46 protein-coding genes and 1 pseudogene (1 of these 47 cut by a window edge) are annotated in these 57325 nt (G+C 71.8%); 27 read left to right on the forward strand and 20 right to left on the reverse strand.

The genetic code is table 11. From position 1 onward, the window contains the following. Positions 1-74: 74 nt before the first annotated feature. The 4 genes from ACIPUC_RS17635 to ACIPUC_RS17650 form a co-directional block, all read right to left on the reverse strand. Positions 75-872, reverse strand: coding sequence for an RNA polymerase sigma factor (locus ACIPUC_RS17635; RefSeq protein WP_446590346.1), 798 nt, complete (start codon positions 870-872; stop codon positions 75-77). Positions 873-959: 87 nt separating this feature from the next. Further along, the gene (locus tag ACIPUC_RS17640; protein ID WP_446590347.1) at positions 960-2351 is read right to left on the reverse strand and encodes a DUF1996 domain-containing protein; all 1392 of its coding nucleotides are present in this window, start codon (positions 2349-2351) and stop codon (positions 960-962) included. 14 nt (positions 2352-2365) lie between these two features. Beyond that, entirely contained in the window at positions 2366-3028 is a 663-nt protein-coding gene (locus ACIPUC_RS17645; RefSeq protein ID WP_446590348.1) for a DUF4142 domain-containing protein, read from the reverse strand. A gap of 567 nt (positions 3029-3595) precedes the next feature. After that, the gene (locus ACIPUC_RS17650; RefSeq protein ID WP_446590350.1) at positions 3596-6262 is read right to left on the reverse strand and encodes an AMP-binding protein; all 2667 of its coding nucleotides are present in this window, start codon (positions 6260-6262) and stop codon (positions 3596-3598) included. Between the two features lie 241 nt (positions 6263-6503). On the opposite strand from ACIPUC_RS17650, the gene ACIPUC_RS17655 reads away from it, so the two are divergent. The 4 genes from ACIPUC_RS17655 to ACIPUC_RS17670 all read left to right on the forward strand — a co-directional run bounded on the left by ACIPUC_RS17655 (position 6504) and on the right by ACIPUC_RS17670 (position 12232). Next, entirely contained in the window at positions 6504-7523 is a 1020-nt protein-coding gene (locus ACIPUC_RS17655) for an iron ABC transporter substrate-binding protein (protein ID WP_446590352.1), read from the forward strand. A gap of 6 nt (positions 7524-7529) precedes the next feature. Further along, positions 7530-9119, forward strand: coding sequence for an ABC transporter permease (locus ACIPUC_RS17660; RefSeq protein WP_446590354.1), 1590 nt, complete (start codon positions 7530-7532; stop codon positions 9117-9119). After that, positions 9116-10162, forward strand: a complete 1047-nt coding sequence (locus ACIPUC_RS17665; protein WP_446590356.1) for an ABC transporter ATP-binding protein — start codon at positions 9116-9118, stop codon at positions 10160-10162. Before ACIPUC_RS17660 ends, ACIPUC_RS17665 begins: the two co-directional genes overlap by 4 nt. A gap of 117 nt (positions 10163-10279) precedes the next feature. Beyond that, positions 10280-12232 (forward strand): FAD-dependent oxidoreductase, encoded by a 1953-nt coding sequence (locus ACIPUC_RS17670; protein ID WP_446590358.1) that lies wholly within the window; start codon positions 10280-10282, stop codon positions 12230-12232. A 98-nt stretch (positions 12233-12330) separates the two neighbouring features. Here the strand turns inward: ACIPUC_RS17670 and ACIPUC_RS17675 are convergent, their stop codons facing one another. Beyond that, the gene (locus ACIPUC_RS17675) at positions 12331-14247 is read right to left on the reverse strand and encodes a CASTOR/POLLUX-related putative ion channel (RefSeq protein WP_446590360.1); all 1917 of its coding nucleotides are present in this window, start codon (positions 14245-14247) and stop codon (positions 12331-12333) included. A gap of 160 nt (positions 14248-14407) precedes the next feature. Here ACIPUC_RS17675 and ACIPUC_RS17680 point away from each other — a divergent pair, with 160 nt between their 5' ends. Further along, positions 14408-14704 carry a putative quinol monooxygenase gene (locus tag ACIPUC_RS17680; protein WP_446590362.1) on the forward strand — a complete coding sequence of 99 codons (297 nt, stop codon included), beginning with the start codon at positions 14408-14410 and terminating at the stop codon, positions 14702-14704. Here the strand turns inward: ACIPUC_RS17680 and ACIPUC_RS17685 are convergent. After that, a complete protein-coding gene (locus ACIPUC_RS17685) occupies positions 14685-15836 on the reverse strand; it encodes a CapA family protein (protein WP_446590364.1) in 1152 nt (383 codons plus the stop codon). The genes ACIPUC_RS17680 and ACIPUC_RS17685 overlap by 20 nt on opposite strands. Before the next feature lie 70 nt (positions 15837-15906). On the opposite strand from ACIPUC_RS17685, the gene polX reads away from it, so the two are divergent. The 7 genes from polX to ACIPUC_RS17720 all read left to right on the forward strand — a co-directional run bounded on the left by polX (position 15907) and on the right by ACIPUC_RS17720 (position 24772). Then, positions 15907-17634, forward strand: coding sequence for a DNA polymerase/3'-5' exonuclease PolX (gene polX / locus ACIPUC_RS17690; protein WP_446590366.1), 1728 nt, complete (start codon positions 15907-15909; stop codon positions 17632-17634). A gap of 85 nt (positions 17635-17719) precedes the next feature. Continuing rightward, positions 17720-18280, forward strand: coding sequence for a hypothetical protein (locus ACIPUC_RS17695; RefSeq protein ID WP_446590368.1), 561 nt, complete (start codon positions 17720-17722; stop codon positions 18278-18280). 94 nt (positions 18281-18374) lie between these two features. Further along, positions 18375-19682, forward strand: coding sequence for a tyrosinase family protein (locus ACIPUC_RS17700; protein ID WP_446590370.1), 1308 nt, complete (start codon positions 18375-18377; stop codon positions 19680-19682). 2 nt (positions 19683-19684) lie between these two features. Continuing rightward, a complete protein-coding gene (locus tag ACIPUC_RS17705; protein WP_446590372.1) occupies positions 19685-20185 on the forward strand; it encodes a hypothetical protein in 501 nt (166 codons plus the stop codon). Positions 20186-20230: 45 nt separating this feature from the next. Next, positions 20231-21307, forward strand: a complete 1077-nt coding sequence (locus ACIPUC_RS17710; RefSeq protein ID WP_446590374.1) for a ferritin-like domain-containing protein — start codon at positions 20231-20233, stop codon at positions 21305-21307. Positions 21308-21480: 173 nt separating this feature from the next. Beyond that, positions 21481-23568, forward strand: coding sequence for a LodA/GoxA family CTQ-dependent oxidase (locus ACIPUC_RS17715; RefSeq protein WP_446590376.1), 2088 nt, complete (start codon positions 21481-21483; stop codon positions 23566-23568). 34 nt (positions 23569-23602) lie between these two features. After that, entirely contained in the window at positions 23603-24772 is a 1170-nt protein-coding gene (locus ACIPUC_RS17720; RefSeq protein WP_446590378.1) for an NAD(P)/FAD-dependent oxidoreductase, read from the forward strand. Positions 24773-24963: 191 nt separating this feature from the next. Here ACIPUC_RS17720 and ACIPUC_RS17725 read toward each other — a convergent pair whose 3' ends face one another. After that, positions 24964-25143, reverse strand: coding sequence for a hypothetical protein (locus ACIPUC_RS17725; protein ID WP_446590379.1), 180 nt, complete (start codon positions 25141-25143; stop codon positions 24964-24966). A 561-nt stretch (positions 25144-25704) separates the two neighbouring features. On the opposite strand from ACIPUC_RS17725, the gene ACIPUC_RS17730 reads away from it, so the two are divergent. Next, on the forward strand, positions 25705-26175 hold the full coding sequence (locus tag ACIPUC_RS17730) for a hypothetical protein (protein ID WP_446590381.1): 471 nt from the start codon (positions 25705-25707) through the stop codon (positions 26173-26175). Between the two features lie 131 nt (positions 26176-26306). Here ACIPUC_RS17730 and ACIPUC_RS17735 read toward each other — a convergent pair whose 3' ends face one another. The 5 genes from ACIPUC_RS17735 to ACIPUC_RS17755 form a co-directional block, all read right to left on the reverse strand. Continuing rightward, a complete protein-coding gene (locus ACIPUC_RS17735) occupies positions 26307-26756 on the reverse strand; it encodes a hypothetical protein (RefSeq protein WP_446590383.1) in 450 nt (149 codons plus the stop codon). Between the two features lie 121 nt (positions 26757-26877). Then, complete coding sequence (locus ACIPUC_RS17740; protein ID WP_446590385.1) at positions 26878-27069, reverse strand: hypothetical protein; 192 nt, start codon at positions 27067-27069, stop codon at positions 26878-26880. 217 nt (positions 27070-27286) lie between these two features. Beyond that, positions 27287-27781 (reverse strand): barstar family protein, encoded by a 495-nt coding sequence (locus ACIPUC_RS17745; protein WP_446590387.1) that lies wholly within the window; start codon positions 27779-27781, stop codon positions 27287-27289. Continuing rightward, positions 27769-32427 (reverse strand): putative T7SS-secreted protein, encoded by a 4659-nt coding sequence (locus tag ACIPUC_RS17750; RefSeq protein WP_446590389.1) that lies wholly within the window; start codon positions 32425-32427, stop codon positions 27769-27771. The genes ACIPUC_RS17745 and ACIPUC_RS17750 overlap by 13 nt, the downstream gene beginning before the upstream one ends. Then, on the reverse strand, positions 32427-33077 hold the full coding sequence (locus ACIPUC_RS17755; protein WP_446590390.1) for a hypothetical protein: 651 nt from the start codon (positions 33075-33077) through the stop codon (positions 32427-32429). Before ACIPUC_RS17755 ends, ACIPUC_RS17750 begins: the two co-directional genes overlap by 1 nt. 482 nt (positions 33078-33559) lie before the next feature. Between ACIPUC_RS17755 and panD the strand changes: the two genes are divergently transcribed. The 3 genes from panD to ACIPUC_RS17770 are packed head-to-tail and all read left to right on the forward strand — an operon-like array spanning position 33560 to position 34968. Then, positions 33560-33979 carry an aspartate 1-decarboxylase gene (gene panD / locus ACIPUC_RS17760; RefSeq protein ID WP_266782268.1) on the forward strand — a complete coding sequence of 140 codons (420 nt, stop codon included), beginning with the start codon at positions 33560-33562 and terminating at the stop codon, positions 33977-33979. 15 nt (positions 33980-33994) lie between these two features. Beyond that, the gene (locus ACIPUC_RS17765) at positions 33995-34336 is read left to right on the forward strand and encodes a GNAT family N-acetyltransferase (protein WP_446590392.1); all 342 of its coding nucleotides are present in this window, start codon (positions 33995-33997) and stop codon (positions 34334-34336) included. Beyond that, on the forward strand, positions 34333-34968 hold the full coding sequence (locus ACIPUC_RS17770) for an aspartate/glutamate racemase family protein (RefSeq protein WP_446590394.1): 636 nt from the start codon (positions 34333-34335) through the stop codon (positions 34966-34968). Before ACIPUC_RS17765 ends, ACIPUC_RS17770 begins: the two co-directional genes overlap by 4 nt. A gap of 240 nt (positions 34969-35208) precedes the next feature. Here ACIPUC_RS17770 and gndA read toward each other — a convergent pair whose 3' ends face one another. Then, positions 35209-36654, reverse strand: coding sequence for an NADP-dependent phosphogluconate dehydrogenase (gene gndA, locus ACIPUC_RS17775; protein WP_446590396.1), 1446 nt, complete (start codon positions 36652-36654; stop codon positions 35209-35211). A 185-nt stretch (positions 36655-36839) separates the two neighbouring features. On the opposite strand from gndA, the gene ACIPUC_RS17780 reads away from it, so the two are divergent. Further along, a complete protein-coding gene (locus ACIPUC_RS17780; protein ID WP_446590398.1) occupies positions 36840-38117 on the forward strand; it encodes a transglycosylase family protein in 1278 nt (425 codons plus the stop codon). Between the two features lie 102 nt (positions 38118-38219). On the opposite strand, the pseudogene ACIPUC_RS17785 reads toward ACIPUC_RS17780, so the two are convergent. Continuing rightward, positions 38220-39113 (reverse strand): annotated as a pseudogene (locus ACIPUC_RS17785) (DMT family transporter); the annotation flags it as partial. Positions 39114-39211: 98 nt separating this feature from the next. Here ACIPUC_RS17785 and ACIPUC_RS17790 point away from each other — a divergent pair. Beyond that, positions 39212-40699 (forward strand): SDR family NAD(P)-dependent oxidoreductase, encoded by a 1488-nt coding sequence (locus ACIPUC_RS17790; protein ID WP_446590400.1) that lies wholly within the window; start codon positions 39212-39214, stop codon positions 40697-40699. Here ACIPUC_RS17790 and ACIPUC_RS17795 read toward each other — a convergent pair. After that, positions 40671-41180 carry an HD domain-containing protein gene (locus ACIPUC_RS17795; RefSeq protein WP_446590401.1) on the reverse strand — a complete coding sequence of 170 codons (510 nt, stop codon included), beginning with the start codon at positions 41178-41180 and terminating at the stop codon, positions 40671-40673. The two genes, ACIPUC_RS17790 and ACIPUC_RS17795, sit on opposite strands and share 29 nt — an antisense overlap. Positions 41181-41517: 337 nt before the next feature. Between ACIPUC_RS17795 and ACIPUC_RS17800 the strand changes: the two genes are divergently transcribed. Together ACIPUC_RS17800 and ACIPUC_RS17805 are read left to right on the forward strand one after the other, a co-directional pair. Next, positions 41518-41691, forward strand: a complete 174-nt coding sequence (locus ACIPUC_RS17800; RefSeq protein WP_446590403.1) for a hypothetical protein — start codon at positions 41518-41520, stop codon at positions 41689-41691. 152 nt (positions 41692-41843) lie between these two features. Next, a complete protein-coding gene (locus ACIPUC_RS17805) occupies positions 41844-42827 on the forward strand; it encodes an NAD-dependent epimerase/dehydratase family protein (protein ID WP_446590458.1) in 984 nt (327 codons plus the stop codon). On the opposite strand, the gene ACIPUC_RS17810 is transcribed toward ACIPUC_RS17805, so the two are convergent. The 3 genes from ACIPUC_RS17810 to ACIPUC_RS17820 are packed head-to-tail and all read right to left on the reverse strand — an operon-like array spanning position 42813 to position 45663. After that, the gene (locus tag ACIPUC_RS17810; RefSeq protein WP_446590405.1) at positions 42813-44252 is read right to left on the reverse strand and encodes a lipase maturation factor family protein; all 1440 of its coding nucleotides are present in this window, start codon (positions 44250-44252) and stop codon (positions 42813-42815) included. The genes ACIPUC_RS17805 and ACIPUC_RS17810 overlap by 15 nt on opposite strands. A 20-nt stretch (positions 44253-44272) precedes the next feature. Continuing rightward, the gene (locus ACIPUC_RS17815) at positions 44273-44815 is read right to left on the reverse strand and encodes a DUF1990 family protein (protein WP_446590406.1); all 543 of its coding nucleotides are present in this window, start codon (positions 44813-44815) and stop codon (positions 44273-44275) included. Next, positions 44812-45663 carry a YndJ family protein gene (locus tag ACIPUC_RS17820; protein ID WP_446590407.1) on the reverse strand — a complete coding sequence of 284 codons (852 nt, stop codon included), beginning with the start codon at positions 45661-45663 and terminating at the stop codon, positions 44812-44814. Before ACIPUC_RS17820 ends, ACIPUC_RS17815 begins: the two co-directional genes overlap by 4 nt. A 147-nt stretch (positions 45664-45810) precedes the next feature. Here ACIPUC_RS17820 and ACIPUC_RS17825 point away from each other — a divergent pair, with 147 nt between their 5' ends. The 4 genes from ACIPUC_RS17825 to ACIPUC_RS17840 all read left to right on the forward strand — a co-directional run bounded on the left by ACIPUC_RS17825 (position 45811) and on the right by ACIPUC_RS17840 (position 50549). After that, positions 45811-47094, forward strand: coding sequence for a DUF6777 domain-containing protein (locus tag ACIPUC_RS17825; RefSeq protein ID WP_446590408.1), 1284 nt, complete (start codon positions 45811-45813; stop codon positions 47092-47094). Positions 47095-47101: 7 nt separating this feature from the next. Further along, positions 47102-49165 carry a SpoIIE family protein phosphatase gene (locus ACIPUC_RS17830; protein ID WP_446590409.1) on the forward strand — a complete coding sequence of 688 codons (2064 nt, stop codon included), beginning with the start codon at positions 47102-47104 and terminating at the stop codon, positions 49163-49165. Positions 49166-49257: 92 nt separating this feature from the next. Next, positions 49258-50118, forward strand: a complete 861-nt coding sequence (locus ACIPUC_RS17835) for an Fpg/Nei family DNA glycosylase (protein WP_446590411.1) — start codon at positions 49258-49260, stop codon at positions 50116-50118. A 26-nt stretch (positions 50119-50144) separates the two neighbouring features. Next, entirely contained in the window at positions 50145-50549 is a 405-nt protein-coding gene (locus ACIPUC_RS17840; RefSeq protein WP_446590412.1) for a hypothetical protein, read from the forward strand. 32 nt (positions 50550-50581) lie between these two features. On the opposite strand, the gene ACIPUC_RS17845 is transcribed toward ACIPUC_RS17840, so the two are convergent. Both ACIPUC_RS17845 and ACIPUC_RS17850 read right to left on the reverse strand, forming a co-directional pair. Further along, positions 50582-51082 carry a hypothetical protein gene (locus ACIPUC_RS17845; RefSeq protein WP_446590414.1) on the reverse strand — a complete coding sequence of 167 codons (501 nt, stop codon included), beginning with the start codon at positions 51080-51082 and terminating at the stop codon, positions 50582-50584. A 202-nt stretch (positions 51083-51284) separates the two neighbouring features. Further along, positions 51285-51824 carry a sigma-70 family RNA polymerase sigma factor gene (locus ACIPUC_RS17850; RefSeq protein ID WP_446590415.1) on the reverse strand — a complete coding sequence of 180 codons (540 nt, stop codon included), beginning with the start codon at positions 51822-51824 and terminating at the stop codon, positions 51285-51287. Positions 51825-52110: 286 nt separating this feature from the next. On the opposite strand from ACIPUC_RS17850, the gene ACIPUC_RS17855 reads away from it, so the two are divergent. The 3 genes from ACIPUC_RS17855 to ACIPUC_RS17865 form a co-directional block, all read left to right on the forward strand. Further along, complete coding sequence (locus ACIPUC_RS17855; protein WP_446590416.1) at positions 52111-53304, forward strand: CapA family protein; 1194 nt, start codon at positions 52111-52113, stop codon at positions 53302-53304. A 71-nt stretch (positions 53305-53375) separates the two neighbouring features. After that, the gene (gene lysX / locus ACIPUC_RS17860) at positions 53376-56678 is read left to right on the forward strand and encodes a bifunctional lysylphosphatidylglycerol synthetase/lysine--tRNA ligase LysX (protein ID WP_446590417.1); all 3303 of its coding nucleotides are present in this window, start codon (positions 53376-53378) and stop codon (positions 56676-56678) included. 70 nt (positions 56679-56748) lie between these two features. Beyond that, on the forward strand, positions 56749-57325 hold the 5' portion of the coding sequence (locus ACIPUC_RS17865) for a polysaccharide deacetylase family protein (protein ID WP_446590418.1). The gene runs 308 nt beyond the window's last position; only the first 577 of its 885 coding nucleotides appear in the window; its start codon is at positions 56749-56751; its stop codon lies beyond the right edge, outside the window.

A 57325-nucleotide genomic window follows, 5' to 3' on the forward strand; every position in this document is an offset into this window, starting at 1 on the left:
CACCCCGGCCACCCCCGGCGCGGCGGGCGCCGGGCCCCCCCCCCCCCCCCCCGGGGGGGCGGGGCCCCGGCCGCTCACGAGGCGGCGGCAACCGCCCCGCGCATCGTCGAGTTGAGGTCCAGCAGCTCCTCGTACGCCCGCGCACAGTCCTCGCAGCCCGCCAGATGGCGTACCAGGCCGCGGGGCTGCCGCGCAGGGCTGCGCCGGACCGCCGAACCGAGCATGTGGCTGTAGTGGCCGCACCGCCCGTCGGCCACGGTGTCCAGATGCGCGAGGAGGTACGCCTCGCGCAGCCCCTCCCGGGCCCGGAAGGCCAAAGAGGTCACCGCGCTGGGGGTGATGCCCAGCAGCGCGGCGACCTCGTGCGGCGAGTCCTCCTCGACCAGGGTGTGCCACAGGACGGCCCGCCAGCGGGCGGGCAGCGTCCGGAAGGAGCGGGCCAGCAGCCGGCGGTCCTCGCCCGCCAGCAGCCGGCGCTGCGGATCGCCGCCGGCCGCCGCCTGCTGGCACCAGCTGTCGAAGTCCGCCGTCAGGAGCGTCCTGCCGTCACCGTCGCTCCACTGCACGGCCGTGTGGCGGACCACGGCCAGCAGGTACGCGCGCCACGGGCCCCGCGGCCCCGCGCCGGAGCGGACGGCCTGCAAGGTCCGTGCGAAGGCCTCCGACACGAGGTCCTCGGCGTCCTGCGGGGTACGGCAGCAGGTGCGCGCGTACGCGAGGGCGGCCCGCCGGTGCCGCCGGTAGAGGAGATCGCACACGGTCTCGTCCGCGGTGCCCGAGCCGTATCCCCTCCTGAGCCGCCGGGTGAGTTCCCCGTCGGAGGGCGCGGTCGGACGCCGCGGACCGCCCGCGGATTCAAGAGAGCCGGACATGGCACTCCTCGTGGGTCCGGGCCCCGGGCGGGGGCGGTGCGAGGGGGAGGTGCCGCACCCCGCCCGGGAGTTCGTGGAACCACCGCGTCAGCGGCAGGTGCGCCCCCGGTTGATGCAGTCCACGGCGGTGGCCATCAGGCCGTTCGGCATCACGTTGATGAAGTCCCCGTGGTCGGTCACCGGTTTGTGGAGCTGCTCGGGGAAGCTGTCCACGGCGAACCGCGCCCCCGGCGCGACCCCGTACGTGATCCGCTGCACCAGCTGCGGGATGGCGCTGAAGCCCTTCGGGCAGCGGCCGTCACGGTTCGCGAAGGCCACGTGCGTGCGGTGGTTCGCGCTGTCGGTGTTGCGGCCGTCCCAGCAGCTCTGGAAGGTGAAGGTGCGCACCACGTCGCTGCCCTTGGGGCAGATCGGGTACTTGTCCTTCAGCTGCCGGTTCTCGAACCCGGTGCAGCTCCACGAGGCATTGGCGTTGGCCGTGCCGTTGGTGAACGCCTTGGCGTCGCCGGTGATGATCCGCAGGAACCGGGGCATGGCCTTGACCTTGCCCTCGGGGCTCCCCTTGAAGGTGATCGTGACCTGCTTGGGCCGCAGGATCGTGCCCACGTTCGCGTCCTGGCCGCCGCCCGGCGCCTGCGCGTCCCGCTCCGCCTTGCCGTCGCGCAGCCGCAGCACCGGCCAGTAGTAGCTGGACAGGTCGCCGTTGCCGCAGGTGGTACCGGAGGCGGCGAGGCTGTCGTTGGTGGAGAAGGCGTCGGTGGACTCGTTGCCCACGTAGTCGTGCATGTGGTGGGCGCCGTTGGAGACACCCGGGGCGACGATCACGTTGTCGGGGTTGAAGTGGCCGTTCTCGTTGCGTCCGCACTGCGAGCTGAAGGAGCCCGTGGAGGCCCCGGCCGACGCCCCCGGAGTGCGGACGTTCGGGCGTACCTTGCCGATGGCGACGAAGTCGCTCCGCGCCGGGCCGCCCTTGCCGCCGATGCTCCGGGCGCCCGCGTCGGCGGCCGCACCGCCCTCCGCGTCCTGCCCGGCGTCCTCCTCCGCGGAAGCCTGCTTCACCTGGCACCCGCTCATGGCCTTGAGCTCCTCCGGACGGGCCGCGGAGCGGGCTATCGCGTCGGAGATGCGGCCGATGGTCTCGTCGCGCTGCTCCCGGAGCCCGCCGATCAGCTCCTCTCCGCGCGCCTCGCCCGCGGCGAGCCGCCGGTAGGCGTCGGCCACCTGGACGTCCAGCTGGGCGAGGCCCTCGTCGACCTCGGCCCGGGCCTCGTCGGGTACCGCGGTGAGCCGGTCACCGACGTCGGGGCAGTCGATGGTGGCGGTCACCTGCGCCGCGCCGCCCGCGTCTCGGCGGCCGTCCTGACCTGCGTTCGCGCTGCCCGCGACGACGGCGACCCCGCCGCCGCCCAGGACCAGTGCGGAGACCACGGCCAGCAGCTTGTTCGACAACCGGGGGCGTTTATGGCCCTTTTCACTCATGCGATCACTTCACTTCACTTCGTGGTTCGGACATCGGACGGAGCAGGGGTCCCGTCGGGGACGTTGAGCGCGTCGAAGTCGACCAGCCCGCTGTCCTCGAGGACCGTGATGTGGTCCAGGACCGTGGCGTTGGCGGAGGTGGCCAGGGCGCGGACCATGGAGTTCCGGGTCTGCGCCCGCACTTGGGCCAGCAGCGCGAACACCTTTCCGTGCGCGCGGCGCAGCAGCTGGATGAACAGCCGCTCGTACTCGTCTCCTTGGGCGCGGGTCAGCTGGCCCAGCCATCCCCGCTGCTGCTCGGACGGCTGGTTGGGCAGGTCGACCCCGAGGGCCTGACCGACCTGGATGACCTGCCGGTCCAGCTCGGTGTGGCCCTCCACGAGGTGCTCCCCGGCCGTGCGCACCGCCGCGCGCGTTCCGCGCTGCTGGGCCTGCCGTCCGGCGGGCAGCTCCCACAGGCCGGCGAGCCGCACCTTGCGTACGAAGTCCCGGTCCGCGGGGGTCAGCGGCCCGTACGCCGTACTCATGATCCCGCCGCCGTCGTCCTCGGCGGCCGGCCGCCCGGCCGACGCCGAGGCCCGGGCGCCGAACTTCTCCACGGGGATCAGCAGCGCGACCAGGGTGACGGCGAGCGCCGTGATGACGAAGCCGCTGCCGATCGTGTATCTCGTGGCCACCGAAAACCTGCTGATGGAACGCCGCCGGAATGACAGCACAGTGCCTCCTAGGTCCGTGGGCCGGGAGGGGCAGCGGGGCTGGAGGGTCCGCACGCGCCGTGCGTTGCACACCCGCATTCCCGGGGTGTCACGGGACGCTAGTGCCACCGGTGGTGCCCCGACCGGAGGACCATCACCCTTGGATAAACATCCGGGCGAGTCCCCGAAAGGCTGATATCTTGCCGCGCCGTGCCTCGTGCCGCGGATGGCCCGCGCGCCCCGCAGCCGAGCCGCTGCCCTCGGTGCCCGATCCCCTGTGACTCAAGGCACAGTTGAGCCCCCCGCGGCCCTCGCCCGGCTGCTGGCCGCCGTCCTCACCGACCGCATCGACGCGGGGCTGCTGTCGGTACGGGAACTCGCGGGGCTCGGCCGCCATCCGCACACCGGCTTCACCGGCCGCCTCGCACCGGCCGACCACGCGGTCGTCCGGTGGGCGCTGGAGGCGGTGTGCGCTGGCCATCTCGCCGACCGGCCCGCCGCCGAGCTGTCCCACGGCGAACGCCGGCACGCTCCTGGACACCCCCGATTTCAGCCGCCTCGCCGTGTGGGACTCGCTGCGCGCGCTCTTCCTCGGCCTGCCCGAAGACCCGCTCGGCCGAGCCGGGAGAGGCTTCGCGTCGCGCGGGTGACGGCGGCGGCGTAGGCGACGCCGAAGGCGAGGGAGGCCAGGAACGCCAGGTGCCGGGAGAACCCGTCGAGGAGGGGGAAGACCTGCCAGTGGGTCAGGTAGATGTACAGCGAGCTGGTCGCCAGAAGGCCGGCCAGCTGGTTGAGGCGTTCGCGGCCGGGCAGCGTCGGCACCCACACCAGCAGGGCGAAGGCGCCGATGATGATCGCTTCGCGGCCGGGGTCGCCGGGGAAGAATCCCGGCACGGTGACCAGGGCCGCGGCGGTGACCGCCAGCCGGCGCCGGGCGGTGGCGGCCTTCGCCGCCGCCCAGCCCAGCGCGAACAGCCAGAAGAGGGTGACCGCGTCGGGCATGGCCGCGCGGTCGGGCAGGCCGACGAGGTCGTAGCGCGTGAGCGTTCCCAGCGCGGCGATCGTCAGCGGGAGGGCGTACGGGAAGCGGCGCTCCGCCCGGTCCACGAAGGGGAGGCTCAGGACGGCGACGGCGGCGATCAGGATGTAGAGCAGCGCCTCGATGAACCAGAAGTGCATGCCCGTCTTGCTGTCCCGGGCTCCGAAGACGCTGTCGAGCAGGGCGAGATTGGCCCACGTGTAGTCGTCGTTGAGGAGCAGTACGCAGCCGATCCAGGCCATGCTCGGCAGTGCGATGCGGCCGATGCTCTTCCCGATGCGGCGGACGCGCTCGCGGCGGTCGGCCGTGGTCAGGTGGAACCGGGCGAAGTTGTAGCCCGCGAGGGCGAGCAGCAGGTGCGCTCCGCCCTTGATCCCGAAGACGTGGATGTGCGAGCCGACGATGCAGAAGATGGCCATGGCGCGCAGGGCGACGCTGGTCTCCAGGGCGCGCCGGTGCCCGGGGACCGGCTGCTCCGGCCGTCTGAGTTCGCGGATCGGCGTCGTGTGCCAGTCGGCGGGCAGGTGTCCGAGGCGCTCTTCGAGGTGGAGCGACATCTCCACGTACGAGAGCGAGTCGCCGCCCAGGCCGACGAAGCTGCTGTCCTGGGTGACCTCCGTCGCGGGCCGGTCGAGGACCAGCGCGTACAGGGCGCACAGGTCCTCCGGATCCCCGGCCCCGGCGGGCCGGGTCGCGGCCGCGGCCTCGTCGGCCGGACGGCCGAGCTCGCGCACCGCCCGGTAGTCGGGCTTGCCGGAGGTGAGGCGCGGCAGCTCGGAGACGGCGCGGACCCGGACGGCGCGCGCCGGCAGACCGCACTCGCCCGTCACGAGCGTGCGGACCTGCCGTGCGCCGGTGGTGACGGCGGCGATGGTGAGGCCCTCGTCGTCACCCGCGCACAGGGCGGCGATGCCGTGCCGGGCGAGCATCGCCTCGACCTGCCCGGGGTCGATCCGCAGGCCGAGTATCTTCACGAACCGGCTGCGGCGGCCGACTATCTCGTACAGCCCGTCAGCAGTGAGCCGGGCGACGTCGCCGGTGCGGAGCTCCTCCACGGTCCGGCCCAGACCGAGGTCTTCGGGGGCGTGGGCGTAGCCGAGCATCACGTTCGGCCCGCTGTAGACGAGTTCACCGACGCCGTCCCCGGGCCAGTCGGACAGCGGCTGCAGCCGGAAGGACCCGCCGGGGATGGCGACCCCGACCGCCTCGGGCCGGCTCGCGGCGAGGGCCGGAGGCAGGTAGGCCATGCGGGCCGTCGCCTCCGTCTGCCCGTACATCACGAACAGCTCCCAGCCGGCGGCACGTCCGAGGGCCGCGTACCGTCTCACCCGGTCGGGTGAGAGCCGTCCGCCCGCCTGGGTCACGTAGCGCAGGTGCGGCAGTTCCATCGTGTCGAAGCCGACCCGGTCCAGCAGGTCGAAGGTGTACGGGACGCCCGCGAAGGCCGTCCCGCGCCCGTTTCGGAACAGCTCCCAGAAGCAGCGGTCCGCGACGGACAGGTCGGTGAGGATCAGCCCGGCGCCGCGCAGCAGATGGCTGTGGACGACGGAGAGCCCGTAGCAGTAGTGCAGGGGCAGGGTCGTGGCCGCGCGGTCGGTGTCCCGGACGTCCAGGTACGCGGCGATGGACTCCGCGTTGGACTGGAGGTTCTCGTGCGACAGCCGGACGAGCTTGGGCGATCCCGTCGAGCCGGAGGTGCTCAGCAGCAGCGCGAGGTCCGGGTGGAGCACGTGTGCCGAGACCGGGCGCCGTTCGTCGAGCACCCATTCCCCGCCGTCGGGGTGGGCCACGACGTCCGGGTCGTACGCGTCGATCAGCGACTGCACGGCTTCCGGGTGGTCGCCCGGTACCAGCAGGAGCGGGTGCCCCGAGGCGAGCGCCGCCAGGTGGACCACCAGGGCGTCGAGGGTGTTGGCACCGACCAGCATGACCAGACGGCGTTCCGGGCCGAGGCGGCGGACGGTCGCCCGAACCCGCGCGGCGAGCTCGCGGTACGTCACGTGGCCGTCGGCGGTGATGACCGCCGTGCGGTCGCCGTGCGCCGCGAGCCCGCGGGCGAACGCGACGGACGCGACGGACGCGACGGAAGCAACGGATGCGACGCCGGGAACCGCCGGGACCGCCGGGGCGGCCGGGGCGGAGCGGGCGCCGGGGAGCAGGTCGGAGGGGGCTGTCACGAGCGCATCTTAGGAAAGGCTTACCTGGCGGGATAGTCACAGAGTCATCACAGCTGGTTCACACAAGATCCACTGTGAGTGCACGCGCGTTCGGGCCGGTAGGGTCGGCTCCGCCGCCGCTCCGGCAAGCGTGTGGCGCAACCGAAACGTTGCGTGCGTCACCCTTGACCTTTAGGTTAGCTTTACCTTACTTATTGGGCGTTCGGGAGTTTTCTCCTCTTGCAGTGCAGGAAGGCTTTCCATGCGACGCCCCTTGGCCCGACGTCTGACCGCGCTCTTCGCAGCGGCGCTTCTGCTCCCCGCCGTCGCCGCCTGCGGCGCCGACGAGGACGACGCCGGGCTCGTGATCTACTCGGGCCGCAACGAGAAGCTCGTCAAACCGCTCCTGGACGACCTCGAGAAGGCCGTCGGCACCACGGTCGCCGTCCGCTACGGCGAGAGCGCCGAACTCGCCGCCCAGATCCAGGAGGAGGGCGGCAAGACCAAGGCGGGCCTGTTCTTCTCCCAGGACGCCGGCGCCCTCGGCGCGCTCTCCGGCAAGGGCCTGCTGGAGAAGCTGCCGCAGGAATCGCTCGACAAGGTCGACGCCGCCTTCCGCGGCGGCGCGGGCGACTGGGTGGGCACCTCGGGACGCGTCCGCGTCCTGGCGTACCACCCCGGCCAGGTGGCCAAGGTGCCCGACAGCGTGCACGACCTGGTCAAGCCGGAGTGGAAGGGCAAGGTCGGCTACGTGCCGACCAACGCCTCCTTCCAGGCCTTCGTCACCGGCATGCGCGTCCTCGAGGGCGACGACGCCACCCGTGCCTGGCTCAAGGGCCTCAAGGCCAACGAGCCGAAGGTCTACGACAACAACCTCAAGGTCCTCGACGCCGTCGGCAAGGGCGAGGTCTCGCTCGGCCTGATCAACCACTACTACTGGTACGAGCGCGTCGCCGAGAAGGGCGAGGGCAAGGTGGGCGCGAAGATCCACTTCCTGCCGGGCGGCGACCCGGGCGCCCTCGTGAACGTGGCCGGAGTCGGCATCGTCAAGGGCACCGACCAGGGGGCCGCGGCACAGAAGGCCGTGGACTTCCTCCTCTCGGAGAAGGCGCAGAAGTACTTCGCCGACGACACCAAGGAATACCCCCTGGCCGCGGGCGTGCAGAGCTCGGTCAAGAACCTGCCGCCGCTGGCCTCCCTGGAAGCCCCCGAGATCGACCTCGGCAAGCTCGAGTCCCTTCAGGAGACCCTGAAGATGCTGCAGGACGCCGGGATGGTCTGACCCGTCATGCACCCCACGGATCCTGCGACGCAGAACGATCCGGCCGTCCGCCCGACCGGCGCCACCCCGCCGGCCGGGCGGACGCGTGCCGGGCGCCGTCCGCCCCCCGTCCTGCTCGTTCCCGCGGCCGTCGCCGCCGTGTTCGCGCTGCTGCCCCTCGGCTACCTCGCGGTCCGCTCCCTGGAACGCGGCCCCGCCTTCGCCTGGCAGGCCGTCGCCAACGAGCGCACCGCCCAGCTCCTCGGCCGCAGCCTGGGGCTGGCCGCGGTCGTCGTCGCCGCCTGCCTGCTGCTGGGCGTCTCGCTGGCCTGGCTGACCGTACGTACGGCACTGCCCGGCGCCCGCGCCTGGTCGGTGCTGGTGACCCTGCCCCTGGCGGTGCCCAGCTACGTGGCCGCCTTCGCCTGGCTCTCCGCCGTCCCGGAGCTCGCCGGCTTCACCGGAGCCGCGCTCGCCCTGACCCTGGTGAGCTTCCCGTACGTCTACCTCCCCGTCACCGCCGCACTGCGCGGCACCGATCCGGCCCAGGAAGAGGTCTCCCGCTCCCTCGGGCACGGACCGCTGCGCACCTTCCTGCGCGTCACGCTGCCGCAGCTGCGCCCCGCGGCCGCCGGGGGCGCCGTACTCGTCGCGCTCTACGTGTTCTCCGACTTCGGCGCCGTCTCCCTGATGCGGTACGACACCTTCACCCGCGGCATCTACACCTCCTACCGGGCCAGCTTCGACCGCACTCCGGCCGCCGCGCTCAGCGTCGTCCTGGTCGTCATGACCGTCCTGCTCGTGGCCGCCGAGGCGCGCACCCGGGGCCGGGCCGGCCACGCCAGGACCGGCACCGGCGCCGCGCGCCCCGCCGTACCCGCCCCCCTGGGCCGGTGGCGGATACCCGCGCTGGCCTGGTGCGCGGCCGTCACGGTCGTCGCCGTCCTCACCCCGCTGGGCACGCTCGGCTACTGGCTGGTCGTCGGCAACTCCGCGACCTGGGACCCCGCCGGGCTCCTGGACACCGCGGGCACGACCCTCGGCGTCGCCGCCGCGGGAGCCGCGCTCACCACCCTCCTCGCCCTGCCCGTCGGCGTCATCGCCGCCCGCTACCGGGGCCGGACCGCGCACCTCCTGGAGCAGGCCGCGTACGCCGGGCACGCCCTGCCCGGCATCACCGTCGCGCTGTCACTGGTCTTCTTCGCGGTCCGCTACGCCGAACCGCTCTACCAGGAACTGCCGCTGCTGGTCTGCGCGTACGCCGTGCTCTTCCTGCCCGTAGCGGTGGCCGGCACCCGCGCCGCCGTACTGCAGTCCCCGCCCGTGCTGGAGGACGTCGCCCGCTCGCTCGGCCGCAGCCCGCTGCGCGTGCTGCGCGAGGTGACGGTGCCGCTGGCCGCGCCGGGGGTCGCCGCCGGAGCCGCCCTGACCTTCGTCGTGTGCATGAAGGAGCTCCCGGCGACCCTGCTGCTGCGCCCCACCGGGATGGACACCCTGGCCACCCGCCTCTGGACCGAGACCGGAACCGGATCGTTCGCCGCTGCCGCGCCCTACGCCGCGGCACTGATCGTCCTGGCCGCCGTCCCGTCCTACCTCCTCGGAAGGCACCGCACATGAACGACCTCCGGATCACCGGCCTGACGAAGGGGTACGGTTCCGGCGCCCGCGTGCTCGACGGCCTCGACCTGACCGTCCCCGCAGGCGCCCTCGCCGCCGTACTCGGCCCCTCGGGCTGCGGAAAGACCACGATGCTGCGCGTCATCGCCGGCTTCCTGCGCGCCGACGCAGGCACCGTGGCCATCGGCGACCGCACCCTCAGCGGCCCAGGCACGCACCTGGCGCCCGAACGCCGCCGCATCGGCATCGTTCCCCAGGAAGGCGCCCTGTTCCCGCACCTCGGCGTGGCCCGCAACGTCGCCTTCGGGCTGACCGCGCTCGACCGGGCCGCGCGGCGGCTGCGCGTCGAGGAGATGCTGGAACTGGTCGGCCTCGGGGGCTACGGCGACCGCATGCCGCACGAACTGTCCGGCGGCCAGCAGCAGCGCGTCGCCCTCGCCCGCGCCCTGGCCCCGCAGCCGCAACTCGTCCTGCTCGACGAGCCGTTCAACGCCCTGGACAGCGCCCTGCGGTCCGGTCTGCGCGACGACGTACGGGCCGCGCTGCACGCCACCGGAGCCACCGCCGTCCTGGTCACCCACGACCAGCAGGAAGCCCTCTCCACGGCGGACCTCGTCGCCGTCGTCCGCAACGGGACGATCGCCCAGTGCGGCACACCGCACGAGGTCTACCGCCGCCCCGCCGACCCGTGGGTCGCCGCCTTCGTCGGTGACGCCGTCCTCGTCACGGGCACGGTCGAACAGGGCGCCGCCGCCACCGCACTCGGCCGCGTCCCCCTGGCGGACCCGCCGGGCGGTCTGCGCCGGGGCGTGGTGCTGCTGCGGCCCGAGCAGATCCAGCTGACGGATACCGCGTCGGCCCAGGCCACGGGCACGGTGACCGAGGTGCGCTTCTACGGCCACGACGCCATGGTCACCGTCGACGTGGACGGGGTGGACGCCCCCGTCGAGGTCCGCGTCCCGGGCCCGGCCCCCGCCGTCCCGGGCGAACGCACCGGCATCAAGGTCACCGGAGAGGCCACCCTCCACCCCGTCCCCGGGTGACGCGGTACGAAACCCAGTTCGTCAGCGCCGGTCGGCCGTGCCCCACGTCCGGGTGGTTGTTCCCCGCCGGGGCGCTTTTCGGTGCTCAAGGCGCGCGCCGACCGCAACAGTTGACCCATGATCATCGACCCGCCTCCCAGTCCCGACTCCCCGGCCGGGCCCGCACCGGCGCCTGCCCGCCGGCCCTCCCGCCGTACCGTCATCGCCGGCGCGGCCGCCGTCGCCGGAGCCGGTGCGCTCTCGGTCGCGGCCGCGTCCGCCGGGACCCCCCAGGCGCCGTCCGGCTCCGCGCGCCCCGACTGGGAGACCTGCCTGACCGTCGCCCGGGCCATCCTCGTACGGGACGACGACGACCAGCCCCTGGTACCCCGCTACGCGGACGTCCTCCTGAAGAACGGCCTGCCCCGCTCCCGCCGCCCCGGCAAGAAGGTGCTCGTCGTCGGAGCCGGGCCCGCCGGGCTCACCGCCGCGCACCTGCTGCGCGAGGCCGGGCACCAGGTCACCGTCATCGAGGCCAACGCCAACCGGGTCGGCGGCCGCATCAAGACCTTCCGTACCGGCGGCCACGAGAAGGCGGCCGCACCCTTCGCCGACCCCAAGCAGTACGCGGAGGCCGGCGCCATGCGCATCCCGGACAGCCACCCGCTGGTCACCGGGCTGATCGACAGCCTCGGCCTCAAGCGCAGGCGCTTCCACCTGGTCGACGTCGACGCGTCGGGCCGCCCCGCCTACCGCACCTGGATCCTCGTCAACGGCGTCCGGGTCCGCAGGGCGGACTATGCGCGCAGCCCGCAGGCGCTCAATCGTTCCTTCGGGGTTCCGGCGGCCTACGAGTCCGTGCCCGCCGCGCAGATCGTGCGCAATGCCTTCGCTCCCGTACGCAAGGAGATCGAGGGCAAGAAGGACAAGGAACTCGTCGAGGGCTGGGCCCGCGTCATCCAGCGCTACGGCCACATGTCGATGTACCGCTACCTGACCGAGGTGGCGGAGCTCGACGAGCGGACCGTCGACCTGATCGGAACGGTGGAGAACCTCACCTCCCGGCTGCACCTCGCCTTCGTGCACAGCTTCATCGGCGCCTCGCTGATCAGCCCCGACACGGCCTTCTTCGAACTGCCCGGCGGCACCGCCACCCTGGCCGACGCGCTCTACGCCCGGGTCGAGGACCTGGTACGGCTCGACCGCCGCGCCACCCGGATCACGCACGGCGAGGGCAAGGTCACCGTCGACACCGTCTCCGAGGGGCGCGGCGGCAGCCCGGTGCGGCGCGAGAGCTTCACAGCCGACACCGCGATCATCACCGTCCCCTTCTCCGGACTGCGCCACATCCCGGTCGCCCCCGCCCTCTCGTACGGCAAGCGGCGCGCGGTCACCGAACTGCACTACGACGCCGCCACGAAGGTGCTGCTCGAATTCAGCCGCCGCTGGTGGGAGTTCGACGAAGCCGACTGGAAGCGCGAGCTGGAGGCCGTGCAGCCCGGCCTCTACCGGAAGTACCAGGTCGCGCAGACCCCGGAGGCGGGCGGCCTGCTGGGCGCCCACCCGTCGGTGCCGAAGGGCCACATCTCGGACGCCCAGCGCGCCCACTACGCCGCCTGCCGGTCCGTCACCCGCGACCAGCCCGAGGCAGCCGGTGTCATCGGAGGCGGCTCGGCCACCGACAACCCCAACCGCTTCATGTTCCAGCCGTCCTACCCCGTCGAGGGCAGCGCCGGCGGGGTGGTCCTCGCCTCCTACAGCTGGTCGGACGACGCCCTGAAGTGGGACTCCCTGGACGACGAGGAGCGCTACCCGCGGGCCCTGGCCGGAGTCCAGGAGGTGTTCGGACAGCGGATCGAGGTGTTCTATACCGGAGTCGGCCGCACCCAGTCCTGGATGCGCGACCCGTACGCCTACGGAGAGGCCTCCGTGCTGCTGCCTGGCCAGCACACCGAGCTGTTCCCCCACGTGCGCAAGCCCGAGGGCAACCTGCACTTCGCCGGGTGCCACACCTCCATCAAGCCCGCCTGGATCGAAGGAGCCCTGGAGTCCGCGGTGCGGACCGCCTTGGAGGTCCACCTGGCGCCGTGAGCGGCGGACGCCTCGGCGGTTGCCGTCCTGGCCGCCCCGGCGTCCGTGTCGTCCGTCGTCCTGTCGTCGGTTCCGTGTCGTCCGTGTCGTGCTCGCCGTCAGCTTTCGGCGAGCACGATCAGCCAGTCCCCTTCGGAGAGACGGACCCGCTCCCGCTTGTCGGGGTTGATCCTCAGACCGTAGCCGGGGCCCGTGGCGGCCTGAGCGCGCAGCCGGTAGCCGACGGCGCATTCACGGCGGCGGCGCGCCGATTCGACGAGCGTGGCGAACGAGACCTCACGACCGGCCCGGACGTAGTCCGCGGCCGGTTTGAGGTGGAACTCGCTGCCCGCCGCGTCGAACAGCTCGTCGAAGACCGCGGCGAGGTAGCGGCTCTCCGAGATCTGGGTCATCAGGAGACTGATCAGCCTGCCGCTCACGATGAAGTCGGCGCCCTCCCGGGCGGGCGCGAGCAGCCGGTTGCCGTCGTCGGACATCTCGGTGGTCAGGATGAGTTCGCGCCCCGCGGCCTCCGCGATGGCCCGCAGGTGCAGCAGCGTGACCAGCGTTCTGTCGTCCGCCAGCGACTCCTCCTGGTCGCTGGGCGCGGCCGGGCCCGTGGCCGCCGGATCCGCCTCACCGATGACGATCACGCTGTCGTACGACGGCACGTCCAGCTTGTCCAGCACCTGCGGGTCGGTGATGTCGCCGCTGCGGAAGGCCACTTCGAGACGGCGCCGGATCGCCGTGGTGCAGCCGCTGCCCGCCCCGTCGTCGAGGGCGACGACATCGAGGGCGCTGCCGGGGCTCACGTACTGGTCGAGCTGGTCCACGAGGAACGGAGCCCGGCGGTTCCAGCCGAGCAGGAGCAGGCGTTCGGCCACGGCGAGCCTGGGCCGGGCCGCGACGATCGCCTCCTCGTCTACGCAGGGGCCCACGTCCACCGGCAGGGCGGTGTCGTCGTCCTGCGAGATGACGATGATCCGGTCGCTCGGACCGATGACGGCGGTGTCCGGATCCGGATTGAGGGCGACGCGTCCGTCGGCGTGCAGCAGGCCGACGGCGCAGGACGTGGCGAACGACAGCAGTGCCTCGCCGAAGGGGCGCCCCGTGAGGTCCCCGGCGGCGACGGTGTAGAACTCGTCGCCCGCGAAGTCCAGCAGTTCCTGGTACACGAGCGAGAGGCCGGGCTGACGGGCGGTCTGCACCAGGAGCCGGGCGATGATGTCGTCGACGCACAGGACGTGTCCGCCCGGCCCGGCGGCCAGCCGGGCGGTGACGCGGTTGCGCGCGTCACGGACGGCGGCCACCACCACCGTTTCACCGCCCCCGGGTACGGCCGCGTTGAGGGCGAGCAGGGTCTTCACCACATGGGCGTCCCCGGCCTCCCCGCCGGGCGGCAGCACGAGCACGGCCTTCGCCGTCTGCGGACTCACCCTGACCAGCTCCGTGGGGTCGGTGGTGCTGCCGTTGCGGCAGATGATGCGCGTCCTGCCCCGGTCGGTGAGGCGGGTGGAGATCTCGTCCTCCATCTCCACCTTGTCCTTCGGGGCTAGCACGGCGATGGCCGACCGGCGCTGGTTGGCGTTGGCGGCCACCAGCTCCGCGGCCACCGGAAAGATCTGGTCGGACCAGCCCAGGACGACCGTGTGCCCCGCTTCCAGCACCGTGGAGTGGCCGAGGCGAAGCGACATGATGCGCCGGTTGATGCCGGTGGTGATCAGACTGACCAGCGTCGACACGAACAACAGGGCGACCAGGGCGAGCGCCACCGACGCCAGGACGTACAGAGGGGGGCCGACCGCACCGCCGATCTTGAGCGTCTGCCCGACGCTGACCCACACCGCCGTGAGCCGGCCGGAGAGGGTCGCCGGAGCCGACCGGTCGGCCCACACGAGAACCGCGCTCGCCGGGACCACCACGGCCAGACAGGCCAGCGCGAGCCAGCCGATCAGCGCGGCGGTTCCCCCTGCCACCAGATGGTCGAACCGGTACCGGAGGCGCAGCCGGAGGGACGTCGTGTACTCCTGCGCCATGCACGCTTCCTTCGGATCGACACGCCTCTCGAAGGCTCCTCTGCTAACCCGCCGCCGTCCGATCGGTTACGGGTGAACCGTGCATCCGCCCACCGGCGGCAGGCGGAAGCCGCTCCGCGGACCTACGGTGGTCAGAGAACGAGGAGGCGAGGAGGCCGCCATGCAGGAGACCTTCGTCTGGGTCACGACCCGCCGCATCAAGCCCGGCACGCTGGAGGAGTTCGAGAGGGCGTGGCGCCCGCCGGCCCACCCGGACGGCATGCGCCGCGCGTTCGCGTACTGGTCCGAGGACGGCCAGGAGATCACCGGAGTGTCCCTGTGGGACTCCCGGCAGGCGTGCGACGCGTGGCGGTCCTCCGACGCGGAGAAGCAGCGCCGCGAGGTCATGGCCCCGTACGTCGTAGAGGAGCGCGAGAGCTTCCACCGCGGAGGCGAACTCAGCGTTCCCGGGAGCTGACCGGGGGCCGCGCCGGCGGGCGGACCGGGTGGACGATGAGGAAGCCCTCCGGGTCGAGCGTGATGCGGGTGCCGAAGTCCCGGCTGGTGCGCGCGAGGACCCCGTGGAGCCAGCCGGAGTCCTCCCGGGAGGCGTGCCGCAGGCGCATCCGGTGGGCCTGCAGGGGGACCAGACGGGCGTGGTCGAGCCGGCCCGTGTCCGGCTCCAGCGCGACGAGGTACAGCAGTCGCAGGTCGTCCCGGTACCGCTCGTGGCCGCCGATGCCCTCGTAGTCGTCGATCAGGTCGCCGCAGCCGTAGAGCACCGGGTGCCCCCGGTACACCTCGATCGGGCGCGGATGGTGCGAGGAGTGCCCGTGGACGAGGTCCGCGCCGCCGTCGACGAGCGCGTGCGCGAAGCGGATCTGGTCGCGCGGGACGGTGTGGCCCCAGTTCGAACCCCAGTGGATCGAGACGACCGCGAGGTCGCCGGATCGTTTCGCCCGCCGGACGCGCCCGGCCACCTCGGCCGCGGCGGCGTCCGAGGGCTCGAAGAGGAAGTCGACCCCGCTGCGTGCCGCGGTGGCCGCCCAGGTGTGGGGGATGCCGCTGGACGCCATCCCCAGGGAGAAGACCAGCAGGCGCCGGCCCCCGGGCAGGGGAAGGACCGCGGGCCGCCGCGCCTCGTCGAGGTCCCGTCCGGCTCCCGCCGTCCGCAGGCCCGCGCCGGCGAGCGAGTCGAGGGTCTCGGCCAGCCCCCGGCGCCCGTAGTCCAGGACGTGGTTGTTGGCCAGGACGCAGACGTCGGGCCGGACCGCGGCCAGACAGGGCAGGTTGGCGGGGTGCATCCGGTAGTGGACCCCCTTGTCGGGCCAGGCGTCGCCACTGCGGGTGACGGAGGTCTCCAGGTTGACGATCCGGGCGTCGGGCGCGGCCGCGTCGAGGAGGTCCAGCGCCTCGCCCCACGGCCAGGAGAAGGCCGCCCGCCGCGGAACCGCCCCGCTCACGGCCTCCGCCAGCTCGACGTACGTGCGGGCATCGCGGACGTACGCCTCCTCCAGGCCCGGATCGCCGGGGTGCGGAAGGATCTGGTCGATGCCGCGCCCGAGCATCACGTCACCGGCGAGAAACAGCGTCACGAGCTCGCCGCCCATCTCTCCAGGCTAGCCACCCCGCCGACGCCCCGGCGTGCCCGCCCGGGGCCCGCGGGGGCACCCTGGAGACATGGCCCGAGCCAATGACGAGGTCGAGGCGCTCCTCCAGGAGTACGCCGACCTCATCGCGATCCGCGGCGGGGAGGCCTTCAAGGCGCGCGCCTACGAGAAGGCCGCCCGTGCCGTCGGGGGCTACCCGCAGGACGTCTCGGCGCTCGACGCCAAGGGCCTGCGCGAGATCCCCAACGTCGGCAAGTCCGTCGCCGACAAGATCATCGAGTATCTGCGCACCGGCCGCATGCCCGTCGTCGACGAGGCCAGGGCGTCCGTACCGGCCGGGGTGCGCGAGCTGGTCGCGATTCCGGGGCTCGGCCCCCGCAAGGCCATGCTGCTGTACGAGGAGCTGGGCATCACCTCGGTCGACCAGCTGGTCGAGGCCATCCAGCAGGAGCGGCTGCGCGATCTGAAGGGCTTCGGCGAGCGGACCGAGGGCAACATCCTGCACGGCATCTCGGTGCTGCAGAAGGCCGGCGAGGGCCGCATCCTCGTCAGCGCCGCCATGGAGGTGGCCGAACAGCTCGTCGCCGAGCTGTCGGACATCCGCGGCTGCGTCCGGTGTACGTACGCGGGGTCCCTGCGCCGGATGAGGGAGACCATCGGAGACATCGACATCCTGGTGGCCGCCCGGCGTTCGGCCCCGTTCATGGACGCCCTCACCGCCCACCCGCACACGGCCGAGGTCATCGCCCACGGGGAGAAGAAGACCTCCATCCGCACCGCCACCGGCCTCCAGGTGGACCTGCGGGTCCTGCCGCCCGCCTCCTGGGGCGCCGGGCTGCAGTACTTCACCGGCTCCAAGGCCCACAACATCCGCACCCGGGAGCTGGCGGTGCGCCAGGGCCTCAAGCTCTCCGAGTACGGGCTCTTCGACGCCGAGAGCGGTGAGAGCCTCACCTCCGAGACGGAGGAGGCGGTGTACGCCCGGCTCGGGCTGCCCTGGATCCCGCCGACGCTGCGCGAGGACCGCGGCGAGATCGCGGCCGGGCTGCGCGGCGCACTCCCCGACCTCTTGACGGAGCAGGACATCCGCGGCGACCTGCACACCCACACCGACCTCACCGACGGGCTGGCGCCGCTGGAGGACATGATCGAAGCCGCTGCCGCCCGCGGCTACGCGTACTACGCGGTCACCGACCACGCCCCGAACCTGTACATGCAGCGCATGACCAGCGAGAAGATCCTCGCCCAGCGCGAGCGGGTGCGCGCCCTGGACGGCGCGCACCACAGGATGCGGCTGCTGCACGGCACGGAACTCAACATCGGGCCGGACGGCACCCTGGACTGGCCCGACGCGTTCCTCGCGGACTTCGACATCTGCGTGGCTTCCGTCCACTCCCATTTCAACCAGAGCAGGCAGGAGCTCACCCGCCGCCTCGTCCGCGCCTGCGAGAACCCGTACGTCGCCGTCATCGGCCACCCCACGACCCGCCGGATCGGCAAGCGCCCGGGCATCGACGCCGACTTCGACGCCGTCTTCAAGGCCTGCGCGCGCACCGGCACGGTGCTGGAGATCAACGCGCATCCCGAGCGGCTCGACCTGTGCGACGAGGACATCCTGCGCGCGAAGCGCTACGGCGTGAAGTTCGCCGTGAACTCCGACGCGCACGCCACCACGCACCTGCCGTACATGCGCTACGGGGTGGCCACGGCCCAGCGCGGCTGGCTGACCAAGGACGACGTCGTCAACACGTGGCCGCTGACGAAGCTGCGCAGGTTCCTGTCCCGGAAGGCCGCATGACGGATAGTCCGTAGGGGGAGCACCGCCACGGGCCGTTGAGTGCGTCGCGCCCTCCGGCCGGCCGAGACCGGAATGCTGGCTTTCCATGAACGACATGGTTGACAGGGGCGCGCACCTGGCGGGCTCCGCGCGAGGGTGGCTCACCGTTCAGCTGTCGGTGCTGGGGTTCGTGGGGCTGTGCGGTGCGCTGAAGGGCGGCGGCGCGTCCTCGGCGCCGAAGGGCGTCGAGTTGCTGGCGGGCGTGCTGATCCTGCTCGCGTTGGCCGTCGCCTGTTTCGCCACGTGGCTGGTGGCGCGGGTCGCCTGGCCGCTGGACCCGGAGGGAGGGGCCGGTACGGACGGCGGTGGACGGCGACTGCGCACGGGGATCGCGCTCACCTTCGTCGCGGTGGGGCTCGTGGCGGTGGCGACCACGTCGTCCTGGTGGCCCGCGGACCGAGGCGCAGGGGGCCCGGGCGGACTCGTCGAAGTCAGCACCTCGGCGGGCACCTGGTGCGGAACGCTGGGCTCCGGTGGCGACGGCGTGGTCCGGCTGAGCGTGGCGGGCCGGAGCGTCGACATCCCGGTCAGCAGCATCGCGGCACTGACCCCGACGTCCGCCTGCTCATCGGCAGCGCCATCGGGCGGGGCGTCAGCCGGGCCGTGAAGGCCGCGGACCGGCGGCGCGCCCACATCTGGGCCGATACGTCGCATACGTCACCGCCTCCTCTACCTTCACCCAAGAAACGGAGGCAGCGGTGATGAACAAACGCCAGGACATCAATGCGCTGAGTTCCACGCAGTTGAAGGACTACCTCCACGCCCTCGGCGTTCTGCGCGCGCGTTCGGCCGCGAACCCCGACGATCCCGCCGGCTACGAATTCCAGGCCGCTCTGCACAATGACCTCGTCGTCGGCGGATGCGAACACGGGAGCGACATGTTCCTCCCGTGGCATCGCGCCCACCTGCACTACTTCGAGAAGCTCCTGCAGGAGGCGGACCCTCCCAGGACCGCGAACGTCACCATCCCCTATTGGGACTGGATCCACCCCCAGGGGAGCGGACTTTTCCCGCCGTCCTTCGACGTGCCCGAGCTGTTCTCCCCGGACCGCAACACGGACCCGGCGACCGCCCTGCCGCCCGACACCCTGAAGATCGTGACGACGGTGACCGATCCGCATCAGTTCGTCGGATACCCCGAGGATCATCCGACGGGCAACTACGGGGACCTGGAAATCGGCCCCCACAACTACATGCACACCGACTTCATCGGTGGCCTGATGGCGGATTGCTCCCAGGCGGCCCTGGACCCCATCTACTTCAGCTTCCACTGCTTCATCGACCTGCTCTGGGCGCAGTGGCAGAACCGGAACGGGTTCCCGGCCGCCACCTCGCCGAACAGCAAGCTCCGCGGGTTCCTGGACAAGCCCATGCACCTCGTCTCGCAGTTCCAGAAGACCGAGGAACTGGGCTACACCTACGAGTACTCCGACCAGCTCAAGGCCGCGTTCGCGGTGCCGGTGCCGCCGCTCCCGCCCGTCGGTGACCTGGTACTGACACAATCCCTGGCGGCGGTCTCCGAGGCCGGCCTCACGGCGGAACTACGCCGGCACGGGCGTGTGCAGTTCCGCCTCGCGAGGCCGCCCGAGCCGGACGGAAAGATCACCGTGCGACTGGACCGGCTGAAGGTACCGGTGGCCGGAAGCTACCTGCTGCGCGGCTTCGTCCATCCCGGCGACGTGGAATTCCGACGTGACGACGAGGACTTCGCCAAGAGGTTCGGCGTGGGCTACGTGTCCATGTGGCGCACCCACGAGGACTCCCACGACGGCGAGCACGAAGGTCACCACGGCCACGGCGGCCACGGAACGCGGCCACTGCATCCGACGTCCTCCATCGTCCGCTTCGACGTGACGTCCGTGCTCAAGTCCACACCCGAGGCGGTCGAGGACCACGTGCTGACGCTCCAGTACATCCCGTCCCGGTTCAATCCTGCCCGGCCCCAGCCGCCGACGGAACTCGTCACGGAAGTGCAGCTGAGGGACGTGCTGATGGAGGTATACGACTAGCAATGCGCACACCCGTCTTCGAACTCCACATCCGCCCCATGTTCCGGGCCACCGACCGCGACCACATGATTTCCTCCGTCGACCTCTGGGACTACGACGCCGTGGCTGCCCAGGCCGACGACATCCTGACCCGCCTGGAGAACGGCATGCCACCGGTCAGCCACGGCGGGCCGTGGCCGGAGGAATGGATCGATCTGTTCAGACGCTGGAAGGACGGCGCCCGCAAACGGCTCGAACTCGGCACGGCGGCCTACACCTTCAACCAGACGACGATCGCCGTGACCATCGCGGCAGCCGGCACCTTCCCGGCCGCCGGCTGCAAGGGCTGGCTGCAGCTCGACAGCGAGACGGACACCGCGAAGACCTACGGCCTGTACGTGGAACGGCCCGACGCCCCCGTGTCCGGCACGCCGTCCACGTTCAACCTCAAAGAACGCTACCGCGCCACGGACACCCGATCCGTCTTCGTCCGTGACGCTTCGGGTGTCCAGCAACTGCACTGAAGTGGCCGTCTCCTGTGATGCGACCGCCATGGAAAGGAGTGTCCCTTGACTCAAGCGCTCGCCTATGAGAGCGAGGCGATCGTCGCCTTGATGGGCCAGCCCGAGACCCAGCGAAACGGGCAGTGGCTGCAGGACGCCTTGCAACAGGCGATCATGCTGGAGCTCGCGACCCTCCCTCCGTATCTGTGCGGTCTGTGGTCGATCAAGGACCCGGAGAGGGACAGGGCCGTCCACGACGCCATCTTGACGATCGTCATGGACGAGATGTCGCACATGGGGCTGGTGTGCAACATGCTCACCACCGTGGGCGGGTCTCCGCGCATCGCCCACCCCGACCTGGTGCCGAAGTATCCCGGCCCCCTGCCCGGGGGCGTGCGGCCCCGGCTCTCCGTGTTCCTCGCCGGCCTGAACGGCGTTTCCCTCGACATGTACTGCCAGATCGAACGGCCCGAGGACCCCGTCGCCGAGTTCGAGGAACCCAGCACGTCGATCGGGGCCTTCTACAGCGCCATCCGGCAGGCGTTCAAGCGGAACCCCGGCCTGATCACAGGCCGTCGGCAGGTCGAGAGGGAGATGGCGAACGCCCACGGCCCGGGAAACAGCCTCGTCCCGCTCGCCACGCCGAAGGCCGTGGACGACGCCGTCCAGGTCATCATGGAGCAGGGCGAGGGAAGCCACAGCTCACCGAAGAACCCCTTCTTCGGCAGGGAGGGCGAACTCGCCCACTACTACGAGTTCCGCCAGATCCTGAACGGCAAGAAGCTGGTGGAGGTGCCGACGGCTCCCGAGGGGTGGGCCTACCAGGGCGACCCCATCGCGATGCCCGAGGCCCACCGCATGGGGACCGTGCCCAAGGACGGGTGGGCACAGGAGCCGGCGTACCGCCCGAGCGAGGCGGTGCAGGCGCTGCTCACAAAATTCAACCAGCGCTACAGCGAACTGCTGCGATGGCTGGAGAGGACATGGCAGACGGACGATCCGCAGGAAGCGAACGACGCCCTCGCAGAAGCCGAAGCGACGATGGTGAGCCTGGCGAGTCCGGCCCGGTCGCTGATGCGGCACGAGCTGCCGGACGGCAGCGGGCAGACATACGGGCCGGAGTTCCTGTACATCCCGGCCTGATCGAACACCGATGCGCCTGCGACCGTGAGCGGTGCGGCACGTCCTTCGGTCGCGCATCGCACGCTTGTTTGTCAGCATGGAGAGCTGTACGGACGATGCACCGGTGCACAAGCTCTACGGACCCCGTGCACCCCAGTACAGCCCGGTAGCGCCGCATCGCGGGAGATCGAGCCATGGCCGTCATTTCCGCTTCCTCGTCCTCCGGACCCGCCGCGAACGACAACCACGGCAACGACAACCACGGCAACGACAACCACGGCAACGGCATCCCGGCCGCCGAATCCGGCACCGCCCGGCCCCTGCCCGCCGAGACTGCGGGGCGCGACACCCGGATCGTGCGGGCCGCCATCCATCCCGCGATCGGCGTCGCCCGGGTCGGCGACAGCGCCGACGAGTTCTTCCTCGCCCCCGAGACCGAGGACGAGCCCCCGCTGCCCACCGGGTCGTACAAGGATGCGACCGGCGCCCTGAAGCGGCAGGCGGCCCGGTTCCGGATCTACGGCTACAACGCTGCCGGGGAGCCGGTGGCCGAACTGACCGCGGACGACGCCGAGGTGCGCTGGACCGTGCACGTCGCCAACAAGAAGGCCGCCTGGTACCAGTTCCAGCTGGCCCTGGACATCCCCGAGGCCGACCAGGCGGACGAGAGCCAACTCCGCAACCCCCTGGTCGCCGGTCCGGACCGCCCGGGGCTGATCATCGACCCCGGCCCCCGCTCCGTACACGGGCGCGACCGTGCCGGCCGTCCCGAACTGCGCTTCGACACCGGGACGTTCCTCGGCACCCCGGTCTACCTCGGCGAGCTGCGCACCGACGGGGCCGGACGGCTGATCTTTCTCGGCGGCCGAGGCGCCGCCGAGTCCGTCGACGACAAGGAGGCCGAGACCTTCGCCAACAACGACGGCTGGTACGACGACATCTCCGACGGCCCGGTCACCGCCGAGGTCCGTGTCGACGGCCGCGCACTGCCGGTCGAACCGGCCTGGGTGGTGGTCGGCCCGCCCAACTACGCGCCCGAGCTGAAGTCCGTACGCACGCTGTACGACCTCGTCCGCGACGCGTTCGTCACGGCCGGAGCGCTCCCCGAACCGGCGCGGGTCTCCTTCACCCACGACATCCTGCCCATCCTGCGCCGCCTGTGCGATCTGCAATGGGTCAACCAGGGCCTGGCCACCCTGTTCGGACACGGCGGACGCGAACACTTCCTCGACACCGACCTGCTGGCCTCCCTCTCCGACCCCGGCACACGCCACGAGGAGCTGCGCCGGCAGATCTCGAAGACCATGCGCGACCCCGACCGGGACGGCACGTCACCGATTCCCTGGCCGCCCGTGTACGGCGACGCGATGAGCCTGCCCCCCGTCTCCGCACGCCAGCACCTGGCCCTCTCCCCGCTCCAGACACGGCTGTTGGCGCGCTGGACCCGCGGGGATTTCCTCCCCGACCACGTCCTCGGTGCCGACACCGCGCCCACGGAACTCGACCGGCTGCCGCTCGCCGCCCGGCCCGCCGCCCTGGACCGCGCGGCCCTGTCCTTCTGCCTCGCCGACGCCTTCCACCCGGGCTGCGAGATCACCTGGCCGATGCGCCACACCACGCTGTACAGCGCGCCGTTCCGCATCCGCCACCGCCCGCAGAGCAACCCCGAGCGCCCCTACGGCAGGGTGCTCACCCGGCAGAAGGCCCTGGCGTACGACGGGCCCCTGTACGCCCAGGGGCCCGGTGACCTGACCCGCTGGATGGCCGTGCCCTGGCAGACGGACACCGCGAGCTGCCGCTCCGGGTACGAGCGCCGGTACGACCCGTACCTGCCGACGTTCTGGCCCGCCCGGGTGCCCAACCACGTCCTCGCAGAGGAGGACTACCTGATCGCCGTCGACACCGCGCGCCCGCGCGAGGAGCGGCTCGCGGCGTTCGCACGGCGGGCCTCCTGGGACCGCTGGCTGCCCGCGCCCTACAAGGCCGCCATCAACGCCATGGTGGGGGACTTCGGCCGGCTCGGCCTGGTCGAACGCCGTCCGGGCGCCACCGACGACCCCCTGCTGCCCGCCGAGATGTTCGTCGAGTCCGAGGTCTCCTTCCCCGCAGAGCCGGCTCCGCCGCGCGGCCGCAACCTGCTGAGCCTGCATGTTCCGCTCGCCGCTGACGAACGGCTGCGGGACGCCGTCCTGGCGACCGCCGTCAGCCTTGCCGAGGAACCCGACGAGGAGCTGTCGGCGGGCTACATCGAGAAGGTCGCCCGCTTCCCGGGCAACCGATGACCCGGTTCGCGACGGCCGGCCCCGGCGGCCGGCGGTGACGCGTCACGAGGTGTACGACGCGGTCGTCGCCGGCGGGGGACCGGCCGGTGCGGTGGCCGCCCTCGTGCTCGCGCGGGCCGGCCGGCACGTGGCGATCGTGGACGACCCGCCCGCACCCGCGGCGGGCTCCCACAAGGTGGGCGAGAGCCTGCCGTCGGCCGCCGCCCCGCTGCTGCGCGACCTGAACCTGTGGCCCGACGGCACCGCCGCGCCGCACCTGCGCTCCACCGGGATGTACGTCTCCTGGGGCTCGCCCGCGCTGCACGAACGCGGCCCGGTGCAGGACCCGTACGGCGCGGGATGGCAGTTGGACCGCCTCCGCTTCGACGCGTTCCTGCGGGAGGCGGCCCACGCGGCGGGAGCCGAGCCGCTCCGCGGGCGGGCCGTGGACGCCGTGGACGAGGGCCCCGGCCTGCGCCTGCTCGTACGCCAGGAGCACGGCACACGGGAGCTGCGCTGCGCCTGGGCCGTCGACGCCACGGGACGGCGCGCGGCCCTCGCCCGGCGCCGGGCGATCCGTCGGCGCGAGGACCGGCTCGTGGCCGCGCACGTCCTGATGCCGCGTCAAAACCCGTCCACCGGCGGCGAGCCGGACCAGGAGGCCAGGACCGTCGTCGAAGCGGTGCCCGGCGGATGGTGGTACACGACGCTGACCCCCGCGGGCCGGATCGTCGCCCATCTGACCGACCCCGACCTCGCCGACCCCCGTCTGCGCACCCCCGACGGGTTCCTGCGCGCCGCGCTGCGCACCCGGTACATCGGCGCCCGCCTCACGGCCGGGGACCTCGCCGGCCCGCCGGTTCCGCGCTGGAGCGCCGCCCACGGCCTGCGCCTCGAGCCGTACGGCGGCCGGGGCTGGATCGCCGCTGGTGACGCGGCGCTGGCCTTCGACCCGCTGTCCTCGCAGGGCATCCTCACCGCCCTGCACAGCGGAGCCCGCGCCGGCCTCGCAGCGGCCCTGTGCCTCGCGGGCGCGCCGCCCCGCCCGGTCCTGGCCTCGTACACGGACTTCCTCGACGGCGTCGCCGCCGCCTACGCACGCCATCACGCGGAGGCGTACGCGGCGGAAACCCGCTGGTCGCAACTGCCGTTCTGGCATCGGCGGAGGGCCCTTCACCAAGGCGCGGGCCAAGGGACCCGGGACTGGGGTGTGCTCAGCGTGTGAGTCCTGAAACACTCGAGGACAGCTGACCGGGCATGCGAATCGTTGTAGTCTGCGGAGACCGCCCTTGACCTGCGGTAAGCGGGCAGGGAGCAGACATTCCAGGAGTTAACTCATGCTTCGCACCATGTTCAAGTCCTACATCTGACATCTGGACGTTTCCTCAGGTCAGCGGTGTGACGGTGGGGCTTTGGTCAGCAATCGGTCAGCATCAGCCCCTTGGGTTGCTCACGGAGGTACAGCAGCCGGCGGTCGCGCATTTTGCTGGCGCAGGAGGCTTGTCGGCGCGCCGTGACGGCCTCTGTCACGTGGAGCCCGACGTCCTTGAGGCCGCGCCCGGCCGTCCTCGCCAGCGGCACGGTGCAGTCATCCACCGGATGACGAGGGTGCAGATTAGGGTGGCGACAGCTTCGTCTCCCTCGTTCAGGCGAAGCGATCGCTATTTCGGCAGCAGTTCGATCTCAGGGTTCCTAGCGTCGGCAGGAGTGTTTCGCTGGGCGAGAGGACTCGAACGTGACCGACCCTGCCGTAGGTGTGCGCCCACCAGCTGTGGCGCGTCGGCTTCCCGGCCGGGCAAAGCCGCGCACGGCCGTCTTGCGCGCGTACGAGGAATTCAATTCCGAGCGCCGCAGGGGGGGGGTTCCTACGGTGCTGTGGCCGTTCTTCGCGCCGGACCCGGACCGGTACTACCGATGGCGGGTTCAGCTGGATTGCGCTTGCATCAAGGAGCTCTTGACACCGGACGACTGCACCCCGCCGAGCGAAAGGCAGTGGCGTGGCCTCGGGGACGGTGAAGCATTGCCGCCGGGACAGGTGTACTGCCGGCACGATGGTTCCGCTGATGCCCCCTACCGCGACATCATTGAGTGGGGCGACCGGCAAGAGGTGAGCTTTCCCGCGGACCCGGTGGAACCCCCCGAAGGGGCCGATGCCGCGTGTGGGCCGTGATCCGCCACGATGAAGCACACACGTCGGCCTTCTGGAAGGTGACGCTGGCCTGCGGACACGTCGAAGAGGTCGTAGCGCCAGCCCTCGGCTGGAATCCCGATGATGGGCCGCGCCTGGCCGAGGCCACAAGGGTGGAACGGATGATCGAGGAATTCGAGCAGTTCTGGGATTCAGACCCGATGCTTCAATCCGAACGCCAACGTGAGCACACCCGCCGGATGCTGGCGGCAGGCTGGCCGCGTCCGCGGCCGGAACGGTCTTGCCATACGTGTCCCGACGCTCGCGCGATTGTCGCGTATCAGCGCGTGGGCTGGCTCGTTCCACGGAATGAGGCGCCGAAGCCCGAAAACCCGCCGCCGGCTCGCCCTGTCTTGGAGCGCCGACTGCGCCGGGCCGAGGCCGAGGCTGAGCGGCTACGAGTGCAGCTGGCCGGGCACGAGGAGCGACAGGACGCTTGACAGACGGGCCCCGTGACGTGCCAGCACTCGTCTGGGCCGGAGTCCTTCCGCTCCCCCTCACGCCAGCGGCGATGGATGGGTGCCGCGCCGCGTGCACCCGGGCACGACACCAGCATGCCTCCCGGGCGGGGTCAGGTCAGTACGCGCATCGCGAGTACGGAGCCGTCTCGGTGGGTGGAGACGGGGCCGTCCCACTTCGAGTCCCATCCGAGAAGGGGCCATGTCTTCCGTTGGGCGTGGACCGCGGTGCGGTACCGCTCCAATTGACCGTTCTCGAGATGGTGGTAGAGGTCCTTCGTAGCTCCGGAGAACGCCTCGACCCGGGTCCTGTTGAGACGGAAGACGTGATCGGTGCCGACGAAGTCGATGCCAAGGAGCTGTGCGTACGCGTCTTGGACGCTGTCGGTGGCGGCATGGATCAGGCCCGTGAAGTGTCGCTGGCCCTGCCTGCTGGTGAACTGCGGTCGGTAGGGGTAGCCGGATCGCGGTCCGGGGTCACGGCTGGTGAGGGCCCAGCCGGCCCGCAGCGCTTCGCGTACTTGGTCACCGCGTCGTGGACTGAGTCGACGGCGTCCAACCACGTCCCCCCCTACGCGCCGTACACATCGGTCGTCGCCTCCCTCCGCGCTGCGTTAGCCGCACCTGAAGCTGCGCAAGTTCGTCTGGAAGCTCGATCGCTACTAGCGGATCGTACGCGGCCGATCACGACGGAAGCCCGGAGGCGATCCGTGCACCCAGCTCGCCAGCCGCCCACCGGACCTCGTCAGAGTGGGCATCGTCCTCCAGCAGGGTGAGCAGGCTGAGGACTGTCCGTGCCCCGCCGAGCGTCACGTACGAGCCCCGGCGCTTGTCGTCCTCCAGGTAGCTGGCGAGGCGTTGAGCGAGATCATCCATGCCCGACAAACGCGTGGCCTGCCCGGTCGCGCTCCGCCGTCCCACACCTCCGGTTCACCGCCGCACTACTCGATCGGCAGCCACGACTCCCTGTCCAGCCAGCCAGCCAGCCCGCACGGCACAGGAACTCGGACCATGTCCCCCATCCCGTATGCGACGCCGAGAATCACGTCCTCACCGTGCACATGCGCGACGACCCGCCGACCACGGGTGGTGGCTAGGAGTTGGGTGAGTTCAAAAGTTCTTCAAGGCGTCTCGCGAGGCTGGGTGCCGATTCCGTGCCGCATGACAGGACGACGGAGAATTTGCTGAGCGTCACACCCTCGGGTCTCTTGGTGTAGGACCACCGCTGACCAGCGCGCCATAGGGTTCTGAAAAACTCCTCGCGAGCAACGTCATCCTCGGAAAGGATGCTATCAGCGGATTCGATGATCAGGACGTGGTAATCCGACGAGAGCCATTGGAGGTCGCGAAGGCAATCATAGAAGGCATTCCAGTTCCATCCGAAATATTTGGGGAACTTTAGCGATTCATCGAACTGCTGAAACGCTGCAATCTCGTCGGGCATATCCTGTCCGTTCAGGCGTGCCACATAAACGCTGCCCGACGTGGGCAGGAGTTCATTAGGGTGCATGCCGCCGCCTGCCGTGATGATGTGCATCCATGGGGCGATACGGATTGCCGGTTCCTCTTCTGTCATCAGTTCACCCATCTGGGACTTTCGCCCACAATGTACGTCTGATAGTGAGTTGGAGTGTAGTAGGCGGACCCATCGCTACCGAACACCCAACGCTCACCGCCTGGCTTAGGATTGTCTGGTGATGGGTAGGTCCCATATTCATTATAGGTGATCGGCTTACCTGAGGGTTCGTGGGTCGGAAGTTGGTAGCCGCCATTTTTGCCGCTGTTTTCAAATGGCTCACCCCACCACGACTTCGGCCCATGGAAGTCGGGTCCGCCCCACCAGGTGAAACCGTACTTACGCACGTCCTGAAGGGATTCCATGGCCTCCGCAGGGATGGTCTTGGGTACCCATCCGTGAATGTTGTCAACGTCCCCCAGCGTTTCTCCCGGGGTGAAGGCCGGGCAGCCTGCCAGCCCCATGGGGTCGACCCACGTGTGGGGATTGGGGATATAGGCCGCCGGGTTGGGAGCTGGGGTGAGGCCCAGGGGGTCATGGCTGAGGTAGCGGGCGGTTTCGGGGTCGTAGTGGCGGAAGTAGTTGTAGTGGAGGCCCGTTTCAGGGTCGAAGTACTGGCCTGGGAACCGAAGTGGGGTGTACGCCGTGCTGGTGGACGCCCAGGTGGTGGTGCCCCACACGGTGGTGCGGGTGTGCCAGGCCAGTGTGCCGGACTCGTCGATCAGTTCTGTGGGGGCGCCCACCAGGTCGGTGATGATGGTGAAGAAGCGGGTATCTATGACCTCTTGGGGCGTTTCCCGGTCCAGGAGGCGTTCTCGCTGGGTCAGGGGCTGCAGGCCCTTGTGGTCCCAAGTGAGGACTATCGAATGGGACAGGTCCGGCGATTCCGTTGTCTGTTCACACAGGGTCGTGCCGTCCCAGGTAAACGTGACTTGTTCGAGGACCGTCGTGCCGTCGGCGGCGAGGCGCTCCTTGGAAGCGCGGCGGCCGAGGGCGTCGTACGCGTAGCGCCATACAGCGCCGTCGGGAGTCGTCACCGTACGCAAGCGGTCCTCGGCGTCCCACTCGTAGCGCCAGGTGTCCGATTTGCCGGACAGGCGGGTTCTCCGGCGCAGGGTGACACGGCCCAATGCGTCGTGTTCGTAGTGCATCCTGCCCGCGCGCGTGATCGTCGTGCCGGTGTACTCGCGAGGGCCCACGGCGTCCTGGCCGGGGTGGGTCGACGGCCAGGAGGCTGTCGTCTGGTTGCCCGCCTCGTCGTAGCTGTACCGCTCGGTCCAACCCTCCGCCCGGACGGCAGTGACCCGGCCGGCCGGGTCCAGGTCGAAGGTCTTCGCTCCCACGAGCTGGTCGTCCAGGCAGATCAGGTTGCCGTCCGCACGGTACGTGTAGTCGCGGCGCTGGATGCTGTAACCGTCGCCGGTGACGTGTTGGGTGGTGAGCCGGCCCCCGTGGTCGTACCGGGACAACAGCGTGACGGTGTCGCCGATCCGGCGGGTGATCTCCTGGCCGACCGCGTCGTAGTCGAAGGCGATGGTGCGGCCGGACGTGGTCAGGGAGGTGCGGGAGCCGACCGCGTCGTAGGTCCAGGTGCTGACAGCCCCCGTCGGGGTCGTGCGGCCGGTGCGGCGGCTGAGTTCGTCGTACGCGTACGCCGTCGTCCGGCCGTTGACGGTCTCGAACTTGAGGCGGCCGTACCGGTCGCGGAGACACGTCAGCGTGGAATCCGCGTTGACCGCTTCCGCGAGCTGGTCGCCGGAGTCGTACGCGAATGTCGTCACAGCGCCTGCGGCGTCCTTGCGGACGACTCGATCCAGCTCGTCCCGCTCGTAGCGGATGGTCTGGCCGAGCAGGTCCGTCCGGGAAACGAGCCGCCCCGCCGCGTCCCTTTCGTACGTCAGCGTCCGGTCGCCGAAGTCCATCTCGGACGTGACCCGCCCGACCGGGTCGTACACGTAGTCCCACGTCATGCCCTGGGGGTTGGTGACTTGCGTGAGGTGGAGATCGGTGTCGTAGCTGAACTCGTAGCGGAAACCGTCCGGCCCCGTGCGGGCGGTCAGGACATCGAAGTCCGTGTATTCGAAGGTCGTGACCCCGCCAAGAACGTCAACGTGGGCGACACAGTTGCCCTCACCGTCGTATGTCCATGACTCCTCGCTGCCGTCGGCCTCGACACGGCGGGCGAGTTTGCCCTCGACCGTCCACTCCAGGCGCGTGACGGCACCCAGGGGGTCGGTGATCGACACGGCTCGGCCGAAGGCGTCACGCTCGTAGCGCGTGGTCGCCCCCAGCGGATCGGTGATGGTCAGGGGCAGACCGGCCTTGTCGGAAACGATTGTCGAGGTGTTTCCGAGCGCATCGGTGACGGAGGTGACGATGCCGGTCTCGTCGTAGGTGAAGCGAGTGGTTGCTCCGGACGGCGCTGTTACCGACGTCCGGTTGCCGTTGGTGTCGAAACTCTGACGCGTGACATTGCCGTCGGTCCCAACGATGCGTATCGGGAGCCCGAGTTCGTTGTACTCGGCCCGTGCCTGCCGGCCGTCCGGGCGCTCCACAACGGTCACGCGGCCCAGCTCGTCGAAGGTGGCGCGGCTCACGTGGCCCAGCGGATCGGTCCGTGACAGCAGTCGGTTGTAGCGGTCGTACTCGAAGCGGGTGACCGCGCCCAGAGGGTCGATTTCGGCGACTACCTGTGACCGGTCATTGACCAAGTGACGCTCGGTGTGTCCCAGACCGCTGGTGACGGTGGTCATGTGGAGCCCGGTTACGGGATCGACGTCGTCCCAGGTGAAGGTGGATTCGAGGTGTCCGTTCGTGCCTGACTGGTAGGTGCAGCGGTTCTGATCGTCGTAGACGTAGTCGAAGCGGCTTCCGTTGGTGTCGGTCCACGAGGTGATGCGGCCGTGTTCGTCGCAGTCGAAGCTCAGAGGGCGGCCGGAGGAGTTGGTGACCGAGGTGAGATGGCCATCGGTGTAGCCGTAGCGCAGGATCTCCTGGTCGGATCCGTCCGTCGCAGCCCCCGTGAGGTGGAGGGCCGTCACCCGGCCTGCGCTCGTGGTGAGCTTCAGGTGGTAGCCAGCGTGGTGGACGATCGCCGTCGGGGCACCCGCCTCGTCGTGCTCGAAGGTGATCCAGCGGCCGTTGCGGTCGTCGATCTGGGCCAGGAGAGCGAGCTCGTCGCCGTGGTCCGTGAAGTGCCAGACCCTGTCGGTGTCGGGATCGGTGATGGTGTAACCGCCCGGGACCCGGTCCAGTGGCCACTGTCGGCCGTGCGTGGGCATGACTGGAGCCCCAGGGGCCGGGTGGGGGTAGGCGAGGAGACTGCCCTCGTCACAGCTGAAGATCACTCCTACGGAATCGATCTCCAGCCGCTGGTCCACCGTGGACGACCACGTCGGCCCGAACCAGCGCCCGGAGCGGCGTGCGGAGTCAAAGGTGCGCCGGAAGACGAGTGGAAGTGCGCCGGGCAGGGCGATGTCGGTCGCAGGCAGCAGCATGCGGCCAGTCGCGATGTCGACCGGGTCCCTCTTGCATACCGTCTCGCTGCACCGCTTGCCGTTGCTGTCGGGGTTCTGTTCGTGATCCCCGCGGCTGCCGCCCGGCTTGTTGCCGTCCAGGTGCTTTGCGTCGTCGAGGAGTTTGGCAGCTGTGGCGGCTCTGCGGGCAGCGCCGGACAGCAGGCCACTCCCCTTGGAGCCGGCGGCTTCCGGGACGAGCTTGCCGCCGAACTCGAAGGGGTCCTGCATCGCGCTGTCGGCCATGGCCTTGGCCGCGGCGCCCGGGTCGTTGGCGGTAGTGAGGAAGCCGGCACCCATGCTGTTGAGGCCCATCTGGGCCACGGTCGGGTGGGTGATGTTGTACGGGTCCTGCGGGCTGAGCGCGCGGCCGAAATTGACCAGGCCAGCCGCGCCCTTGGCGATTCCGCCGAGGAAGTGTTCAGCCTCCGCGCCTTTGCGGACGATCTCGACCAGCGCGGCGTCGGCGGCCGACACCTTCGGCGCCGCGTCACGGGCCTTCTCCAACGCCTGCGCCACCGAGCGGGCCACGTCGTCGCGCTGGCGCCGCGCCTCGGCCAGCTTCTGCCGGGCGGCCTTGATGCCGTCCGCACCCGGGTCGGTGAAACCCATGGGGCGGGCCGGCAGCGGATCCTGCTGCGCTTTGACAGCCGACTCGTAGTCCTTGACCCACGTGTCGTAGGCGGCGTGAGCGTTCTCCGACAGCTTGACGGCGGTCTTGTACTCGTCGATCGCCTCCTTCGCCTGCCCCTGCGCCCACGTCACCGTGTCGGCGAAGCGGCCGACCGCGCCGGCCGCCGTCTCGAAGGCGGCCGCGGCCGCGAACCAGCGGGGCGCCTTCTCCTGGACGGAGTCCCGAAAGGCGTCGGCCGTCGCACCCTTGATGCCGTCCGTGCCCAGCTTCTTCAGGCCATCCCCGGTGCGGGTGAAGGCAGCGTGGAAGTCACCCAGGTGCCCGGCGGTCGTCCGCAGGCTGCTGGCGCTGCCGTGGACCAGCTGCTTGGGATCGTCGCTCTGGCCGAGCTCGACCTCCCCGACGTCGGCGCCCAGACGGTTCGCCGCGGAGTTCGCCGTGCTGCGGACCGCGTTGGCGCCCCCTTGCCAGCCGACATCCTCCAACACGTCGGCGCTCTTGTCGCCGAGCCACTCGACGGCGTCGCCCGTCAAGGCGGCACCCTTCTCCAGCCAGTTGCCGCCGCCCATCAGGAACTGCCCCCCTGATCCCCGCTCCGATCACTGTCCTGATCGCCAACCTGCTGGTCCGCGCCCTGAGGGTTGCGGATGCGGTCGAGGGTCTCGCGGTCCATGCCCTGCGCTTCCGCGACATCCTCCAACACGCTGCCGCCGAAACCCTCGTTGAGGATGCCGCGCTTGGTGTCCGCCCACGTACGGTCGAAATCCTCCCGGGCCTGACGCGCCTGCTCCGGCGTTTCCCTCTTGAGCGCGTGATCGGAGAGGATCGCGTCCATGGACTTCTTCTCGACCTCGTCCTCCGACGCGTAGGGGTTGCCAATACCGGCGTTGACCAGCACCTTGAAAGTGCCCCTGCGGTACTGGTCCTCCTCCCACACCGAGCCGGCCGCGATGCCCAGGCGCTCGGCGAGCCCGCTGGTCATGACGAAGAGACTGCTCACGCTCAGATCCCAGCGCTCGCAGAACCCCTCCAATGCCGCGGCGACCGCCGGATGACCGGCCTCCATACCCGTCAGCGTGAGCTGGCTCGTACCACCACCCGCCACGGCCGAGGTGTCCATCGCGAACTCACGCAGCTCCCCGACCGCGGACCGCAGACCGTCCTGGATGTTCCCCACCGCGACCGGATCCATCTCCAGGTCTGCGCTGCCACCACTCATGATCCCCCCCAAGGTTCCCGAAGACGCTACACGAGAAGACCGACAACTCCGGCTTCGGGCGGCGACGTTCGGCCAGGTCAGCGGACCACTGCGGCATGTCCCGGCCACCCGCAGTGCCAGGTGATGACTGCCATCGTCTGGCACTGCATGTGGCCACACGAACCAGGGGCGGACCAATGGGAGGCCCCGCCGACCAGCGTGCCGAGTCCGCTGCCGCCTGCCGCCTGCCTCGGCCTCCTCGACGACACGGCGCAGTACGTGATCACGAGCGCGTTCGATGTAGACCGGCAGCAGCGAGTCGGAGGGGTGGGGGCGAGCTGCCGTGCCGGCCTGACGGTGCGTCGGAAAGGTCAGCAAACGGTCAGCATGAGTCCTGCCAGACCCGGGGAAAGCTGACCGAACATGCGAATCGTTGTAGGCTCCGAAGACCGCCCTTGACCTGCGATGAGCAGGCAGGGAGCAGACATATCGGGAGTTATTTCATGTTTCGGACCATGTTCAAGTCCAAGATCCACCGGGCCACGGTCACCCAGGCCGACCTGCACTACGTCGGGTCCGTGACCATCGACGCCGATCTGCTGGACGCGGCCGATCTGCTGCCCGGGGAGCTCGTCCACATCGTGGACATCACCAACGGGGCCCGGCTGGAGACCTACGTCATCGAGGGCGAGCGCGGGTCCGGGGTCATCGGGATCAACGGCGCCGCGGCCCATCTGGTGCACCCCGGTGACCTGGTCATCCTCATCAGCTACGCGCAGGTCGAGGACGCCGAGGCGCGGGTGCTGAAGCCCCGTGTGGTGCACGTGGACGGTGACAACCGGATCATCGAGCTGGGTGCGGATCCCTCCGCCCCGGTGCCGGGGACGGATCAGGAGCGCAGCCCCCACGCCGTGGCTGTCTGAGGGGAGTCGGGGACCGTGGCGATCGAGTTCAAGGACGAGCGGAAGACCGGACGGCTGCTGGCGGTCGAGGACGGGACGGCAGTCGGGCTCATCGCCTACTTCGTGCTCGCCGAGGAGCCCCACGCGCTGGTGGCCGTGCACACCGTCGTCGAGCCGGGCCACGAGGGCCGGGGCATCGCCGGACAGCTGGTGAAGACCTTCTACGGGATCGCCGCCGCCGAAGGGGTGCCCGTGGTTCCGCTCTGCCCGTATGCGGCGAGCTGGGCCGCCAAACACCCCGACCAGGCGCCCGAAGCCCCGGCCGCGGTCGTCGCGGCGGCCAAGGCCCAGCTGGACGCCGACTCGGACCTCTGGTGACCGGCCCCGGACTCACCCTCCTGCACACCTCGCCCGTACACGTCCCGGTCTTCGACGCGCTGCGGGACCGGAACCACCCTGGGGCCGTCCTGCGCCACCTGGTGGTTCCGGAACTGCTGGACCGGGCCCGCGCCGAAGGGCCGCAGGCGGTGGCTCCGGCCGTGCTGGAGGCACTCGCCGGGGCGGGACCGGACCCCGTGCTGGTCACCTGCTCGACGATCGGGGCGACCGCGGAGGCCCTGGCTCCGGCGATCGGCGCCCCGGTGCTCCGGGTGGACCGGCCGATGGCCGCCGCCGCGGTGCGCACCGGCGCGCGGATCGCCGTACTGGCCACGGTGGAGTCGACCTTCGCGCCGACCGCGGAGCTGCTCGCCGAGGAGGCGGGCGAGGAGCCCCTGGCGATCCGTGCGCACCTCGTCGCCGGGGCCTGGGAGCGGTTCGAGGCGGGGGACACCGCCGGATACCTGGCCCGCGTGGCCGCGGCCGCCGACGCCGTCACCGACGCGGACGTCGTCGTGCTGGCCCAGGCCTCCATGGCCGGCGCCGCGGATCTCGTCACGACACGGATCCCGGTCCTGTCCAGCCCGGCCCCGGGCCTGGCCGCCGGCCTGCGCCAGGTGGGGGCCTCGTAGGCGCATTCCTCGCGCCATCGCGGGAAAATGGGCTATATGGTGCGAAAACTCGAAGAGACGCAGCCGCCGGTCCCCGAGCCCGAGCCGACACCGGACCCCAGCCCCTTCCCGGACCCCGCGCCGATCCCGCGCCCGGTGCCACCCGTGCCCGGCCCCTTCCCGGAGCCGGACCCGGTGCCTCCGCCGCCGGGGCCCGCGCCGGTACCCCAGCCCGGGCCCTGGAGCTGAGCCGAGCGCCCCTCAGGTCGTCTGGACCTCGGAGCGGTCACCGCTCCAGAGGGTGTGGAACGAGCCCTCGCGGTCGGTGCGGCGGTAGGTGTGTGCCCCGAAGAAGTCGCGCTGCCCCTGGGTCAGCGCGGCAGGCAGCCGCTCCGCCCGCAAGGCGTCGTAGTACGCCAGCGAGGCGGAGAAGGCGGGCACCGGGATGCCGTGCTGCACCGCCGCGACCAGAACGGCCCGCCAGTCCTGCTGGGCCGCGCCGATCTCGCCCGCGAACCCCTCGTCCGCCAGCAGGCTCGGCAGCCCGGGCTGCGCGTCGTACGCGGCCCGGATCCGGTCCAGGAACGCCGCCCGGATGATGCAGCCGCCCCGCCACAGCGAGGCCACCGCGCCCAGGTCCACCCCCCAGCCGTACTCCTCGCTGCCGGCCCGGATCTGGTGGAAGCCCTGGGTGTACGAGACGATCTTCGAGGCGTACAGGGCCTGCTCCACCCGGGCGGCGAACGCGTCCGCCTCCTGCGGGGAGAGCGCGGCGGCCGTCGGGCCCGCGAGCCCCCGGGCGGCCGTGCGCAGGCCGGTGTGGCCCGAGACCGAGCGGGCGAAGACCGCCTCGGCGATCCCCGACACCGGCACGCCGAGGTCCAGGGCGATCTGTACGGTCCAGCGGCCGGTGCCCTTCTGCTCGGCCGCGTCGGCCACCACGTCCACGAACGGCCGGCCCGTCGCGGCGTCCGTGTGCGCGAGCACCTCCGCCGTGATCTCGATCAGGTACGAGTCCAGGCGTCCCCGGTTCCACTCCCGGAAGGTTTCCGCGATCTTCGCGGGGGAGTAGCCCGCGACCTCGCGCAGCAGGTGGTAGGCCTCGGCGATGAGCTGCATGTCGGCGTACTCGATGCCGTTGTGCACCATCTTGACGAAGTGTCCGGCGCCGTCGGGGCCCATGTGCGAGGTGCACGGCGTGCCGTCCGCGGCCTTCGCGGCGATCTTCTCCAGCAGCGGGCCGAGCGACGCGTACGACTCCTGCGAGCCGCCGGGCATGATGCTCGGGCCGAGCAGCGCGCCCTCCTCGCCGCCCGAGATGCCCACGCCCACGAAGTGGATGCCCTGCCCGCGCAGCTCCTTCTCGCGGCGCCGGGTGTCCTGGAAGTGCGCGTTGCCGCCGTCGATGATGACGTCGCCCTCCTCCAGGAGCGGGGCGAACTCGTGGATCACGGCATCGGTCGGATCCCCGGCCTTCACCATGACGACGATGCGCCGGGGGCGCTCCAGCGCGTCGACGAACTCCTTCGCGGACTCGGCCGCCACGAAAGCGCCCTCGTGGCCGAACTCCTCCACCAGCGCCCTGGTCTTCGCGGCGGTGCGGTTGTGGACGGCCACGGTGAAACCGTTGCGGGCGAAGTTCCGGGCGAGGTTGCTGCCCATCACCGCGAGCCCGGTGACGCCGATCTGGGCTGTGCTGGTGCTCATCGTTGCGCTCCTGCGTGCTTCGGTGTGCGGGGATGACCGACGCTACATCCAGGCGGCCGCCCGGCGGCGTCCTTCGAGCCGAGGTGGCGTCAAATTGGCCTGCGGAGCGCCCTGTTGCGCCCCTTGTCATGCTCTGATCGGGACGTTAAGTTGTGCGGTTCCTGATGTCTTCGAGGGGGGCTCCCATGGGTGTACGGGGCCGGCACCGCCGGTATCAGCCGAGCAGCATCAACCGGGCCTCGCTCGCCGTCACCGCCGGTGGCGCCGGGATCGCGCTCCCGCTCATCGGCGCCGGAGCCGCGCACGCCGCCTCCGTGGACACCTGGAACAAGGTCGCCGCCTGCGAGTCGACGAGCAACTGGCGCATCAACACCGGCAACGGCTACTACGGCGGCCTCCAGTTCAGCCAGAGCACCTGGCGGGCCTTCGGCGGTACCGCCTACGCCCCCCGGGCCGACCTGGCCACCAAGGACCAGCAGATCGCGGTCGCCGAGAAGGTCCTGCGGGGCCAGGGGCCCCAGGCCTGGCCCCAGTGCGGCAAGAAGGCCGGGCTCAGCCGCAGCGGCCCGGCCCCGGCCGTCGCGCCGGGGAAGCAGGCGCAGCCGCCGGCGCAGAAGCAGTCCCAGCAGCCGAAGCAGGTCCAGCCGCAGCAGGCGACCACGCCCCGCCCGACCGGCACGTCCGTCCTGCCGAGCCCCTACGTGGTCGCGCCCGGCGACTCGCTGTCGGCCATCGCCACCGAGCAGCACGTCGAGGGCGGCTGGCAGGCCCTGTACGAGACGAACCGCGCCACCGTGGGCGGCAACCCGAACCTGATCTTCCCGGGGCAGCGGCTCACCTTACGGATCACCGCAGCGCCGCCCGCGCAGAACCCGGAGAAGCCGCCGCGGACGGCCGAGCCGGTGAAGCCCGTGGAGCCGGCGGCGGAGAAGCCCGCCGAGCCCGCCGCAAAACCAGCGCAGAAGCCGGCACCCCGGCAGACCGAGAAGCCCGCCGCCGCACCCGCCGAGAAGCCGGCGCCTCAGCAGCCTGCCTCAGCGCAGCAGAAGCCGGTCTCGGGCGGCTTCTCCGCCCCCGTCGACGCCGCCCTCGGCACGGCCTACCGCGTCGCGGGTTCCTCGTGGTCCAGCGGCTACCACACGGGTGTCGACTTCCCGGTGGCGACCGGAAGCTCCGTCAAGTCCGTCGGCCCCGGCCAGGTCGTCTCCGCCGGCTGGGCCGGTGCGTACGGCTACCAGGTCGTCATCCGGCACACCGACGGCCGGTTCTCCCAGTACGCCCACCTGTCGGCCCTCGGCGTCAAGGCCGGCCAGCAGGTGTCCGGAGGCCAGCGGATCGGCCGTTCCGGCTCGACCGGCAACTCCAGCGGACCGCACCTGCACTTCGAGGTGCGCACGGGTTCCGGCTACGGCACCGACATCGACCCGCTGAAGTACCTCCGCTCCCACGGAGTCGACATCTGACCCCCGTACGTGCGAGGGCACGGCGGTGAGCAGGATCAGTCCGGCCGCCGCCACCACGGCGCTGGCCAGCGCCGCCGTCGTGCCGACCGCCCCGTACCGGAAGCCCTCGTCGAACAGCGAGATGCCGACCGTCGCCGCGACCACGGGATTGATGACGGTCACCGTGGCCAGCGGCGCGGTCAGCCCGGCGCCCCGGTAGGCCGCCTGCGACAGCAGCAGCCCGCCGGAGGCCAGCAGCGCTATCGCCCCGAGATCGGGCCACAGGGCGCCCGGCGAGCCCCGGGTGAAGCCCTCCGCCACCGACTTGGTGAACACCGAGGCCATGCCGAAGGCCGTCCCGGCGGCCGCGGCCGTCACGACGCTGCGCAGCACCGCCCGGTGCATCCGGTGCGACACCAGGAGCAGCGCCGCCACCGAGACCCCGGTCACCGTGAGCAGCAGGCTCCGCTCGCCGCCCGCGAGGGACTCCGCCCGCCCCTCCCCGCCGGTCAGGGCCAGCAGGCCGGCCAGGCCCGCCGTGGCCAGCACCGCCCCGCGCCAGGCCGCCGCGCCCGCCCGGCGCCGTACGAAGAGGGCCGCCATCGGGAGGGCGAAGACGATCGTGAGCGCGCCGAGCGGCTGGACCAGGCTCAGCGGCCCGTACGCGAGGGCCACCACGTGCAGCAGTGCGCCGAGGCCGTTCAGTGCCACCGCGGCCCACCAGCCGCCCCGCCGCAGCAGTGCGGACAGCCGGTCCGGCGTGCTCGCCGCGACCTGTTCCTGGACGATCGCGCCGGCCGCGTACGCCAGGGCGGACACGAGACAGAGCAGGACCGACAGCGCCAGTGCACTCATGAAGTCCACAATGCCCGACCGGACTTCGCTATTCCTCCGCCCACAGGGGGTCACGAGTCGTACTCCTGGCGTAGTACGGGAGTACTCCAGTCTGCGCGCCCGACGCGATCCGGCCGGCGCGTACCGTGGCGGACCGAGCGCGCTGCGTGAACCGCCCGGCATCGGGTTTGGTTCCGGGCGCGTCCGATCCGTACAGTTCCCCTTTTGAGGACTTCCGCAGCAGGCGGATGCGGACGAGTGATCAAGGAACGGCAGCGGCCATGACGGTGACCGAGGAAAGCAACGACCAGAGGCAGGCGTTCGGGCCGGGCATCGACCCCGACCGGATGGCCCTGTGCCTCAGCGTCCTCGACGAGCTGGACAAGCTGGACGTCGACCACCCCGACGCGATCACCATCCGCCGCGCCACCGCCGGCCTGTACCGCACGGTCAAGCAGCGCCGCCGCCAGGAGCGCCGCGCCGCCAAGACGGCCAACGACAAGGCCGTCACCGAGGCCACCGCGACGGGCTCCGCCGAGCGCATCGACGACGAGACCGAGGGCATCCTGCCCTCCTCGGTCACGGAGGCCGGCCGGATCGCCGGGATACTCCAGCGCCCGCGCTCCTGCTACATCTGCAAGACGCGGTACGTCGAGGTCGACTACTTCTACCACCAGCTCTGCCCGGACTGCGCCGCCGAGAACCGCGCCAAGCGCGAGGCCCGCGCCGACCTCTCCGGCAAGCGCGCGCTGCTCACCGGCGGCCGGGCCAAGATCGGCATGTACATCGCGCTGCGGCTGCTGCGCGACGGCGCCCACACCACGATCACCACCCGCTTCCCCAAGGACGCCATCCGCCGCTTCAAGGCGATGGAGGACTCGGCGGACTGGATGCACCGCCTGGAGGTCGTCGGCATCGACCTGCGCGACCCGGCCCAGGCCGTGGCGCTCGCCGACCAGGTGGCCGAGGCCGGTCCGCTGGACATTCTGATCAACAACGCGACGCAGACCGTGCGCCGCCTGCCCACCGCGTACGCGGCGCTGGTCGAGGGGGAGAGCGCCCCGCTCCCCGCCGGTGAGCTCCCCGCCCACCACGTCATCGGCGCCTTCAACTCCGGAGCGGTCGACGGTCTGGCGGCGCTGCCCGTCGGCGTGAGCGGGCTCGAGGCGCAGAAGGTCGCCGACCTCGCCCTGGTCGCGGGCAACGCCAGCCTCGAACGGCACCTCGACGGCACCGCCATCGACGCGGGCGGCCTGCTGCCGGACGTCGTCGAGTCCAACACCTGGGTGCAGACCATCGACCAGATCTCCCCGGTGGAACTGCTCGAGACCCAGCTGTGCAACTACACGTCGCCGTTCATCCTGATCAGCGCGCTCCGGCCGGCGATGGCCGAGGCCGCCCGGAAGGCGTCCAGCGGGCGTGCGTACGTGGTGAACGTCTCGGCGATGGAGGGCGTGTTCAGCCGCGGCTACAAGGGCGCGGGGCACCCGAACACCAATGCCGCCAAGGCCGCGATGAACATGGTGACGCGGACCAGCGGCCAGGAAATGTTCCAGACCGACCGCATCCTGATGACCTCGATCGACACCGGCTGGATCACCGACGAGCGCCCGCACTTCGACAAGCTGCGCCTCGCCGAGGAGGGCTTCCACGCCCCGCTCGACCTGGTGGACGGCGCGGCGCGCGTCTACGACCCGATCGTGCGCGGCGAGGCCGGCGAGGACCTGTTCGGCGTCTTCCTCAAGGATTACGCCCCCGCAAACTGGTAGTCCGCCCCGGCACCGGGTCCTCCTGGATTCCCGCGATCGACCCCCTCGGCGAACCGAGGGGGTCGTTCCCGTTCCGGCCGTGAGCCCGGTAGGCGCCCGCAGCGACCAGTTCCAGCACCGGCTGCCAGTCCTCCAGCACGCCCGCCTCCAGGCCCGCCGCACCGGCTCCGTCGTGCGTCTGGCGCAGGGTCGCCGCGGCCTCGCCGTCCGGGCCGGCCGCCGCCAGGGCGCCGGGCCCGCCCTCGTCCCCGGTCCGCGCGTGCAGGCGGATCAGCCGGGCCACCCGCTCACCCAGCAACGGGCGGACCGCCTCCGCCACATCGTGATCGCGCGGGGACGCTGTGTCACCCGGACGGAGCAGTTCGCCGAGATCCAGTACCAGGCCCGCGATCTGGAGCTCCTTGTCGAACGGGTGGGCGCGGCGCAGCAGGGCCGCAGTACGCAGTCCGCGGCCGCCGCGGCAGGCGTGCAGAAGATCCATCAGCTCCGGAACACTTGAGACGTGGGGCACTTCGAACCCCCGTACTCCGGACCTCGCCACCGCCGCTCCCTCCGTCGCCCCCGCGCGCATCCGGCGTCGAGCGGACCATGCTTGTCGCACCCGCGGGCCGACGACTTCCTGAACTCGCGGCGAAAACAAGAGGGCGACGCGGTTTTTGCCTTTCTATCGAGCGGGGGCCCGCTCATATGTGTACTCTGGGGCATCAGACGGCCCCACCCGGGCCACGCTCCACCAAGGCGCCACCGCGTCCGGAAACCCTTTCCTCCCAGCCCGGCGCGGCACGCCTGCCGGGTTACGCGACACAGAGGAGTGCGCGGTGACAGAAACGACGAAGCCCGAACCGACGTTGCTGGAGCGGACGGGGGCGCGGTCCAAGCCCCGAACCGACGAGCTCGGAAGCCTTGAGGTCTGGGCGCGGTCCGCCCCCATCCGGCTGGCGGGGTACGAGGACGACCTGGCGGAATCGCACATCCTGCCCGGCATCGACTGATCCGCAAGAGCGGTACGCGCGCGCCCCCGTGCCACCCGCACCGGGGGCGCTGCCGCGGCCCGAACGGTTCCCGAACCGCCTACGCCGTGAGCGTCATCGCTGAGGGCGATCATGACTTCCGCCGCGCCGGCAGGCCCGGCACGCTGGGCGCCATGAAGCTGCTGATGCTGGGTGGAACCGAATTCGTAGGACGGGCGGTCACCGAGGACGCCCTCGACCGGGGCTGGGAGGTGACCGTCTTCCACCGGGGCCACCACGCGCCCCCGCCGGGCGCCTCCGCCCTGCACGGGGACCGCACCGCCCCCGGCGGCCTGGACGCCCTGGCCGAGGGGGAGTGGGACCTCGTCGTCGACACCTGGGGCGGCGCCCCCACCGCCGTGCGCGACAGCGCCCGCCTGCTGCGCGAGAGGGCCGGCCGGTACGCGTACGTCTCCAGCCGCTCCGTGTACGCCTATCCCAGCCCGGCCGGAACCGACGAGGACGGCCCCGTGGTGGAGGGCTCCCCCGACGCCGCGTCCGTCGCCTACGCCGAGGACAAGCGCGGCGGCGAACTCGCCGCCCAGGACGCCTTCGGCGACCGCGCCCTGCTGGCGCGCGCCGGGCTGATCCTCGGCCCGTACGAGAACGTAGGCAGGCTGCCCTGGTGGCTGAACCGCACCGCCCGCGGCGGCCCGGTCCTCGCGCCCGGCCCGCGGGAACTGCCGATCCAGTACATCGACGTACGCGATCTCGCGCGCTGGACCCTCGACGCGGCCACCGCCGGGCACCACGGTCCCTACAACCTGGTCTCGCCGGCCGGCCACGCCACGATGGGGAGCCTCCTGGACGCCTGCGCCGCCACCACCGGCGGCCGCGCCGAACTGCGCTGGACCGACCCGGACGTGATCCAGCGGGCCGGCGTACAGCCCTGGACCGGGCTCCCGGTCTGGATCCCGGCGGGCGAGGACCACGACCACATGCACGCCGGCGACGTGTCCAAGGCCCTGGCCGCGGGCCTGAAGTGCCGCCCGGTCGAGGAGACCGTGGCCGACACCTGGGCCTGGCTCGGCTCGCTCGGCGGAGCGGCCCCGCAGCGCTCCGACCGTCCGGCGCCCGGCATCGACGCCCAGCGGGAGGCGGCGCTACTCGGGCTCTGACCGGGCCGCGTCGGCGAGACGGGTGGGCGGCAGGTACTCGCGCAGCAGCGTGCGGTGCCACCACGCGCCCGTCTCGCGCAGCTCCCGCCAGGTGGTGAACCGGTAGCGGTAGAGCAGGGCGCGGACATAGCGCGGCGGAGCGTCCGGGAAGGGATTGTGCCGCAGCAGCCGCAGCGTGTCCCGGTCGCCGGCCAGCAGCCGTTCCACGAACGGCCCGAACCAGTCCCGCGCATAGCCGGGGGAGAGCGCCGCGAACCACATCAGCCAGTCCAGGCGCAGGTGGTACGGGGCGAACTGGCGCGGGATCCTGTGCGGTTCCCCCGGTTTCCCCTTGAAGCCGTACTCCCGCCAGTCCCCGTCCTCGTGCGGCACCCGGTCGGCGGTGCCCTCGACCACCACCTCGTCGCGGATCCGGCCCACCGTGCCGAACGCCCCGTAGGTGTTGACCAGGTGGAGCGAGTCGAAGGAGCGGTTCATCACCTGGCGGCGCGAGACCATGTTCACCACGGGGTGCCGGCTCAGCACCAGCACCAGCACGGTCGCGGCGCAGACCAGGACCGCGAACCACACCGGCGCCGCCCGCGAGGCGGCGGCCGGGGGCGCGCCCGCGAGCCCGGTGAAGTCCACGGCCGACAGCGCCAGCGTGATCGTCAGCCAGTTCAGCCAGGCGAAGTTGCCGGACACCACCAGCCACAGCTGCGTCGCGACGATGATCCCCGCCGCGTACGAGGCCACCGGCTGCGGGGTGAACAGCAGGACCGGGACCACCAGTTGGGTCACGTGGTTGGCCGCGCACTCCGCCCGGTGCAGCGGCCTGGGCAGACGGTGGAAGAACCAGCTCAGCGGCCCGGGCATCGGCTGCGTCTCGTGGTGGTAGTAGAGGCAGGTGAGCTTGCGCCAGCAGGAGTCCCCGCGGATCTTGATCAGCCCGGCCCCGAACTCCACCCGGAACAGCACCCAGCGCAGCAGCCAGAGCACCAGCACCGGCGGCCCGGTCCGCGCGTTGCCGAGGAAGACGGCGAGGAACCCCACCTCCAGCAGCAGCGACTCCCAGCCGAAGGAGTACCAGGTCTGCCCCACGTTCACGATGGAGAGGTAGAGCAGCCACAACAGCGCCCACATCGCCATGGCGACGGCCAGCGGCACCTCGTCCCCGGCCCCCGCGGCCAGCGCCGCGGCCAGCAGTGCCCCGGCCCAGGCGCACCCGGCGAAGAGCCCGTCGGAGTAGCGCAGTTGGAACAGGCTCGGGGCGCGCCGGAACGGCACGTACCGTACGTAGCGCGGCACGGGCAGCATGCCCCGCGTTCCGATCAGGGCCCGGAACTGCAGGGCGGCCCCGACGAAGGCGAAGAGGTAGACACCGGCCAGGGCCCGCTGGAAGACCAGCCGGCCCAGCCAGTACCCGGGCGCCGTGAACCAGTCCATCTATTCCAGTATCGGCCCGGTCAGGCGGCGGCGGCCAGCCTGCGCACGTGGCGGCCCAGCCAGCGGGCGTAGGTCCGCTGGAGGACCGGGACCACCGGGCCGGCGAGCCGGGTGTACCAGCCGGCCGGACGGCTGAAGGCGGTCACCGTGAACCACACCGTGCCGTCGGCGTCCATGTCGACCACGAAGGACTCCTCCCCGCTCTCGGGGTGCCCGGTGAGCGTCCCGTACGCGAAACCCGCGCGCGTGGGCGCGTACACCGTCCATATCACCTCGCACGGGGCGCTGATCCGCAGCGGCCCCAGGCCGATCCCGACCACCGCGCGGGTGCCGGGGCGCACGGCCGCCGCCGCGCCGATGTCCGTGCGCACCCGCATTCCGGAAGTCCGGTGCGCGTGGAAGGTGGTCACCGCGACCCCGGCGGCCTCGAAAACGGCCTGTCCGCGGCCGATCCGGGTGCGGTGGTGCAGGTGGTGGTAGCCGGCGGGCAGCGGGCGGCGGGCCGTCGCACCCCGGTCGGGGTAGCTGAGGGTGTCCCGGCCGGCGCTGATCAGGCGTGTCATGGCGTGGTCTCCTGTCGGGCGGTCTGCGGGTGGTCTGCGGTCAGCCGGCGCCAGGCCAGCACCGAGCAGAGGGCGAATCCGAGGGCGTTCCCGAGGCCGTGGGTCGCGGCCATCCAGGTCAGCGTGGGGTGGGGGATCCCTGAGGCCTCGCCGGCCGCCCACCACAGGGCGAGCAGCATGGTGGCCACCAGGACCACGGCCGAGGTCGCGAGCAGTGCGCGGGTGGTCCGGTCGCGTCCGGCGGGCCGGACCTCCCGCCAGGTCGCCAGGGCCACGGCCCACATCCCGCCGGTCAGGACCACCGCGCCCGCCAGTTCGGCCCAGTCGTCGACGAAGTAGCCGAGGAGCACGAGCAGGGTGCCCGCCGGGACGCTGTACGCGGCCCAGCGCGCGCCCGGCCCGGGTGCCGCGGCCCGGCACACCAGTCCGGCCACCAGGGCGGCCGCGAATCCGGCGAAGTGGAAGTGGGGCACGGTGAGCGCCAGGATGTCGAGGTCGAAGCCGAACAGCCGGTACCCGGCGCGTTCGGCGACCAGGGCGGTCCCCGCGATCGAGGGCGAGGCCAGCGCGGTGGCCGCGGCGATGCCGGCCGGTCCGGGCGCCCTGCCCCGTCGGAGGAGCACTGCGGGGGCCCGCGCCGCCAGGGCAAGGCAGGCCGCCGCGTAGAGTGCGGCCGGCACGGTGGCGGTCCAGCCGCGCGGCAACCACAGGCACACCGCCCCGAGGGTCGCGGGAAGCGGCCACAGGCGGGCGATCCGGTGGAGCCCGACCGGGTCGATCAGGCGCAGGCCGGCCGGGACCACGTACAGCATGCCCAAGGTGACGATCACGTTCACCAGTACCGTCACGACACACCCCCCTCCCGTTGAACGCGTTCAACTCACGGCGACGACTCTACGGGGTTCCTTGAACATGTTCAAGAAGCGCTCCGGTTGCGGCTCTCGCGCGGATGCGGCAGACAAGAGGGAGCAACCGGGGCGAAAAGGGAGATCCACGTGCACGCACCGACACCTCCGACACCTCGTCAGGCGCCGCGTCGTCACGCACCGGCGGGCGCCGCTCTGTTGGCCGCCCTCGGCCTGTTCGCGGCGGGCTGCGGCGGTTCCGAGGAGAAGCGGGGGACCGCGGGGGCGGAGAGCCAGGAGCTCTACCTCCAGCCCGTGGCCTCCGCCGGCCCCGCCCCCTTCACCGCCTCCTCGGCCACCGCCGAGTCCGCACCCGTACAGCCCCCGCTGCCCAACCCGACCGGACAGGGCATCCGCACGGTGAACGCGGCCACCCCCGGCCTGTACGGCGGCACCCAGCGGCTCGGCAGCTGCGACGTGGAACAGCAGGTCCGCTACCTGACCGGCGACGCCGCCAAGGCCCGGGCCTTCGCCGAGGCCTCCGACATCGAACAGGCGAAGATCCCCGAATTCCTACGCGGCCTCACCCCCGTCGTGCTCCGGGCCGACACCCGGGTCACCAGCCACGGCTTCCGCGAGGGCGCCGCCGACAGCTTCCAGGCCGTACTCCAGGCCGGCACCGCCGTCCTCGTCGACGAGCACGGGATGCCCCGGGTCCGCTGCGCGTGCGGCAATCCGCTGCAGTCCCCGCGCGCCCCCAAGGGCTCCCCGGTGCACAAGGGCGACCCGTGGAACGGCTACCAGCCCAACCAGGTCGTGGTCATCGAGCCCACGCCCCACGTGCTCAACAACCTGGTCATCGTCAACGTCGCCGACAACACCTGGATCGAGCGCAAGCGGGGCGACGACGGGGCCCAGGACCGGACTCCGCAGGTGGTGCCCCCGTACGACCCGGCCGACGGCATCCCCGACGGGCCCGTCACCGCGCCCGCCGACCCCTGCCCGAGCCCCACCGGCAACAGCCTCGCCCGCACCGCCCCGCCGACGCCGCCCGACGGCAACACGGGCGTGCCCGGCCCCGTGGCCACGGACTGCCCGCCGGATGCGCCGAACACGCCCGCCGCTCCGTCCTCACCCGGGGACGGAGCGCGGCAGAGCCCGGGTCGGCCGCCGAACCCGTCCACCCCGCAGCAGCCGCCGTCCGATGTGCCGTCCGACCTGCCCTCGGACCTGTCCTCCGAGGTGCCGTCCGACGGCTCCTCCGATGTCCCGTTGGACGTTCCCTCCGACGGGACGGAGGATTCGGGCGACCCGTACGACCCCTTCGGCCCCGCGGATCCCGCGGATCCCGCGGATCCCTCCGACCCCTCTGACCCCCTCGTCCCGGACGAGCAGGCGCCCTCCGACTCCGGCTACTCGCTGGAGAGCGCCTGACCGGCCCGTGTGTCATGGTGGACCGGTGCCGAGCTCCGTATCGCTGCCGGACGACTGGCCCGCGCACCCGGACCGGTCGCTGGCACTGAACCGCATGGGCAGTTTCGACTGGGACCTGGTCACCGGGCTCATGCACATGGACGAGGCGGCACTAGACGTCTTCGACACGGCGCCCCACGCGTACGACGGACGGCCCGAATCCCTGTCCCCGCGCGTGCCGCCCGCCGAGGCCGCCCGGCTCGACGCCCTCGTCTCCAGCGCCCTCAAGAGCAGGGAAGACAGTTACGGCGCCTACTTCCGCATCCGCTGCCACGACGGCCGGCTGCGCTGGACGCACACCCAGGGCCGCGTCATGCGCGGCCCGGACGGGCGCCCGTACCGGATCATCGGCATCGTCCGGGACGCCACCGAGGAGCTCAGCCACTCGGCGGAACGCCTCGGCCTCGACGAGGAGCGGCGCCGCCAGACGTCGGTGGTCGAGAGCACCACCGCCGCCCTCGCGCACGCCCGGACCGTCCAGGACGTCATCGACGCGCTCGGTGACGCCCACGGCCTGGAACGCCTCGGCTCGATGGGCATGGTGATGGGCCTGGTCGAAGCCGGGCGGATCCACCTCGTCGCCGAGGGGCCGGAGGGCAGCTTCGTGCCCGGGACGCGGTACACCCGCATAGACGAGCAGTACCCGATGAGCGAGGTCGTCCGCTCGCTCCAGCCGCGGTTCCTCGACTCGGCGCAGGAGTTCGCGAGGGGCTATCCCTCGCTCTGGTCGAAGATCGAGTACATGCGGATCTCTGCGGCCGCCTATCTTCCGCTCATCGCCCAGGCCCGTCCGATCGGCGCGATCGGCCTGCTCTACCAGGACAAGGACGGCTTCACCCAGGACGAGCGGAACCTGCTCGTCGCCCTGGGCAGCAGCATCGCGCAGAGCCTCCAGCGGGCCATGCTGCTGGAGCAGGAGCACGACCTGGCCGAGGGCCTCCAGCAGGCCATGCTGCCGAGGAGGATCCCTTCGGTGCCGGGAGCGGAGATCGCCGTACGGTACCGCTCCGCACGGATGGGCCAGGACATCGGCGGCGACTGGTACGACGTCATCCCGCTGCCCGGCGGCCGGGTCGGCGCGGTCATCGGCGACGTCCAGGGCCACGACACGCACGCGGCGGCCGTCATGGGCCAGCTGCGCATCGTGCTGCGCGCGTACGCCGCCGAGGGCCACTCGCCGGCCACCGTGATGGCCCGGGCCTCCGTCTTCCTGCACGAACTGGACACCGACCGCTTCGCGACCTGCACGTACGCGGAGGCCGACCTGTCGACGGGGGTGCTGCAGCTGGTCCGCGCCGGCCACATCGACCCGCTGCTGCGCACCCGGAGCGGGGACTGCCACAGGCTCCCGGTGGCGGGCGGGATGCCGCTGGGCCTCTCGGCGGAGTTCGGCCGCCTGGAGTATCCGGTGACCACGGTGGAACTGGACCCGGGCGAAACGATTCTGCTGTGTACGGACGGCTTGGTGGAGCAGCCCGGCGCCGACCTCGACGACGGGATCCAGCTGCTCACCTCGCTGGTCCGCGGCGGCCCCGCGGACCTGCAGCTCCTCGCCGACCGGCTGTGCGGGGTCGTCGACGAGCGGGGCGGGGACGACGACATGGCGCTGCTCCTGCTGCGCCGCCAGGTGGAAGACTCCCCGCAGGGCGGCGGCCGGCTCCAGCAGCACGTGGCGCCGGGGGACCCGGAGGCCCTGGTGGCGGCACGCCACATGATCGGGGCGGCGGTGCGGGCGTGGGGCGCCCGGGAACGGGCCGACGAGATCGAGCTCGTCGCGGACGAGCTGATCGTGAACGCCCTGATGCACACGGACGGCCCGGCGATCGTGACCCTGCGGGTCCTGAGCGGCCCCGAACGGCGCCTGCGGGTGGAGGTGGAGGACCGCTCCAGCGCGCTGCCGAGGCGGCGCGAGGCCGGGGAGTCGGGGGTGTCGGGGCGCGGGCTGATGCTGGTGGACCGGCTGGCGGACGTGTGGGGCGTGGAGCCGCGGGGGAGCGGCAAGTGCGTGTGGTGCGAGTTTGCCGTGGGCTGACGCGGGGACGGGCCCGGCGGAGCGCGGGCCAGGGCCCGCCGGGCCGCCGTGCCCGGTTCGCGTTCGTGCCCCGGCGGGGGCAGGCTGGGACCATGCCGGAGCTGCCCGAGGTCGAGGCCCTTCGGGAGTACCTCGACGAGCACCTCGCGGGGCGGGTGGTGGAGCGCGTCCTCCCGCTCGCGGTGAGCGTGCTCAAGACCTACGACCCGCCGCTGACCGCCCTCGAAGGGCAGACGGCCGGTGCCACCGCCCGGTACGGCAAGTTCCTGGCCCTGCGCATCGGCGACCTCCACCTCGTCACCCACCTGGCCCGCGCCGGCTGGCTGCGCTGGCAGGACACCCTGTCCGCGCAGCCGCCGCGCCCCGGCAAGGGGCCGCTCGCGCTGCGCGTGGTCCTGGCGGGCGGCGGCGGCTTCGACCTCACCGAGGCCGGGACCCAAAAGCGCCTCGCGGTGTACGTCGTACGGGATCCCCAGGACGTGCCCGGCATCGCCCGCCTCGGCCCCGATCCGCTCGGCGGGGCCTTCGACCGGGACGCCTTCGCCGCCCTGCTCGAGGGGGAGCGGCGCCAGATCAAGGGCGTACTGCGCGACCAGAGCGTCATCGCCGGGATCGGCAACGCCTACAGCGACGAGATCCTGCACCGCGCCAAGGTCTCGCCCTTCAAACTGGCCGCGTCCTTCGACGAGGAGCAGACCACCCGGCTGTACGCGGCCGTCGAGGACACCCTGCGCGAGGCCGTCGCCCGGGCGCACGGAGTGGCTGCCGGACGGCTCAAGGCCGAGAAGAAGAGCGGGCTGCGGGTGCACGGCCGGGCCGGGGAGCCGTGCCCGGTGTGCGGGGACACCGTCCGCTCGGTCTCCTTCGCCGACTCCTCCCTCGAGTACTGCCCCACCTGCCAGACCGGCGGGAAGCCGCTCGCGGACCGGCGGCTCTCGCGCCTCCTCAAATAGCGGGGCGCTGCGTAGACTCCGGCTCCATGGCCGAGGAGCAGCAGCCGCCGCCGCCGAGGCGCGAGATCGTCACCGGGGTGCCCCGGGGCACCCGCCGCCGGCCGCCCGCGCACACCCCGGCCCGTTCGGAGATCTCCGAACAGACCACCCTGGGCGCCACCTACGTACGGGCCCTCATGCGCAGCCAGCTGCGCGCGGGCCTGTGGGCGCTGGGCGCACTCGCGCTGACGGTCGGGACGCTCCCGCTGGTGCTGCTGCTGCCGCGCGCGGCGTCCGGGCCGCTGGTGTGGGTGGCGCTGGGCCTGCTGGTGTACCCGGTGATGTGGCTGATCGCCCGCTGGTACGTGCTGTGCGCCGAGCGCAACGAGGCCGATTTCACCGGGCTGGTGATGGACCCGGCCGAGGCCCCGGGGCCGCGCCGCCCCGCGTAGCCTCCTCGGCTTGGCGAGGGCCCGGGCGGCCCTCAGAACAGGTGCATGGCCAAGTGGCCCAGCGGCAGTCCGAGTTGCCAGGCCGGGGTCCACACCCGCGCGTTCTCGTCCAGCCCCGGCGGGGTGTCGGCGTGGCCGTGCCGTCCGGGGTCGAGGTTGGTGGCGAACAGCTCCGTGCGGTCCAGCCAGCGCCAGGCCGCCCGGGCCAGTTCCAGGTCCGGGTCCCCGGCGCGGCCGCGCTCCCGGGCCTCCTCGCCCAGCGCGAGGAACCGGGTGTGCACCCAGTCCCGCCACGGGTGGCCGTACGCCGTCAGCGAGAGCCACTCGTCGAGCTGCGAGACCACCCGGATGCCGGACAGTTCCCCGGCCGCGTCCGACAGGTAGATCGTCAGCGCGAGCGTGTCCCGCCCGGCCCGGAACTCCAGGGTGCTGACCGGGATCAGCCGGCCCGTGCGCAGCAGTTCGTCTGCGATGTACTCGGCGTAGAGCCAAGCCATGGGCACCGCGAGCCCGCCGTCACTGGTGCCGTTCATACCCTCGGGCTGCACCGTTCCACCTTCTCCCGCGCGTGAGCGTCCCACCGTCAGTCCTGAGCCTTCACCGAGCGGCTCGCCGAGCGGGGGATGTTTACTCAACTTGAACGGTCTGATGCCTCATTCCATGCGGTTTGTGTCCGGTCCGCGTGCATTCGAGGCACGTCCTCGCCCTCTTTGCCGGGACCGCGGCCGCGCGGGCTCAGGCGCCGAGGCCGTACCCGTACCCCTGGAGGTCCTTGCGCAGGGCCCGCAGGGCGTAGTACGTACGGGATTTGACGGTCCCGGCCGGTATGCCGAGCTCGGCGGCGGCCTCGGCCACCGAGCGGTCCCGGAAGTAGACCTGCATCAGCACCTCGCGGTGCTCCGGGCCCAGGGAGCCGACGGCCCGCCGGACGTCGATCGCCGTGACCGACCCGGCCACCGCGTCCTCGGGAGCGGGTGCCTGCTCGAGCCCCTCGGGGTCCACCTCCTGCGGCCGTGACAGGCGGGCGCGCCGTGCGTCGATCGCGAGCCGCCGGGCCACCGTGAACAGCCAGGGCCGCATGGACTCGTGCTCGCTCGACAGGACCTCGGGGTGCTGCCAGACCCGTACGAGGGTCTCCTGCACGAGGTCCTCCGCGCGCTGGGCGTCCCCGGCGGTGAGCCCGACCAGGAAACCGAACAGGGCCCGTCCGTGGTCGCGCTGGAGTTCGGCCAGCGTCTCGGGGTCGGTACGCCGAAGGGTGGGGGAGAGCGGCACGAGGGGCTCCTTCCGGGGGGTGTGGAGGTCCGTGGGGGAGGTCGATGCCTCACCCTGACCTGCACGGAGCCCCGACGGGAACCGTTCGGTCCGGGCGGTGCGCCCAAGCACCCGGGTCATCCGGTGGGCGGCCGGGCCGGGCGGTGAACGGTCGAACGGCGCGGCGAACGGCAGCCGATCGAGTGGGCGCGTGTCGGGCGGACGGATCCGTTCCTTGACTCTTGGCGTCTTGTCATATGGATTACGAAAGGTCCGATAGTCGTATTAATGAGAGCCGGGGTTCGAGATGACCAAGCACCCCCGACGGCCCGCCGCCCTCCTGTCGGCCCTCCTGCTGTCGGCCGCCGCCGGCTGTTCGGCATCGGGGGAACCGGCAACGGCACGCCTCGGGGAATCCGGCGGACCGGCTGCCTCCAGCGCCGCCGGGTCTCCCGCCCCCCAGGGGTTCACGCTGGTCGCGAGCGGCGACGTACTGCCGCACACCTCGGTCATCCAGCGGGCGGCGAAGGACGCGGACGGCGACGGGCACGACTTCCGGCCGATGTTCTCCGGCGTCAAGCCCCTGGTCTCCGGCGCCGACCTGGCCCTGTGCCACATGGAGACCATCTACGGGGAGGAGGGCGGGCCCTTCTCCGGCTACCCGGCCTTCGTCTCCCCGCCGAGCGTCGCCGACGCGCTGAAGGACACCGGGTACGACGGCTGCTCCACGGCCTCCAACCACACCCTGGACGACGGGGCCGACGGGCTGCGCCGCACGCTGGACCGGTTCGACAAGGTCGGCCTGAAGCACGCCGGCTCGGCCCGTACGGCGGCGGAGGCGGCCACGGTGACCACGTACACGACCGGCTCCGCCAAGGTCGCGCACCTCGCGTACACGTACGACACCAACGGATACCCGATGCCGCAGGGACAGCCGTGGGCGGTCAACCTGATGGAACGGGAAAAGATCGTCGCGGACGCGCGGGCGGCCCGGAAGGCGGGCGCGGACGTGGTCCTGGTCAGCCTGCACTGGGGCACGGAGTGGCAGACCGACCCCGACGAGAAGCAGCTCTCGCTCGGCAAGGCGCTGACCGCCTCGCAGACCGGCGGACGCCCCGACATCGACATGATCCTCGGTACGCACGCGCACATCCCGCAGCCCTACGAGAAGGTCAACGGGACGTGGGTCGTCTACGGCATGGGGGACCAGGTCGCCGGCGAGATGTTCAACTACTCGGGCGCCCGGGACATGCGCGGCAACTACGGCTCGATCGGCCGTTTCACGTTCGCCCCGCCGGCCGCCCCCGGACAGCGCTGGCAGGTCACCAAGGCCGAGTTCGTCCCGCAGATGATGGACCTCTCCATCGGCCGGGTCGTCAACCTCCCGGCCACCCTCGCCGAGAACCCCGACCAGGACGAGTACGAGACCGCCCGGGACGCCATCACCGAGGCCGTCCTCAGCCGGGGCGCGGCCAAGGACGGCCTCACCATGGCGAAGTAGCGCTCACGGCGCTTCGCGTGGCCGACGGGCTCGGCGCGCGGACCGCCGCCGTCCTCCCTACAGTGCGAACCATGAGTGCCACCGTGGAGCAGACGCGCGGAACCCGGAACCGCTTCCTGAACCGGGTGCCCGACGGATTCGGCGCGTTCTTCGGGACGCTCGGTCTGCTGTGCGCCCTGCTGGCGCTCTCCCCGACGCTGCGGCGCCTGCTCCGGCACGTCGTCCGCTTCCTCGACCTGGTCGTCGTACCGGTCAGCGCCAACCTCGCCTACGCCGTCTTCCTCTTCCTGCTCGCCGCGGCCCTCGGCACGCGCAAGAAGGTCGCCTGGTGGATCGTCGTCACCTATTTGGCCCTGCTCATCCTCGACGACGTGGTCGACATCGCCGTCGGCGACTACTGGATCGGCTTCTCCTCCCTGGCCCTGGCCGCCGCCGCCATGGGACTGCTGATCGCCGCCCGCAACGAGTTCTACGCCGCCTCCCGGCCCGGGGCCCTGTGGCGCGCCCTGATGGTGCTCGGCCTCGGCCTGCTCGCGGCCGTCCTCGCGGGCTGGGGGCTCGTGGCCCTCTTCCCCGGCACCCTGCCCAGGGGCCAGTGGCTGGACTGGGCAGCCAAGCAGGTCTTCGGCGGCCTCTTCTCCGCCCGCGAGTTCGACGGCCGCCCGCCCCGCCCCCTGTACTTCCTGCTCGGCCTGTTCGGCGCCCTCGCCCTGCTGAACGCCGCCGCGACGCTCTTCCGCTCCCAGCGCCTGACCGCCGCCCTGCACGGGGACGAGGAGCCCCGCATCCGCGCGCTCCTCGGCGCCTACGGCCGCAACGACTCCCTCGGCTACTTCGCCACCCGGCGCGACAAGGCCGTCGTCTTCGCACCCAACGGCATGGCCGCCGTCACCTACCGTGTCGAAGCCGGCGTCTGCCTCGCCAGCGGAGACCCGGTGGGCGACCCCGCCGCCTGGACCCCGGCCATCGACGCCTGGCTGGCCGTGGCCGGCCGCTACGGCTGGCAGCCCGCCGTCATGGGGGCCTCCGAGGAGGGCGCCACCGCCTACGCCCGCTCGGGACTCAGCGCCCTCCAGCTCGGCGACGAGGCCATCCTGCACGTCGCCCGCTTCGACCTCGACGGCCGCGACATGCGCGTCACCCGCCAGGCCGTCAACCGCGTCAAGCGCACCGGCGCCACCACCCTCATCCGCCGCCACTCCGCCCTCTCCGAGGACGAGATGCAGATGATCGTGGACCGGGCCGACCGCTGGCGCGACACCGAGACCGAGCGCGGCTTCTCCATGGCCCTGGACCGGCTCGGCGACGCCGCCGACGGAGACTGCCTGCTGGTCGAGGCCTTCGACGCCCAAGGAGAGCTGATCGCCCTGCTCTCCTTCGTCCCGTGGGGCAAGGACGGCATCTCCCTCGACCTGATGCGCCGCGACAGCGCCGCCCCCAACGGGGTCATGGAGTTCATGGTCGCCCAGCTGTGCGCCGCCGCCCCCGGCCTGGGCGTGCGCAGGATCTCCCTCAACTTCGCCGTCTTCCGCTCCGCCTTCGAGGAGGGCGGCCGGATCGGCGCCGGCCCCGTCCTCAAACTGTGGCGCAGGCTGCTGCTCTTCTTCTCCCGCTGGTGGCAGCTGGAGGCCCTCTACCGTTCGAACGTCAAGTACGGCCCCGAGTGGTACCCGCGGTTCCTCTGCTACCAGGACGCCGGCTCGCTCGCCCGCGTCAGCCTCGCCTCCGGCATCGCCGAGGGCTTCGTCTCGGTGCCGAGCCTGCGCACCCTGTGGGGCAACGGGCACCCCAGGGGCCTCACCGCCCCCGCCACCACCGAGGGACTGCCCTCCATCGCCTCCCTGAACCTGGACGCCGCGGGGGAGAAGGCCTCGGCCGCGCAGACCGAGCGGCTGCCCGAACAGGTGCGCGTGCGCCACGACAAGATGGAGCGCATCCGGGCCGCCGGCACCGACCCGTACCCGGTCGGCATCCGTCAGCGCACCCACACCGTGGCCGAGCTGAAGAACGCCCTCCCCGACCACCCGCCCGGCACCCGCTCCGGGAAGCAGGCCACCCTCGCCGGACGCGTGATGGTCGTACGCGACCTCGGCGGCGTGGTGTTCGCCGTCCTGCGCGACTGGTCGGGGGACGTGCAGCTGATGCTCACCCGTGACGAGGCCGGCGGCGGCGTACTCGACTCCTTCACCTCCCAGGTGGACTTCGGCGACCACGTGGTCGCGACCGGCGAGGCCGGCACCAGCAAGACCGGCGAACCGTCCCTCGTCGTCCGGTCCTGGCAGCTCACGGGCAAGTGCCTGCGCCCCCTCCCCGACAAGCGCAAGGGCCTCGCCGACCCGGAGGCCCGCGTCCGGCGCCGCTACCTCGACCTCGTCGCGAGCCCCGAGGCCCGGGACGTCGTACGGGCCCGCTCCAGCGCGGTGCAGGCCCTGCGCCAGGGGCTGCTGGAACGCGGCTACCTGGAGGTCGAGACCCCGATGCTCCAGCAGATCCACGGCGGCGCCAACGCCCGCCCCTTCCGCACCCACATCAACGCCTACGACCTGGACCTGTACCTGCGCATCGCGCCCGAGCTGTACCTCAAGCGGCTGTGCGTCGGCGGTATGGAGAAGGTCTTCGAGATGGGCCGCACCTTCCGCAACGAGGGCGTCTCCTACAAGCACAACCCCGAGTTCACGATGCTGGAGGCCTACCAGGCCTTCGCCGACTACGACGTGATGCTCGACCTCACCCGCGAGCTGATCCAGGGCGCCGCCACCGCCGCCTACGGCTCGCCCGTCGCCCACAAGGCCGGACCGGACGGGAAGCTCGTCGTCCACGACATCTCCGGGCCCTGGCCGGTCAAGACGATGTACGGGGCGATCAGCGAGGCGCTCGGCGAGGAGGTCGACGCCGACACCGAGGAGCACGTCCTGCGCAGGCTGTGCGACCGGGCGTCGGTCCCGCACGCCCCCGACGACACCCGCGGCGACGTGGTCCTGGAGATGTACGAGCGGCTGGTGGAGGAGCGGACCCAGCTGCCCACCTTCTACAAGGACTTCCCGACCGACGTCTCCCCGCTCACCCGCCAGCACCGCAAGGACCCCCGGCTCGCCGAGCGCTGGGACCTGGTGGCCTTCGGCACCGAACTGGGCACCGCCTACTCGGAGCTGACCGACCCGGTCGAGCAGCGCCGCCGGCTCACCGCCCAGTCCCTGCTGGCGGCCGGCGGCGACCCGGAGGCGATGGAACTCGACAACGACTTCCTGGACGCGCTCGAGTACGCGATGCCGCCGACCGGCGGCCTCGGCATCGGTGTGGACCGCCTGGTCATGTTCCTCACGGGCCTGACGATCCGCGAGACGCTCCCGTTCCCCCTGGTACGGCGCGGCTGATCGGGTGAGGGGGGAGGGGCGCGTCCGCGCCTCTCGACATCCGCGGCGATGTCGTTGATACGTAGTAGTAATGAAAAATGACGAGCCGACAGTAGGGCGACGCGCGCTCCTGCGTACCGCCGTCTTCCTCGGAGTCGCGGCCGCCGCCGGACTCATCGACGCGGGCGGCGAGGGCGGTACGCCCCTGCCCGCCCCCGGCACCGCCCCCGCCGCCGGGCCGGGGCCGCACCCGGCGGGGGGACCCCCGGGGATGCTCCCCGACGGGACACTCGAGAAGTCCTACCGGCTGCGGCCGATGACCGCCGAGGCCCCCGCCCGCCCGCCCCTCGCCAAGCCGGCCGTCCGGAGCCGCCCCATCCTCGAACTCCCGGCCGGGGCCGCCACGGCGAACTCCATGCTGCTCACCTTCGACGACGGCCCCGATCCCCGCTACACCCCCGGGATCCTCGACACCCTCTCCCGGTACGGGGTGCGCGCCGTGTTCTTCGTCTGCGGTGAGATGGCCGCCGAGAACCGCGACCTGCTGCGCCGGATGGCCGCCGAGGGCCACGTCATCGGCAACCACACCTGGACCCACCCGCTCATCCCCCGGCTCAGCCGGCCCGCCCTCGTCTCCGAGATCGGCCGCACCAGCGAGGTCGTCCAAC

Source organism: Streptomyces sp. LARHCF249, from assembly GCF_052871255.1.

Excerpts from the sequence above, each read along its gene's own strand:
- ACIPUC_RS17635 (WP_446590346.1), bottom strand. The coding sequence starts at position 872 with ATGTCCGGCTCTCTTGAATCCGCGGGCGGTCCGCGGCGTCCGACCGCG.
- ACIPUC_RS17640 (WP_446590347.1), bottom strand. The coding sequence starts at position 2,351 with ATGAGTGAAAAGGGCCATAAACGCCCCCGGTTGTCGAACAAGCTGCTG.
- ACIPUC_RS17655 (WP_446590352.1), top strand. The coding sequence starts at position 6,504 with ATGCGACGCCCCTTGGCCCGACGTCTGACCGCGCTCTTCGCAGCGGCG.
- ACIPUC_RS17660 (WP_446590354.1), top strand. The coding sequence starts at position 7,530 with ATGCACCCCACGGATCCTGCGACGCAGAACGATCCGGCCGTCCGCCCG.
- ACIPUC_RS17665 (WP_446590356.1), top strand. The coding sequence starts at position 9,116 with ATGAACGACCTCCGGATCACCGGCCTGACGAAGGGGTACGGTTCCGGC.
- ACIPUC_RS17670 (WP_446590358.1), top strand. The coding sequence starts at position 10,280 with ATGATCATCGACCCGCCTCCCAGTCCCGACTCCCCGGCCGGGCCCGCA.
- ACIPUC_RS17675 (WP_446590360.1), bottom strand. The coding sequence starts at position 14,247 with ATGGCGCAGGAGTACACGACGTCCCTCCGGCTGCGCCTCCGGTACCGG.
- ACIPUC_RS17680 (WP_446590362.1), top strand. The coding sequence starts at position 14,408 with ATGCAGGAGACCTTCGTCTGGGTCACGACCCGCCGCATCAAGCCCGGC.
- ACIPUC_RS17685 (WP_446590364.1), bottom strand. The coding sequence starts at position 15,836 with ATGGGCGGCGAGCTCGTGACGCTGTTTCTCGCCGGTGACGTGATGCTC.
- polX (WP_446590366.1), top strand. The coding sequence starts at position 15,907 with ATGGCCCGAGCCAATGACGAGGTCGAGGCGCTCCTCCAGGAGTACGCC.
- ACIPUC_RS17695 (WP_446590368.1), top strand. The coding sequence starts at position 17,720 with ATGAACGACATGGTTGACAGGGGCGCGCACCTGGCGGGCTCCGCGCGA.
- ACIPUC_RS17700 (WP_446590370.1), top strand. The coding sequence starts at position 18,375 with ATGAACAAACGCCAGGACATCAATGCGCTGAGTTCCACGCAGTTGAAG.
- ACIPUC_RS17705 (WP_446590372.1), top strand. The coding sequence starts at position 19,685 with ATGCGCACACCCGTCTTCGAACTCCACATCCGCCCCATGTTCCGGGCC.
- ACIPUC_RS17715 (WP_446590376.1), top strand. The coding sequence starts at position 21,481 with ATGGCCGTCATTTCCGCTTCCTCGTCCTCCGGACCCGCCGCGAACGAC.
- ACIPUC_RS17740 (WP_446590385.1), bottom strand. The coding sequence starts at position 27,069 with ATGGATGATCTCGCTCAACGCCTCGCCAGCTACCTGGAGGACGACAAG.
- ACIPUC_RS17745 (WP_446590387.1), bottom strand. The coding sequence starts at position 27,781 with ATGGGTGAACTGATGACAGAAGAGGAACCGGCAATCCGTATCGCCCCA.
- ACIPUC_RS17750 (WP_446590389.1), bottom strand. The coding sequence starts at position 32,427 with ATGGGCGGCGGCAACTGGCTGGAGAAGGGTGCCGCCTTGACGGGCGAC.
- ACIPUC_RS17755 (WP_446590390.1), bottom strand. The coding sequence starts at position 33,077 with ATGAGTGGTGGCAGCGCAGACCTGGAGATGGATCCGGTCGCGGTGGGG.
- panD (WP_266782268.1), top strand. The coding sequence starts at position 33,560 with ATGTTTCGGACCATGTTCAAGTCCAAGATCCACCGGGCCACGGTCACC.
- gndA (WP_446590396.1), bottom strand. The coding sequence starts at position 36,654 with ATGAGCACCAGCACAGCCCAGATCGGCGTCACCGGGCTCGCGGTGATG.
- ACIPUC_RS17780 (WP_446590398.1), top strand. The coding sequence starts at position 36,840 with ATGGGTGTACGGGGCCGGCACCGCCGGTATCAGCCGAGCAGCATCAAC.
- ACIPUC_RS17790 (WP_446590400.1), top strand. The coding sequence starts at position 39,212 with ATGACGGTGACCGAGGAAAGCAACGACCAGAGGCAGGCGTTCGGGCCG.
- ACIPUC_RS17795 (WP_446590401.1), bottom strand. The coding sequence starts at position 41,180 with ATGGATCTTCTGCACGCCTGCCGCGGCGGCCGCGGACTGCGTACTGCG.
- ACIPUC_RS17805 (WP_446590458.1), top strand. The coding sequence starts at position 41,844 with ATGAAGCTGCTGATGCTGGGTGGAACCGAATTCGTAGGACGGGCGGTC.
- ACIPUC_RS17810 (WP_446590405.1), bottom strand. The coding sequence starts at position 44,252 with ATGGACTGGTTCACGGCGCCCGGGTACTGGCTGGGCCGGCTGGTCTTC.
- ACIPUC_RS17815 (WP_446590406.1), bottom strand. The coding sequence starts at position 44,815 with ATGACACGCCTGATCAGCGCCGGCCGGGACACCCTCAGCTACCCCGAC.
- ACIPUC_RS17835 (WP_446590411.1), top strand. The coding sequence starts at position 49,258 with ATGCCGGAGCTGCCCGAGGTCGAGGCCCTTCGGGAGTACCTCGACGAG.
- ACIPUC_RS17840 (WP_446590412.1), top strand. The coding sequence starts at position 50,145 with ATGGCCGAGGAGCAGCAGCCGCCGCCGCCGAGGCGCGAGATCGTCACC.
- ACIPUC_RS17845 (WP_446590414.1), bottom strand. The coding sequence starts at position 51,082 with ATGAACGGCACCAGTGACGGCGGGCTCGCGGTGCCCATGGCTTGGCTC.
- ACIPUC_RS17855 (WP_446590416.1), top strand. The coding sequence starts at position 52,111 with ATGACCAAGCACCCCCGACGGCCCGCCGCCCTCCTGTCGGCCCTCCTG.
- lysX (WP_446590417.1), top strand. The coding sequence starts at position 53,376 with ATGAGTGCCACCGTGGAGCAGACGCGCGGAACCCGGAACCGCTTCCTG.